Annotated in this window: 62 protein-coding genes and 1 pseudogene (1 of these 63 running past the window's edge); 35 read left to right on the top strand and 28 right to left on the bottom strand. The window is 57.4% G+C overall.

Going from position 1 to position 55499, the window contains the following annotated elements:
- Together CU102_RS24125 and CU102_RS29960 are read left to right on the top strand one after the other, a co-directional pair.
- Positions 1–166 carry the 3' portion of a hypothetical protein gene (locus CU102_RS24125; protein ID WP_106713623.1) on the top strand. 161 nt of this gene lie to the left of the window's left edge, so the window shows 166 of its 327 coding nt (coding positions 162–327); its start codon lies beyond the left edge, outside the window; the stop codon is at positions 164–166.
- Between the two features lie 100 nt (positions 167–266).
- Positions 267–407 carry a hypothetical protein gene (locus tag CU102_RS29960; RefSeq protein ID WP_166648552.1) on the top strand — a complete coding sequence of 47 codons (141 nt, stop codon included), beginning with the start codon at positions 267–269 and terminating at the stop codon, positions 405–407.
- Positions 408–428: 21 nt separating this feature from the next.
- Here CU102_RS29960 and repC read toward each other — a convergent pair whose 3' ends face one another.
- The 4 genes from repC to CU102_RS24105 form a co-directional block, all read right to left on the bottom strand.
- Positions 429–1646: a plasmid replication protein RepC gene (gene repC, locus CU102_RS24120; RefSeq protein WP_106713650.1), complete on the bottom strand. Its 1218-nt coding sequence runs from the start codon at positions 1644–1646 to the stop codon at positions 429–431.
- Positions 1647–1803: 157 nt separating this feature from the next.
- Positions 1804–2802 (bottom strand): plasmid partitioning protein RepB, encoded by a 999-nt coding sequence (repB, locus tag CU102_RS24115; RefSeq protein WP_106713622.1) that lies wholly within the window; start codon positions 2800–2802, stop codon positions 1804–1806.
- Positions 2803–2880: 78 nt separating this feature from the next.
- Positions 2881–4086, bottom strand: a complete 1206-nt coding sequence (gene repA / locus CU102_RS24110; protein ID WP_106713621.1) for a plasmid partitioning protein RepA — start codon at positions 4084–4086, stop codon at positions 2881–2883.
- 301 nt (positions 4087–4387) lie between these two features.
- Entirely contained in the window at positions 4388–5110 is a 723-nt protein-coding gene (locus tag CU102_RS24105; protein ID WP_106713620.1) for a haloacid dehalogenase type II, read from the bottom strand.
- A gap of 303 nt (positions 5111–5413) precedes the next feature.
- Between CU102_RS24105 and CU102_RS29955 the strand changes: the two genes are divergently transcribed.
- Positions 5414–5563, top strand: coding sequence for a hypothetical protein (locus tag CU102_RS29955; protein WP_166648551.1), 150 nt, complete (start codon positions 5414–5416; stop codon positions 5561–5563).
- A 76-nt stretch (positions 5564–5639) separates the two neighbouring features.
- On the opposite strand, the gene CU102_RS24100 is transcribed toward CU102_RS29955, so the two are convergent.
- The 5 genes from CU102_RS24100 to CU102_RS24080 all read right to left on the bottom strand — a co-directional run bounded on the left by CU102_RS24100 (position 5640) and on the right by CU102_RS24080 (position 9884).
- On the bottom strand, positions 5640–6251 hold the full coding sequence (locus CU102_RS24100) for a class I SAM-dependent methyltransferase (RefSeq protein ID WP_106713619.1): 612 nt from the start codon (positions 6249–6251) through the stop codon (positions 5640–5642).
- A gap of 371 nt (positions 6252–6622) precedes the next feature.
- Positions 6623–7249 carry a Urease operon accessory protein gene (locus tag CU102_RS24090; protein ID WP_106713618.1) on the bottom strand — a complete coding sequence of 209 codons (627 nt, stop codon included), beginning with the start codon at positions 7247–7249 and terminating at the stop codon, positions 6623–6625.
- Positions 7250–7401: 152 nt separating this feature from the next.
- Entirely contained in the window at positions 7402–8811 is a 1410-nt protein-coding gene (locus CU102_RS24085) for an ATP-binding protein (protein ID WP_166648550.1), read from the bottom strand.
- The gene (locus CU102_RS29505; protein ID WP_133624672.1) at positions 8786–9331 is read right to left on the bottom strand and encodes a putative pterin-binding protein; all 546 of its coding nucleotides are present in this window, start codon (positions 9329–9331) and stop codon (positions 8786–8788) included. The genes CU102_RS24085 and CU102_RS29505 overlap by 26 nt, the downstream gene beginning before the upstream one ends.
- Before the next feature lie 16 nt (positions 9332–9347).
- On the bottom strand, positions 9348–9884 hold the full coding sequence (locus CU102_RS24080; protein ID WP_166648549.1) for a hypothetical protein: 537 nt from the start codon (positions 9882–9884) through the stop codon (positions 9348–9350).
- A gap of 259 nt (positions 9885–10143) precedes the next feature.
- Here CU102_RS24080 and CU102_RS24075 point away from each other — a divergent pair, with 259 nt between their 5' ends.
- On the top strand, positions 10144–10443 hold the full coding sequence (locus CU102_RS24075) for a hypothetical protein (RefSeq protein WP_106713615.1): 300 nt from the start codon (positions 10144–10146) through the stop codon (positions 10441–10443).
- A gap of 323 nt (positions 10444–10766) precedes the next feature.
- On the opposite strand, the gene CU102_RS29500 is transcribed toward CU102_RS24075, so the two are convergent.
- Positions 10767–11486 (bottom strand): hypothetical protein, encoded by a 720-nt coding sequence (locus CU102_RS29500; protein ID WP_133624670.1) that lies wholly within the window; start codon positions 11484–11486, stop codon positions 10767–10769.
- Positions 11487–11859: 373 nt separating this feature from the next.
- Positions 11860–12225, bottom strand: a complete 366-nt coding sequence (locus CU102_RS24065) for a MarR family transcriptional regulator (protein WP_106713613.1) — start codon at positions 12223–12225, stop codon at positions 11860–11862.
- A 261-nt stretch (positions 12226–12486) separates the two neighbouring features.
- On the opposite strand from CU102_RS24065, the gene CU102_RS24060 reads away from it, so the two are divergent.
- The gene (locus CU102_RS24060) at positions 12487–12774 is read left to right on the top strand and encodes a hypothetical protein (RefSeq protein ID WP_133624668.1); all 288 of its coding nucleotides are present in this window, start codon (positions 12487–12489) and stop codon (positions 12772–12774) included.
- Positions 12775–13127: 353 nt separating this feature from the next.
- Here the strand turns inward: CU102_RS24060 and CU102_RS24055 are convergent, their stop codons facing one another.
- The 6 genes from CU102_RS24055 to CU102_RS24030 form a co-directional block, all read right to left on the bottom strand.
- Positions 13128–13757 carry a hypothetical protein gene (locus CU102_RS24055; RefSeq protein WP_106713611.1) on the bottom strand — a complete coding sequence of 210 codons (630 nt, stop codon included), beginning with the start codon at positions 13755–13757 and terminating at the stop codon, positions 13128–13130.
- On the bottom strand, positions 13754–14347 hold the full coding sequence (locus CU102_RS24050) for a thermonuclease family protein (RefSeq protein ID WP_245425512.1): 594 nt from the start codon (positions 14345–14347) through the stop codon (positions 13754–13756). The genes CU102_RS24055 and CU102_RS24050 overlap by 4 nt, the downstream gene beginning before the upstream one ends.
- A gap of 62 nt (positions 14348–14409) precedes the next feature.
- Entirely contained in the window at positions 14410–15048 is a 639-nt protein-coding gene (locus CU102_RS24045) for an acyltransferase (RefSeq protein WP_106713610.1), read from the bottom strand.
- Positions 15045–15497 (bottom strand): hypothetical protein, encoded by a 453-nt coding sequence (locus tag CU102_RS24040; RefSeq protein WP_106713609.1) that lies wholly within the window; start codon positions 15495–15497, stop codon positions 15045–15047. The genes CU102_RS24045 and CU102_RS24040 overlap by 4 nt, the downstream gene beginning before the upstream one ends.
- Positions 15497–15823, bottom strand: coding sequence for a hypothetical protein (locus CU102_RS24035; RefSeq protein WP_106713608.1), 327 nt, complete (start codon positions 15821–15823; stop codon positions 15497–15499). Before CU102_RS24035 ends, CU102_RS24040 begins: the two co-directional genes overlap by 1 nt.
- Before the next feature lie 116 nt (positions 15824–15939).
- Positions 15940–16461, bottom strand: a complete 522-nt coding sequence (locus CU102_RS24030; RefSeq protein WP_106713647.1) for a hypothetical protein — start codon at positions 16459–16461, stop codon at positions 15940–15942.
- 236 nt (positions 16462–16697) lie between these two features.
- Here CU102_RS24030 and CU102_RS24025 point away from each other — a divergent pair, with 236 nt between their 5' ends.
- Genes CU102_RS24025 through CU102_RS23955 form a run of 15 tightly spaced genes read left to right on the top strand, consistent with a single transcriptional unit; the run spans position 16698 to position 30635 of the window.
- The gene (locus CU102_RS24025; RefSeq protein WP_245425510.1) at positions 16698–17573 is read left to right on the top strand and encodes a lytic transglycosylase domain-containing protein; all 876 of its coding nucleotides are present in this window, start codon (positions 16698–16700) and stop codon (positions 17571–17573) included.
- Between the two features lie 10 nt (positions 17574–17583).
- On the top strand, positions 17584–17913 hold the full coding sequence (locus CU102_RS24020) for a TrbC/VirB2 family protein (protein WP_106713606.1): 330 nt from the start codon (positions 17584–17586) through the stop codon (positions 17911–17913).
- Between the two features lie 3 nt (positions 17914–17916).
- Entirely contained in the window at positions 17917–18222 is a 306-nt protein-coding gene (locus CU102_RS24015) for a VirB3 family type IV secretion system protein (RefSeq protein WP_245425509.1), read from the top strand.
- Between the two features lie 7 nt (positions 18223–18229).
- Complete coding sequence (locus CU102_RS24010; protein ID WP_106713605.1) at positions 18230–20647, top strand: VirB4 family type IV secretion/conjugal transfer ATPase; 2418 nt, start codon at positions 18230–18232, stop codon at positions 20645–20647.
- Positions 20644–21402: a hypothetical protein gene (locus tag CU102_RS24005; RefSeq protein WP_133624666.1), complete on the top strand. Its 759-nt coding sequence runs from the start codon at positions 20644–20646 to the stop codon at positions 21400–21402. The genes CU102_RS24010 and CU102_RS24005 overlap by 4 nt, the downstream gene beginning before the upstream one ends.
- Positions 21403–21404: 2 nt before the next feature.
- On the top strand, positions 21405–22145 hold the full coding sequence (locus tag CU102_RS24000) for a type IV secretion system protein (RefSeq protein ID WP_106713603.1): 741 nt from the start codon (positions 21405–21407) through the stop codon (positions 22143–22145).
- On the top strand, positions 22142–22372 hold the full coding sequence (locus CU102_RS23995) for a hypothetical protein (protein ID WP_106713602.1): 231 nt from the start codon (positions 22142–22144) through the stop codon (positions 22370–22372). Before CU102_RS24000 ends, CU102_RS23995 begins: the two co-directional genes overlap by 4 nt.
- Positions 22369–22605, top strand: a complete 237-nt coding sequence (locus CU102_RS23990) for a hypothetical protein (RefSeq protein WP_106713601.1) — start codon at positions 22369–22371, stop codon at positions 22603–22605. Before CU102_RS23995 ends, CU102_RS23990 begins: the two co-directional genes overlap by 4 nt.
- Positions 22606–22608: 3 nt before the next feature.
- Entirely contained in the window at positions 22609–23622 is a 1014-nt protein-coding gene (locus tag CU102_RS23985; protein ID WP_166648548.1) for a TrbL/VirB6 family protein, read from the top strand.
- A complete protein-coding gene (locus tag CU102_RS23980) occupies positions 23619–24368 on the top strand; it encodes a VirB8 family type IV secretion system protein (RefSeq protein WP_425351596.1) in 750 nt (249 codons plus the stop codon). The genes CU102_RS23985 and CU102_RS23980 overlap by 4 nt, the downstream gene beginning before the upstream one ends.
- Complete coding sequence (virB9, locus tag CU102_RS23975) at positions 24365–25165, top strand: P-type conjugative transfer protein VirB9 (protein ID WP_106713600.1); 801 nt, start codon at positions 24365–24367, stop codon at positions 25163–25165. The genes CU102_RS23980 and virB9 overlap by 4 nt, the downstream gene beginning before the upstream one ends.
- The gene (gene virB10, locus CU102_RS23970; RefSeq protein ID WP_106713599.1) at positions 25155–26381 is read left to right on the top strand and encodes a type IV secretion system protein VirB10; all 1227 of its coding nucleotides are present in this window, start codon (positions 25155–25157) and stop codon (positions 26379–26381) included. Before virB9 ends, virB10 begins: the two co-directional genes overlap by 11 nt.
- The gene (gene virB11 / locus CU102_RS23965; RefSeq protein ID WP_245425508.1) at positions 26378–27460 is read left to right on the top strand and encodes a P-type DNA transfer ATPase VirB11; all 1083 of its coding nucleotides are present in this window, start codon (positions 26378–26380) and stop codon (positions 27458–27460) included. The genes virB10 and virB11 overlap by 4 nt, the downstream gene beginning before the upstream one ends.
- On the top strand, positions 27457–27933 hold the full coding sequence (locus tag CU102_RS29490; RefSeq protein WP_245425507.1) for a thermonuclease family protein: 477 nt from the start codon (positions 27457–27459) through the stop codon (positions 27931–27933). Before virB11 ends, CU102_RS29490 begins: the two co-directional genes overlap by 4 nt.
- On the top strand, positions 27930–30635 hold the full coding sequence (locus tag CU102_RS23955; RefSeq protein WP_245425506.1) for a type IV secretory system conjugative DNA transfer family protein: 2706 nt from the start codon (positions 27930–27932) through the stop codon (positions 30633–30635). The genes CU102_RS29490 and CU102_RS23955 overlap by 4 nt, the downstream gene beginning before the upstream one ends.
- Before the next feature lie 600 nt (positions 30636–31235).
- Here CU102_RS23955 and hutH read toward each other — a convergent pair.
- Positions 31236–32771: a histidine ammonia-lyase gene (gene hutH, locus CU102_RS23950; RefSeq protein WP_106713598.1), complete on the bottom strand. Its 1536-nt coding sequence runs from the start codon at positions 32769–32771 to the stop codon at positions 31236–31238.
- A gap of 230 nt (positions 32772–33001) precedes the next feature.
- Here hutH and CU102_RS23945 point away from each other — a divergent pair, with 230 nt between their 5' ends.
- From CU102_RS23945 to CU102_RS23930, 4 genes are read left to right on the top strand one after another with little or no spacing between them, the layout of a single operon-like run.
- Complete coding sequence (locus CU102_RS23945) at positions 33002–33952, top strand: ABC transporter substrate-binding protein (RefSeq protein WP_166648547.1); 951 nt, start codon at positions 33002–33004, stop codon at positions 33950–33952.
- Between the two features lie 55 nt (positions 33953–34007).
- Positions 34008–35078 (top strand): ABC transporter ATP-binding protein, encoded by a 1071-nt coding sequence (locus CU102_RS23940; RefSeq protein WP_166648546.1) that lies wholly within the window; start codon positions 34008–34010, stop codon positions 35076–35078.
- The gene (locus CU102_RS23935) at positions 35075–35941 is read left to right on the top strand and encodes an ABC transporter permease (RefSeq protein WP_106713595.1); all 867 of its coding nucleotides are present in this window, start codon (positions 35075–35077) and stop codon (positions 35939–35941) included. Before CU102_RS23940 ends, CU102_RS23935 begins: the two co-directional genes overlap by 4 nt.
- Before the next feature lie 18 nt (positions 35942–35959).
- Positions 35960–36757: an ABC transporter permease gene (locus CU102_RS23930; protein WP_106713594.1), complete on the top strand. Its 798-nt coding sequence runs from the start codon at positions 35960–35962 to the stop codon at positions 36755–36757.
- Between the two features lie 5 nt (positions 36758–36762).
- Here the strand turns inward: CU102_RS23930 and CU102_RS23925 are convergent, their stop codons facing one another.
- The 9 genes from CU102_RS23925 to CU102_RS23885 form a co-directional block, all read right to left on the bottom strand.
- Positions 36763–37668, bottom strand: a complete 906-nt coding sequence (locus tag CU102_RS23925; RefSeq protein WP_208113880.1) for a MurR/RpiR family transcriptional regulator — start codon at positions 37666–37668, stop codon at positions 36763–36765.
- Positions 37669–37809: 141 nt separating this feature from the next.
- Entirely contained in the window at positions 37810–38355 is a 546-nt protein-coding gene (locus tag CU102_RS23920; RefSeq protein ID WP_106713593.1) for a cucumopine synthase-related protein, read from the bottom strand.
- Positions 38355–38777, bottom strand: coding sequence for a DUF3830 family protein (locus tag CU102_RS23915; RefSeq protein ID WP_106713592.1), 423 nt, complete (start codon positions 38775–38777; stop codon positions 38355–38357). Before CU102_RS23915 ends, CU102_RS23920 begins: the two co-directional genes overlap by 1 nt.
- Before the next feature lie 377 nt (positions 38778–39154).
- Positions 39155–39847 (bottom strand): amino acid ABC transporter permease, encoded by a 693-nt coding sequence (locus CU102_RS23910; protein WP_106713591.1) that lies wholly within the window; start codon positions 39845–39847, stop codon positions 39155–39157.
- A 19-nt stretch (positions 39848–39866) separates the two neighbouring features.
- A complete protein-coding gene (locus CU102_RS23905; RefSeq protein WP_106713590.1) occupies positions 39867–40574 on the bottom strand; it encodes an amino acid ABC transporter permease in 708 nt (235 codons plus the stop codon).
- A gap of 56 nt (positions 40575–40630) precedes the next feature.
- On the bottom strand, positions 40631–41455 hold the full coding sequence (locus CU102_RS23900) for an amino acid ABC transporter substrate-binding protein (protein ID WP_106713639.1): 825 nt from the start codon (positions 41453–41455) through the stop codon (positions 40631–40633).
- Between the two features lie 16 nt (positions 41456–41471).
- Positions 41472–42212 carry an amino acid ABC transporter ATP-binding protein gene (locus CU102_RS23895; protein WP_106713589.1) on the bottom strand — a complete coding sequence of 247 codons (741 nt, stop codon included), beginning with the start codon at positions 42210–42212 and terminating at the stop codon, positions 41472–41474.
- A 1-nt stretch (position 42213) separates the two neighbouring features.
- The gene (locus CU102_RS23890; protein ID WP_106713588.1) at positions 42214–43695 is read right to left on the bottom strand and encodes an NAD(P)-binding domain-containing protein; all 1482 of its coding nucleotides are present in this window, start codon (positions 43693–43695) and stop codon (positions 42214–42216) included.
- Positions 43692–44690: a LysR family transcriptional regulator gene (locus tag CU102_RS23885; protein WP_106713587.1), complete on the bottom strand. Its 999-nt coding sequence runs from the start codon at positions 44688–44690 to the stop codon at positions 43692–43694. Before CU102_RS23885 ends, CU102_RS23890 begins: the two co-directional genes overlap by 4 nt.
- A gap of 161 nt (positions 44691–44851) precedes the next feature.
- Between CU102_RS23885 and CU102_RS23880 the strand changes: the two genes are divergently transcribed.
- The 3 genes and pseudogenes from CU102_RS23880 to CU102_RS23870 all read left to right on the top strand — a co-directional run bounded on the left by CU102_RS23880 (position 44852) and on the right by CU102_RS23870 (position 47864).
- Complete coding sequence (locus tag CU102_RS23880) at positions 44852–45334, top strand: CMD domain-containing protein (protein ID WP_106713586.1); 483 nt, start codon at positions 44852–44854, stop codon at positions 45332–45334.
- Positions 45331–45906, top strand: coding sequence for a peroxidase-related enzyme (locus tag CU102_RS23875; RefSeq protein WP_106713585.1), 576 nt, complete (start codon positions 45331–45333; stop codon positions 45904–45906). The genes CU102_RS23880 and CU102_RS23875 overlap by 4 nt, the downstream gene beginning before the upstream one ends.
- Positions 45907–46471: 565 nt before the next feature.
- A pseudogene (locus CU102_RS23870) lies at positions 46472–47864 on the top strand (ISNCY family transposase).
- A gap of 393 nt (positions 47865–48257) precedes the next feature.
- On the opposite strand, the gene CU102_RS23865 reads toward CU102_RS23870, so the two are convergent.
- Positions 48258–50447: a heavy metal translocating P-type ATPase gene (locus CU102_RS23865; protein ID WP_106713584.1), complete on the bottom strand. Its 2190-nt coding sequence runs from the start codon at positions 50445–50447 to the stop codon at positions 48258–48260.
- 67 nt (positions 50448–50514) lie between these two features.
- Between CU102_RS23865 and CU102_RS23860 the strand changes: the two genes are divergently transcribed.
- The 8 genes from CU102_RS23860 (at position 50515) to CU102_RS23830 (ending at position 55421) form a co-directional block, all read left to right on the top strand.
- Positions 50515–50916: a MerR family transcriptional regulator gene (locus tag CU102_RS23860; RefSeq protein ID WP_106713583.1), complete on the top strand. Its 402-nt coding sequence runs from the start codon at positions 50515–50517 to the stop codon at positions 50914–50916.
- A 324-nt stretch (positions 50917–51240) separates the two neighbouring features.
- A complete protein-coding gene (locus CU102_RS30570; protein ID WP_245425505.1) occupies positions 51241–51366 on the top strand; it encodes a helix-turn-helix domain-containing protein in 126 nt (41 codons plus the stop codon).
- A 115-nt stretch (positions 51367–51481) separates the two neighbouring features.
- The gene (locus CU102_RS23850) at positions 51482–51820 is read left to right on the top strand and encodes a hypothetical protein (protein WP_106713582.1); all 339 of its coding nucleotides are present in this window, start codon (positions 51482–51484) and stop codon (positions 51818–51820) included.
- Between the two features lie 139 nt (positions 51821–51959).
- Positions 51960–53444 (top strand): multicopper oxidase family protein, encoded by a 1485-nt coding sequence (locus CU102_RS23845; RefSeq protein ID WP_106713581.1) that lies wholly within the window; start codon positions 51960–51962, stop codon positions 53442–53444.
- 28 nt (positions 53445–53472) lie between these two features.
- Entirely contained in the window at positions 53473–53913 is a 441-nt protein-coding gene (locus CU102_RS23840; RefSeq protein WP_106713580.1) for a DUF411 domain-containing protein, read from the top strand.
- A 10-nt stretch (positions 53914–53923) separates the two neighbouring features.
- On the top strand, positions 53924–54049 hold the full coding sequence (locus CU102_RS30910; RefSeq protein WP_280951923.1) for a hypothetical protein: 126 nt from the start codon (positions 53924–53926) through the stop codon (positions 54047–54049).
- On the top strand, positions 54046–54519 hold the full coding sequence (locus tag CU102_RS23835) for a c-type cytochrome (protein WP_106713332.1): 474 nt from the start codon (positions 54046–54048) through the stop codon (positions 54517–54519). Before CU102_RS30910 ends, CU102_RS23835 begins: the two co-directional genes overlap by 4 nt.
- On the top strand, positions 54519–55421 hold the full coding sequence (locus tag CU102_RS23830) for an SCO family protein (protein WP_245425514.1): 903 nt from the start codon (positions 54519–54521) through the stop codon (positions 55419–55421). The genes CU102_RS23835 and CU102_RS23830 overlap by 1 nt, the downstream gene beginning before the upstream one ends.
- The last annotated feature ends 78 nt before the right edge of the window (positions 55422–55499 follow it).

The raw sequence follows: 55499 nt of genomic DNA, 5'->3' as shown, positions 1-55499 counted from the left end.
GCAGTTCCGCCAAGGCATAATGAGCGGTCACCAGGCGTCGAAGCAAAGGGCCGCAGACCAGGTGCGCAAAACGTACGAAGGCTATCTCGAAACACCGGGGAGCGATGGTGGTGGACAAAGCCGGATACCGCTCAAAAAGCACTCAAACCAAAACCAGGCGGTTTGATATATAATACGCTCTCCGATTCATTTTCAGCCGATGCTCCGTAGCCAAGCAAAGGCGGAACGATGCGCATCGAACTGTTTTCAAAATGCGGAGGTGTTCGATGAGACAACAACACCTCGTCGTCCTCGCGCTCATCATGTGTTTTGCGCTGTTGGCGGCACTCGCTTTTTGTTCGACCGAAGACCCGCCACCCAGCCTGGCTCCCTCCGCTCCGCTGCAACAGCAAGGGACTGGCGGATGACAGCCCCCACTGGAACCACCATCATGTCGCGGTCACCAGCTGCGGCTGCACGCCATTTGCCTTTAGAGCCGCCATTAGCATTGGCCCGACGGAAAACTCCCCTGCCCTCGTCTTTTCCGTCAAAGCTCGCAAATAACCGCCGGCGGAATTGATGTTTTGCGCCCGCTGCAGGATGCAGGCAATGACGATTGCGGTGTTCTCCTGGCCGAAGACATCAAGCGCATCCTCATAGGCCGAGGGTGAAATGCCGAGATATCCCCTCACCTGTGCTGCCGTAGCCATCAGATCCCGCCAGTTGTTGATCCCGCTGGCGGCATAGTCCGCAATTTCCGGACAGGCCTTCATCACTAATCCAAGGGGATAGGCTTTTGTCGCATCTTCCGCTTTGGCTTTTACCAGCTCGGGTTTTGGTCCTTGGCTGCTTCTTAAGCCAGGTTCAAGATCAGATGTAGAGTCGGTGTTTGAATTCTGTTGCTGCGGTTCATTCTGAGACTCATTGACGCTCGGATTCTCAGCATTTACATGGTTTTCCAACAGGATAGCCACTTCGTCATGCAACGCCGCCAAATCGCTCAGGATTGGCTCCAGGGCGGCAAGTACCGCCTGGCGCGGGATTGCCTCGACGATTGCCCGAAACCGCTTCCAGATCGTCCCCCAGTCGCCGGGAACATCCTCCGCGACAGCGACCTCGATGAGTTTGGCAATATCGCGCCGGTGCAGCGTGATACGCTCGCGGACGAGCTTGAGTGCCCTCGAGGCAGCACGCACGCTCTCAGCGGCCTGCTGCAGCTCTTCTGCACGTGCCAGCAACGGCGCCAGGGAGAAGCCGAACGCGTCGGTGATCTCCCCTCCCCTGCCCTTGCGCGAATACCGCTTGCCGTTCGGACTGTCCTTGCGGGTAATCAGACCGCATTCCAACAGTACTGCCAAATGCCGGCGCAAGGTGGCATTGGCCATGCCGTGAGCACGCATCGAGAGCTGGACATTGGAGGGAAACACCACCAGCCCGTTTTCCACCGACAGCTCATTCTCGGGTAGAAATGACAGCAAGGCGTTGAGCACGGCTAGGGATCGGTCGCCCACACCAATGATTTCCTTGCCCTCGCATAGCCAGCGATAGACCTGCCACTTGTCAGCCGCCTTGCCTTCTTCGATTTCCTGCGCTTGTGCCTGTGTTTTCAGCTGGCCAAGCGACATCGCTCGCCGCCCAAAAGGCGTCGTTATCAGATTTCCAAGCATCTCCATTCACCTCTTCAAAAAGGCAAAAGAAATCCAATCACCCGTAACGGTGCCAAAGACTCTTGACTGTGATTCGTGGAAATGCGATTCTCAGATTGCTTAGATATGAGGAAGGCTTCCACGACGGCAACGTTTGGGGGCCTTTTTCTTTTGCGGTCTAATCTCCTGTTTGTTCATTTTCCCTTTGTCGGAACTCACGGTAAAGCCGCTCCAGCTGTTCGGATACATAGGTTCCGAAGCGCGATGCGTCCTTGGATTTCAGCGCCATTGTGAATGCCTTACCCGAACCCTTCGTAGACACGCTCACAGTGTTATCAGCTAGCGCCCATGCTCTCTCGGCAACTTTGCCAGCCTGCTGTTTCGGCTTCTTTCCCTTCTTCAGGTGACTCAGCAGCACGTCAAATCGATTCTCAGGGGTGGAATTCCTAAACTCTTCACTACTGACAAACTCAATAGCCGCCTCCGCTTTTAGGGGAATGACTACCAGCTTTTTGAGCTCTTCCCATCGATCCCGGCCGACACCCTTCGCAGAGCCCACGGCCTCCAACACTGTATCAGGAACATTTTCGACGACAGCCAGCATTCGTGACAGCAAGGTGTCATCCACGGTGAGGGCCGCCTTGATCGTGTCCTTCGTCATTCCGCTATTCGAGAGCTTCTTGGCGAATAGGGACTTCTCAATGAAGGTCAAGTTCGCCCTGGCAGTGTTCTCCTGGCCTTGCGCGATGATGTGGGCAATGTCCTCCAATGGCTTGATGATTGCGCGGACTTTGATACCGAGTTCCCTGGCGACCCTAGCCCGTCGATGGCCATAGACAATCATATAACGCCCCGCATCGTCCGGATGAGGTCGAACCAGGATGGGCGAAGACTGGCCTGCCTGCCTAATCGCTTCGAGCAACAAGCGGTAGTCATCGTCATCATCACCTACTCGGTCAGCGACAAATGAACCTTCGAGCAAGGTAGGATCAAGCGAAACAACCGTCTCACCTTCCAAAATGCGCATCGAGTTTTCCGCCATCTCGTCCAGAGATAGCATCATCGAACGCGACGCTCCCCGTTTGGCATACTCGGACCGGGCTGCGGATGGAGACGGTGCCGCATCGCTTGCGGAGAGAGACGCTGTGACGCTGTCCAACAGGTGCTTTCTAGCCATACAAGCCTCCTGACACTAACCACAGGGTCCTGTTTTTACTCGCCAATCTTCCAATCTGCACGGCTGTCAAAAACAACATCATTTGCGCCCCCAAGCTTTGTGAACGAGAGATACGATCTCACCGTTAACAGCATTCAGACTTTCCATGGCGCGGTCATAAGTTGAGCGTATGAACTGGTTCCTCTCAACCTCATAAAGCGTCTGCTTCGTGATGCCCGCATCCGAAATCGCTGTTGATTTTACCATCTGGTGCTGGAGCATGCGCTTGTTGAACAAGGCCTGCATAAAGCCAACCATTTGTGCCTGAGGACCATCCGTCGGCTCATAGCGCGTCACGAGATAGCGAAACCATTTCAACTTCACAATGGCTCCAGCGCCCTTGATCGATTTCAGAATGCTGCCGAGCATGAGAAGGAATTGGCTCATCGACATGATGTCGAGCATTTGGGGGTGAACGGTTATCAGAACAGACGTCGACGCTGTGAGAGCAGTAAGTGTCAGGTATCCGAGCTGTGGTGGACAGTCGATCACGACCACGTCGTACCGATCATCAACTTCTCTCAAAGCGGTAGAGATCCGCGTGAAGAACATTCGACCTTCGGGCGAGCTTTTGTTAGAGGCAGCGAGGGGCGTTTCGTACTCATATTCCTGGAGCTCTAGGTTCGCTGGCACGATGTCCAGGCCAGGAAAGTTTGTGCGCCGGATCACTTCCTTGATTGATTTTCGGTCACCGTCATAACGGAGGGCTTCGAAGAGTGAAGGGTTCTTATCAAGCTCGGGTTGGATGCCATGGAGTGCGCTTAGGGATGCTTGAGGGTCGAGGTCTATGGCCAATACGCGATGACCCGTCAGGGCAAGGTACTGGGCAAGGTGGGCGGTCGTTGTCGTCTTGCCACTGCCGCCCTTGAAATTCACAACCGAGATCACCTGCAGACTTTCTCCTTGGCGACGGTGCGGCACATAACGCTTAAAGTCCGAACGACCGTGCTTGTCGAGGAAGTGTCGGAGTTCGAGCATTTGAGCGGCGGTGTACGTTCGGCGGCCTGATGGAGTGGTCGATGGAGTCGGGCCCTTGCCTTCAAGGTGAAGTTTTTTAATGTGGTTCTGTGTTACACTCAGAAATTCGGCCACTTCGGCAGATGCAAATTGGCGAAGGCCTTTTTCAGCGTTCGGCGGAAACTGCTCAATACGGAGCATGTTCAGCTTGTCCGAGATGAGCTCCCCCTGCTCGAGGATCTCTTCGTCGAAGTCTACTTCGAAACTAATTTCCGGCGCCACATTCATTTGCTTCTTTCTCGGGAATAACGCTTTTCTCAATCCATATGCTCTTTAAGCGTGATTAATATGCCCGATTCTCTCGCAGCGACAAGAAATTTTTAATTAACAAAAGGTTAACGGTGGAAAACGTCATGGTCGGTAAGTTTGCATCTCGGTCTCAACCGACCAGACTTCCTTATTGGGTGGTATTCTGCCCTCCGTCTCGCCGAGCAGGAAGCGCCAATTCGCGACCTTTAGGCCGCGGAGGCAGCGTCTGCAATGCGATCCGGCTCGGGTCCTTCGCTGGCTGGCGCGCCTTGATTTTGGGCTAGTCGCTCAATTCTTCCTGATGCGCCTTGGCCAAGTCGGCCATGGTATTGAAGCGAAAGTCACATTGCGGCATCTGGCCCGGGTCCATGGTTGCCCCGAATCCCTCCTGACCATGGCGGCGGTATATCCAGCAGGAGGCAAGCCCGTGCTGGTTCGCCGGGCCATGATCATGGAACATGCTTTCCGCCGTGTGCAAGATCTCATGCTTCTGGATGCCAAGCGTCCCCAGCTTTGCGAGCATGTAATCGAAATTACGGTCAGACGGCTTGTAGGAGCCTATGTCCTCGGCCGTGTAGACCGCGTCGAAATCGACTCCCAGCTTTTTGCTGCTCGCGTCAAAGCTCTCGTTGTCCACGTTCGAAAGGATCACAAGCTTGTAGTGCCGCTTCAAATACTGAAGTGCGCCGGCGGAATCAGAGAAAGCTGGCCAATCCCTGACCGAGCGGCCGTAGGCGACACATTCGCTCCAGTCGACGGCAACGCCCCATCCCTCGGCGAGGCGGCGGTACACAACCGGCAACAAATTTCGATAGAGTTTCGACGGTGTTTGAACCTGCTGCGAGGATTCATGGCGGGCGTGGGCCGTGAGAATTTCGTTGCGCGAGAGCGACCGTCCGACCTTGCTCGTCAGCGGCTTCAGCGCCTCGATCATACCCGTTTCCCAGTCAATGAGCGTGCCGTAGCAGTCGAAGGTCAGGGCATTGAAATCGCTAAGCTTCATCGACGCAACTCCGTGATGTTGAAGAAGTCCTGGATCAACTGCGCCGTGGCAGACGAGGCTGGACACGTTCTGGGCGACAATACCTCATTTTCGCGAATACGACGACCGGAATTCGGATTGACGCAAGGTCGGTCGCCACCCCGAAAGCAGCCGTTTTGTCGTCTCAACTGGAACGTCGCAGAAGAGTCAGGTCTTCCCGTACGACGCCTTCGATTGAAGGTCCGCAAGGGGTCGAAACCGGTAATTCGGGTACCAAGCATCAGATTTTCGCCACTAAGTCATGTGGGACGGACTATGCCAATCATGGCAACCAATCTGTTTTTTGTTCTGCGCCAAATCCTCGATTATCTCCTTGATAAGGCAAGAACAAATCGCCACCTGCACGGCTGTCAATATCAGGAAGAGTTTTGCTCTAAAGCGCCCGCTGGCAAGGACAAAGTGCAAGGCCGCTAGGCAGCCTCACGCTCTTTTGCGCAGCGTTATCCCGGCCCCCTCCAGCGGGTATCGGCATTTCGACAACAGCCAGATATCACACTGGCTTTCGGGCGGTGATCGCCACCCAAGGGCCGTGCTTGCCTTCATAACCGCCACCGATGTATTCGATGATTGACTCTATTTCCCAGGGGGCTGAGCGATGGTAGATGGCGATGAGCTCTTCCCGCGACAGAAAGTTGAAATAGCGGCCAAGATTGTCGCGTCCCTCAATGTCGCCGCCCTTGTAACTGGCAAAGTGCAGTCCGCCCGGCTTTAGTGCTCTGGAAACGCGCGTCAACACTTGCGGCAAGGAGCGTCTCGGAACGTGGAGCAGACTCGCGTTGGCCCATACGGCATCGTAGGTTTCGACAGCATCAAGTTCATCAAAACGCATGACACGCACGGGTTGTCTGAGACGCTCTTCTGCCTTGCGGGCGATTTCCGGTGTGCCATCCGTCGGGTCGACCTTGAATCCCGCTGCGATCATGGCTTCGGCATCCCGCCCGCCACCGCAGCCCAGTTCAAGAATGCAGGCACCGGGCTTGAGCATCTGCAGAAAGGAATGGAGGTTGCGGCTGACGCCGCCAGGACCGCTGGCGCAATAAACCTGGGCAGACTGTGCGTAGAAGCGCAGGGTTGGCAGATCGAGTGAGACCGGTGCTTTCATTTGAACCCCATACGTACGGCGTGCCTGCGCCGATAGGCTGTTGGAATTCCCGCCTTGGCATGCGCTACTGCCAATGACTCGAGCCAGGCGGCAAGTTGCGGCGGAACGGGTTCTCGCCCTTCGGCCCACTCCTTCACCAATACCGGGTCACACTCGAGAATATCAACGAGCGTTTCCCTCGACCAAAATAGATAAGCAAGGCATTCCATGAAGCGTGACGGGGTCATCATAGTTCCTGTCGCAAGGATTTGATCAGACGCATCAAACTTAATCTGGACGATATGTCGAACGCCAGCTTACGCATGCGTTCATGCAGGATACCGAATGCAAAGTTTTGCAACGACTGATTGGACACAACGCGGACGGCACAGCTATGTTGCATGTGATGCCACACGGCCAAGCCTCCTTACTCGTCCGGTCGCACAGTAGGAATCGACGAGCTTCCTTTCGGCCGCGAAGGGATGCCATTCCCAACCTTCATGCCCGAACCCTGCCAGTGTCACATCGGCCTCGGGGAATCTGTCGAGCACGTTGCCAATAACAATCATGCCGCTACTTGGTACCACATATGGCGCTGGCTGATAATCAGCGAGCGTTTTGTCGACAGCTTCGTGTATGGTTTTGTCGATGACGGTATGTCGCTTTCCCGTTTCCGTGCAGAAGGCAGTAAACTGATCGGTATAATCATCGCAGAGGTCATCGAGCTCGGGGTGCGAGAGAGCAAGGGCCGGCCGCAATTGTGCGAATTTTTCAGGATCGCGTACACTCCAGATTTCTGATGCATCGACAATTCCGGCATGACTGCGCCATTCCTGGGATGCAAGCATCTTCTTCGCCGGCCGCCCGGTATTGCAGACGGCGACCACATCCGTGCGGGTCGCGCCAGAGCCGAAAGACCGACAATCGTTGAAGCGAATGATGAAGTCATGCGAGTCTATGATCGGCGCAGTTTCATTAGCGACCGGTCCATTACCGACGATTGCTATCCGTTTTCTCATGGATGTTTTCTCCTTTCTGGTACCGTTGCTAAGCTGGATCACGATCAGGCGTATTCAGTGATGTTCGCGGAGAGTTGGTGACGCCAGATCCATTCAAAAAACTCATACTGAGACCATGAATCTCTGCTGATGGATGATCGAACCCCGATCAGTTATCGAATGAAATTCTTCAGACTTCTGATCGGAAAGGAGATTGTTACAGTGGTCCCCTTATCCAATTTGGACTCGATGAAAAGTCTGCCATGCATGGTCTCCACGAGCCGAGCGCAGCCGGTGAGGCCGAGGCCACTGTTGCGTCGGGATTCGCCTTTGGATGAGAAAAAGGGCGTCGTCGCCTTCTTGAGGTGATCTGGTGACATGCCGACGCCATTGTCTTCTACCGACACGACAAGATACTTGTCGAAAAACAGCCCAGTTTTGACATTGGCGCGAACACAGATTTCCGGCAAATCTCTATCGGCCACTGCGTCTTTCGCGTTGCGAACGAGCTCTTGGAGCATGAGAAAAAACTGAGCTTGCGGAACGAGTGATTGACGCGCCACACCACCTGAAATCACAGTTGGCGAGATTATGCTGCCGTCCGGTTTGCACACATCCATGAGGACGGTATCCAGGGAGACGATTGGTGTTCCGTCCGGGTCGTATTTCGGGTAGGCAATTCGCGCTAGCCAATCATTGACGATGGAAAGGTCTGTCGTCCTCTGCCGCGCCTTGTTCAACCGCGTGAAATCCGGAACGGATGTATGGTTCAACGTATCGTGGACGTATGCGTGCAGGGAATTGATGCGTGTGTAGGTCATGTGCGAGAAGAGAAGCGCGAAATGGCGCACATGACTGTCGAAACGTGCTTGGCTGCGGTTGCGCAGAATCAAGAAGATCATGATGGCAATTGCCATTGCCGAGGCAGATGCCAGCAGGAAACTATTGCGAAATGCTTGCTGGTCGAGGTCGGCCGTACGTTTGAAAGTCCGACCAAGACTGGCCGCCGAACTGGTGATCGGTACAACGTAGGTCCAGATTGTATCGAATTCAGAAAGAATTTTGCCGTAGTCGGCGCCTTCGGATAATTGCGGCTTGATCGTGTAATTCACGAGGGCCAGCATCCTGTTGAGATGATCAATATCGTCTTGGGGTAGGATGTGCGCGGCATAATCTTGCGAAACGAGGGCTTGGATGTTCGCTGCCAGGAAAATCGTATCTCGCTTGAGGGGCTGCAGATAGTCGCTCTTGCCTGTTTCCTGTGCCAGTCGCGTCCATCCCATGGCCGAGACAGTTTTTTCGCGAATTTGGGCAGCTCTCCATTGCACTTCATTGACTTCGGAGATGATGCGATAGGCTTCGCGTCTGTACACATCCGTTTTCAGGAAAGACCAGCAGGCGACCGCAATAAGAACCGGGAAAGCCAAATATAGGAGATAGAGGCCGTAAGCCCGAACATGTTTCGACAAAATCGACACCATAGTCTTCGCAGTTGGCAGCACCAGGAACGCTCCGGAGCTGTGATTCGGGGCGATCAGATCTGACGGGCTGAGAACGTCAGGATGCTGGTCGTAGGGCGACAAGGAACCAAATCCAACGGGAGTTATCGCCGGGATCCGAGGCTTTTGGTAATTGATCAAACGGCCATACGATATAATAGGGCCCGCGATCAGCATCCATCAGTGGCCTGAATTCCTGCCCAGTTGCACAAACCGCAGATGATCGATCAGCATCCGAGCAACCGATTTCGGTTGCTATGATCGGATCATAAACATCGATCTCCTTCATCTCTAACTTGGCCTGGTAATCGTCGAGTGCGATACCCTCGATGATTTTGGCTTCGGACAAGCCATATTTGGCAAGAACTTCCTTGAGCGATGCACCTCGATAGCGGAGCTTTGCTCCGTTGGTCCAAGGAGTTTTTGTCTCAATGATTTTAGCGGGGAATGCCTTACGCAGCTCTTGAGCTGTATAGCTGGCAACGGGCTTGCCTGCTTTGCTCTCCACGGAAAGGACGTTCGGATCATCATAGGCTGCATTGGCGAGGGAGACGCCCATTGCCAGAAGGAGAGTGGCAACAAGAGGGATTCTGCTTTGACGCATGCAATATTCCTTTTGATCAGGTGTCTGCGCTGTTAGGGGAGGTGGTGTTGGGGTAGGTGAGGATCTTGCTCCGGGCCCGCTTGTATTTCTTTTCGGCAGAGTCAGCGTTTTTCATATTGAAGTGCTTCGCCATCTGGTCGAAAAGCTCACTTCTCTTCATTCCGGGCGGTCGTGACGCAACCCATTTGAGGCATAGTTCCTCAACAGCGCTGAGTTCGGGATAATGAACCTCCGGCATGGTTTTGTCCGATGTTATCGTTCCGCGATGGAGCAAGAAATCCGTGCGGGACAATTCCTCCAGAATATTCGCAAGGGCAGGGGCGTTGAGTCCAAATTTTCCGAGGTAGGCTTTGGCTCCTAGCCGGCGACAGGCTTCCGCCTCTTCACTGGAAAAGCGCCCGGTTATGATCACATGAATACCGGTCGGGCTGGTGTTGATTATTTCTTCAATGTTGGACAGTCGAACGTCCGCTTTTTCGGAATCCGCGCCGAAGTCTGGCAAGCCCGGGTCGATAAGGATCATCGCAAATGTATTGCCGTTCAACGCCTCCATTGCCGCCTCAAAAGTCGGGGCGGTCAACACCAGATAGTCCGGATTGGCCGTCTTGAAATGCCGAACGAGCGAATCCAGGGTGAGATCATCATCTTCGATGATCAGAATTTTGTTTTGAGCGTGTGTCCCATCGTGCATGGGACGGTAGTAGCACATGGGAAAATATGAAGCACGGGGTCAGGGTGACCCCTAGGAACGACACTAGATCCGTGCTGTGACTTCGGCGGTGGAGGGCCGAAGGAAGTCTATCGGAGTGAACATGGTTGTTAATGAAAAGATGAATGTTCAAGATAGTCTGTTGGCTCGCGCGGAATTGTATGAACGCATTTGGAATTACTGTATTGATGAAATTGGCCTAAGATCCGCGCCACTCCCGCGCGATGTATCGTCAATCGAACTCTTAGGTGTGCTGCTCGTTATCGCGACGGAGGCGGGGGAGTCTACAGTCGTCGACCGCGATACATTTTGGGCTGATATTTGTGCTAAACACGGAATCAAAACATGCGACTACCAGGCTAGCTTTAAAAAGTTCGCATCGCTTGTTCAGCCGGCTCATTAAATTCAAAACTCATTGACTTCAAATGGACCCGTATCCACGCTGCATCAGCGATGAGCCCGATGAACCGGCGCCGGCTTTCCGACTGGTAGACCCACCGTCAAGTCGACGACTTGACGGATCGAACATACTAAGCGCATCGCCAAAGGTCATCTCAGCAATTCGGCGCGTTCACCTTCACTGCATAACCGCGATTTACCCGGTACTGGCACATGCGGATTCGGCAGGCTTTTGTTCAAAGCCATTTTGGTTCGACTGGGCGCAATAATTTCCCCGTGAGGCGCTAGCAGCCGACAACCGGCAGATGGTTTGCATCGAGCAAACGGCTATAAGCCGCGTAGAAGGCCGTCTGATCGGTTGTAAGAAGGCTGTCCGTCTAGTTTTTTATGACCAACGGTTCCTGAGGGTTTCGGTTTTTTGCACCCTGTCGGATAGAACTTAAGACCGAGATTGGGCCGAAATTTTTGCAGCCAGGATAGCCAACGCGGGCATGCAATTGAAATCACATTGGTCAGATGCTTTGCGCGCCATTGCGGTCGCGCCGCAACGTCCACCAGTTGCAAAATGCGAGCCCGGCGCAATGCATTGCGCACCGTGGTAATGCCGACGCCGGCCCGATCGCCGATTTCCTTGATACTACACCTGCAACTGCCGTGCTGCCGGCAGTCTGCCGCCACAATGTACAAGACCGCTCGTTCGCCCTCGGTGAATTTGTGGCGGACATGCGGTGGCAAAGCGGCCATGTCCCCGAGCCGCCGTTTGCGCGCCCATCTGGATGAACATCTCGACCCCGTCGCTGCCTGCGATCGAGAGTGACCGGACAAAGGTCGTTTCGGAAAGTACGAACGGGGAGGGGGCAGCCGGCGCTCCCACGCCTCGAGCAGAATGGTTCGTTTCGTGTTGGCCGCCTCGGCAAGTTCGGTCGCGCAAGCGTCGTCGAGCTTGCCTTCTGCAACACCCTGCCATAACAACGTTTGATAATGCTCGATTTGTCTCACCGTCGTGATGTCGGCAAGCAGGTAGCTCATTTGGCTGTGAAAGATCACCACGTTTTCCTTTGTTTGGAACAACAAAATCCGTGGCGCGAAAGCGCATTTTCGTCTTGCTATGTCGGGATGAAAAAGCTAATTCTGCCTCAGGTTCCTAGGCACATGCGGAATTGGCGTTCCGTTAGCTAGTAGGGTTGAAAACCCTATCCCTCTCGAAAAATCCGGCCCTCGCGCCGGTTTTTTTGTTTTCTGGCTTCAATCTCCGCAGTTGTCTCGAATGCATAAACTCGATTTGCTCCAGGCAAATCGAATCACTCCCAAATAGCCTCGGACATTCGAGAACTACGTGGACAATGATTCGATTAGCAAGAAGTTGGTTTATACCGCAATAACAATCGGCATTTAATTTTGCTTTTTAGCGGTATTAAAGTCAGCTGTCGGATGGTTTTAACGTGATAAACGGCCGCGTTCCGAGGATATCATCAGGGATAACAAACCGGAAAGCTCTGCCTCGCCCTGCAGAGTTCAGAATTTGCTCTTCTCGCAGCAAATTGCGCGCAACAAGCGGCGTTGTGCTCTCGACAACGGCGTCACGGCTTAGCCGCGATATATTCATGATATTATTGATTGTTGTCTCAATGTTGGTCATTTGCATCTGGTAGATGACGTTGATCATACCAATCTGCTTCATTCGAGACGTAGCGGTCTCGCCTGCCAGGGGATTTTCTAAAATCTGTTTCATTGTAAAGGCCGTGAAGGCCAGCGAAACATGCGGAGAATTGCCAGAGCTTGTCATGCAGTTAATTTTGATTTATAGCGTTTTTAACGGAAAAACGTTCGGTTGATCTTTCACGTTTTACGTATTCGCGAATGCGTAGGATCATGATTTTTGCTCGGCATTATTAGTGATGAGTCGTGTGCGTAGCACCCGAATATACACCATAAGTTCACTCCGCGGGACTGATGGATCACTCTAAACCGGTTGGAAAAACATCGGCAAAATTCCTGTGCTTGGACTCAAAATCGCAGCCACTTTATGCTGCAAGTGAGGGGCGTGATGAAAAGCAATCAGCCGTTCGATATCATCGATGATATTGCAAGCCCCGGGCACAATAAGCGCGTGTGGCTGGCAGCTATGGCGCTCTCGATGGGTTCTGAAGAGGCGACGATCGCATTTTCCAATGTTATGTTTTCGTTAGGCGAAATGAATGAACGCCACCGGCACGCGCTTTTAGAGCGGCATCGGCTTTGGGAACAACTTGTCGATGACGGCGCTACAGAGACCAAACGACTGTTTCGTGAAATGGTGGACGAGAAACTGAGGGCCTGGGCTTCCAATCGATGAAGGTCATGACTCGATCCTCGGCGCTGACTCTAAGATCGTTGCCAGCATTGGCTATACCCAAGCATCACTCATCAAGAAGATGGAGGCCGAAGGCATCGGCCGGCCTGCGACGATCATGAGCACGATCATGATCCGGGAGTAGCGGGGGGGAACCCGGAGAGGGGAGGGCAGGCCAGGCTGGCAACCGAGAAGCAGATAACGCTGATCACAAGATTCGTCGAAGAGGGCAAGATTACCGCGCCGGTTGGCTATCCGAATAGTATGAAATCGCGTGCGGCATCGACAGCAATCGAAGCAGGGATGAAAAAAGACACGATAGGATTCAAGAACCAATACCATCTGTATCCAAGTTATCAGGAATTGACTGGATCAATCTCAGACGGTTGTACCTCAAGAGGCAAAAGCGCGTAGCCGACCTGATCAATGTGTGCCTGATTAAGGGCCTCTATCGCGTCGTCACGTATATAGAGCACTTTTCCAGCTCTTTTTTCAGTCAAACCCGGAACGTGTACCCTGGTGACCACACCGCGGTTCTCCATAACCTTTGAGAGGAGTTCCAGCTGCGAGTAGTGTGAGTCCACACTTTTTGCCAATCCCTGGATGGTGGGCCTGCGACCATTGTAAATCTCGGCCGCCAGTCGATTGATGAACGCGATCTGACGATAACGGGTCGATCCCGTGTCATTGGCGAAGCGGGATTTGTCGATCATTTCGCATAATATGAGCAGATCATTCGGCTGAGGCGGGATTGGTGCAGGTATCGGTTCCATGGTTTTGGGGGGACGCCCCGCCATAGCAGCCAACCCCGAAACAACGAGCTGTCCAAGGACTACAGGTATCCGAGCACCCAACATCTGCGCCATAGCCACAACTTTTTCATGCTCCTCCCGTGGCAGAAACAACTTTGTTTCCACATGGCCTGGCTCCAGGGATTCCGCCCGCCATTTTTCACGGTACTCTGTATACTTCGATTTTGACGTCATGGCTTTTGTGTTTGGCTCTGCATTGCTTCGAACAGAACAAGGTTGGGGTGTGGCATGTCCGGATACGCCCATAGCCCCGCCTTGGACTGCTTGGCTGTGGCTTCGGCCACGAGGTAGGGCATGTAGACAGGTTTTGCGTCATTTGAAAAGGCCGCGAATGCAAACCCCTGAGTGATGAGTGCGGTTCCAAGATCAAGCGATTTATCACCAACGTGCGCCGAACAAATGACCAGGATGGTCGCAGACTCCTGCAGTGTCCTGGACGGCAATTGCGCTATTGGTGAACAGGTTGGTTTCGTGTCCCTTATCATCGCTGCGAGCATAGCCAAAGATACGGCCCCGCAATCTTGTTTGAGTCCAGAATTATCAGTGTACAGGGTTCCTCGAATGCATGCCTGTACACCGTAAAGTCGCATTTTTTGACTTCCCTGCTGCCAGGTATCGCCTGTAAGAAACGACAATCCAGTTTGCGGGATTGAAAAAACCTGAGCGGCAGGCTCTGGCCGCGACTGATCGGTCTGTTGAGCAGTCGTTATCGTGGAAGACAGGGCAATGATACCGGCTGATAGGATTGCGATCGAGCGCATCATAATGTTCTCCCAAAGACCAGTGAAGGCAGAAAGCTTGGTGCATCCACCGCGAGGTTGTGGAACTAGGACCTGATGCCGGGAGCAATGCAGTTGGTGCCATCGCTCGAATTGGTGATGCAGCTGACGTCATAGCCTGCGCCGGAGACGAGATATCGGCAGACGCTTGTTCCCGCTCCATCGGCGGTCCCAGGCGCATTGCAATTCATGCCGCTCCTAACGAGGTTATCGAGTTTGCCGCCCTTACCACATCCGAATTGGCATGCTTTCAAAACAGAGGATTGTGTGATTGTGGCGCACGTTCCGTTGTAGCAGACTTCCTTGCCCAAGGCGGACGTCATACCGTTCTGTTGGGCCGCGCTCCATTCATTTCGCTGATATGATAACCAGGCATTGATCTGGGCAGATGGATCATCGAGGAATTGCTGTGGAGTGCCCTTGTAATACCGGCCGAATGTTCCTCCGTCCGTCCGCCCTTTCGCGCTGCAGAACTGAAATGCGCCGTAACACGTAACGCCGTTTACCACGGGAGAGACGCTGGAGAAGTTTCCCTCGCTTTTGGAGACGTTCTGAGCGTACTCAGCGCATGTACTCGCCATGCCGGCATTCATGAGACTGACGGCGCTTTCGCCTGCGAATGCAAAGGAACTGGTAAGGGTGAGAAAGAAGCCAAAGTTGGCGAAAAAGGAGCTGGCTGTTCTCATTTTACCGGTTCCACATTGTAGGAACCGGTAAAAGGTTTGGCTGCGTCATCGACCTCTTCGGTCGTGATCTTCTTGTAATTCAGGGAGAGGGTGGCCTTGCCCCCCATAATTACGCTGCCACTTGCGAGCTTTTGAAGCTTACCGTCCTTCTTCTTCAACGCGAGAATGAATGCACAATCACTTTGCATTGTGCATTGAGTATCAAGCTGACTGAGGATCCATTCGCCTGCTGGCGTGGTGAGACGGGCAGTGTAGATGTTGGGCAATTCCGGCGGTTCGCCCGAAGGCGTAAAGTTGCTGTCATCCCATAAGCCGTCGGGATCATGACTGACGTTCTTATGTGTCAGCGTAAGGTTGAAATCATAACCGTCCTGGGCACGTGATGGTTGGTTAAATACGACCAGCCCCACACTCGTGGCCGCTAGCGCAATAGTTTTCAGAAACGTCATTACGGGTTCCTTCTTGGATCAAAATAGTTGAAGATTTTTCGGGCGCTGTCATAGGTGAGAAAACACAGCGCGCAGGTCATGAGATAAGCCATACGAACAGTGCGCCAGGCATAATAGGCGGCGATCCAACCCATCACAGCGACGACGACAGCTTCGTAGGGCCGAGAGACTGGATCAGCAGCCACTGCCAGGATCCACTTGAAAAGTTCGTTGACCCAGAGGCCAGCCGTGGCTAGTGCGCCGACTATTAATATGGCGGGACCGATTGGACCCGCCTCTGGTTGCTTCTCTGCACCGTAGACATAGAGATTTTGATCATCATTCATGGTGATAGCTCCTTTTTCGCAGTCGCAGGATATCAATTGATGTACCTGAATGGAATCCACCATGTTCGTTATGTGATTGTTTTTCCTGTTGTTTTTAGCGCTTGTTGACCTACGCTCTATTTGTTCAGGTCAAACCAGAAGCGCTGCTTCACACCCTTGCTGTTCGGAATGTCAAAGTAATACGGCTTGTCGCGAAGCTTGCGCGGTTGGGTCTGTTCGACAGAACAGGAGCCGAGACCGTTGCCGCTGTAGACCCGTCTGGTTTCAACGCCGGCCGGAGTTTGCCTTAGAGGATCTCTCGTCGCCTTGCTGTTGCAGTTTCCGAGATTGCGTTTGCAGATGTTCGCATCTCCACGACTGGCCACGCTGCTATTTCCAGAACCTGAGTCGCCACTGGTCGCAGACCAGCCTGCAGGGCAGGGCTCGTAACGTTCGAACCCGGGTTTACCGGCGTTGCCTCCTTTGCATATCGGCCAGGAAAAGCCCGGAAGAGACATGGCAGCAATGAGTTTTTGCATGGGCGGAATGCAGTACGGGACACCGTGCCATGAGGGCTTCTCCGAAGCCGCGCAGAGCAACACTTGACAGCCCCACGATGCATCGGCTGCGCGCGATGCGGTGCCCGTCATCAAAAGCATGCCGACAGCGCCAGCCGATGCCAAAAGGCCACTCCAAACTATTTTCATCTGATCCCTCAATGGTTGCCAAAAATAATTCTTGCTAGGGTAATATTTATCTATATAGATGCTATGTAGCGCCGTCAATGATATCGCCGCTGTCTTGCAGGGGGGTGGACCCCGCACTCACGCGAGTCTGAGTGCCCATCAATGGGTAGATATTTACTTTTATAGGTGAGATGAAAAGAGAGGGCAACATGAAGGGGCTGGTCTTCGTTTCAAGCGCTACAGTGATTTGGCTGTGCAGCGCAGCGTTGGCAGAGCCGAAGCCTGGCTTTGCAGATAGCGGTCCGGTTGAGGTGACCGCTGTAGAAAAGCAGCCAGATGACCGCATCACTCAAAGAGTAATCGAGGCATCGACGCTCGAAGCTTCGACGGCGCCACGACGGCGAACGGACGGGTTTAAGCCTGCGTCACTCATGGGGATACAATCGGACAACATCCCCAGTCAGCCGTCAAAGTCCGCTTCTCAACATTGCATCGACAATGAGTTCAACATCCGTGCCGTAAAGGGCATGATCGAAGCTGAAGCCGCGCGTCAAGGAGCGGATGCCAAGCTGGCGCTTGCGATCGCAGATCAGGAATCCGGATTCGGTGCCAGCGTGAATTCCAATGCTGGCGCTCGCGGCATCATGCAATTGATGCCGGCAACGGCCGCGCAGTATGGCGTGACGGATATTTGTGACGCTGCCCAGAACATTCGGGGCGGAATCGCTTTCCTGAAGGATCTCGACGTGACCTTTGGCGGCAACATCATGTTGATGGTCGCCGCTTATAATTCCGGCGAGGACCGCGTTTTAAAATCGGGCGGCATCCCCTCGATCTCCGAAACTGTCAACTACACGGCACGAGTCACCAATGCCTATTATGGCTTCAACAATACGTTAAAGGGCGGCAAGCGCACCAAATCCAATGCGGTTGCCGGCAACACGGAACAGCAGTCGTCTGGCGTGAACGAACTTCCCGTTCAAACGGTCGGCGACGGATCTCCGATCCCCATCAATCAACCGGAATCCAGAACCGAAGGGGGCCGCCAGCAATGGATCGGCGGTTCGGTTCTCTATGTTCAATAGGAGACAGAGCATGAAGACTGCAAACAAGACCCGGCTTTTGAACACAACCTGTGCCGCTCTGATGATCGCCCTCGCGATTGCCGGCAAACCCGAGATATCTGCCGCTGCTGGCGGCGGCGATGTGTTCCAACCGATCAACAATGTGTTTGAGCAGGTCCTGACGTTCATGACCGGCACGTTTGCTACAACGGCGGCGACGATCGCGGTTGGGGCCGTTGGTTATCTCGCCTTGACCAGCCGCGTTCCGTGGTCGTGGCTGTTTTCGATCGTTGTCGGTGTGGCGTTCATCTTCGGTGGCGCTCAGCTCGTCTCTTCTATTTCCGGCGGGATCGGAAACTAGCCGATGAGCATGGAGCAACCCGATCCAGACAAGCCGCAAGCGGTGCCGCTCGTGCTCGGTTTGACCCGGCCGCGCATGTTGTGGGGCATACCATGGGGCTTGTTCGTGGCTGAGATCGTTCTGGTGTTGATGATCTTCCTCAACACCAGGAACCTTCTGATGTTTCTGCTGATCCTGCCCATGCATGCGGCTTCGTATGTACTGACGATCAAGGATGTCCGGCTCGCCGATATCATCCGGGTTCGGCTGTTGAAATGCGCCGGAACCCGGAACGCCAGGTTTTGGGGCGGCAACTCCTACACGCACTGAGGAAAAAATGGCCTTACAGCGGGCGGTACGCAGTTCAATGAAGTTCGGGACCGTTGCGGTACGTGAGAAGAAGATTTCTTCGCACGTCCCATATGTGCGGCATGTCGATGAGACCACGCTGCGCACCAAGGAGGGCATGATCCTGTCAATCCTGAAGATTGACGGGTTCTGCCACCAGACGGCGGACCAGTCGGAAATCGACATGAAGGCGAATGTGCGCAATACGCTGATGCGTTCGTTGGGCGACAGCCGTTACGCCGTTTACAGTCACATCATTCGCCGCCGGATCACCCCGCAGACGGCGGGATCCTTTTCCAATCCATTCTGCCGCGATCTCAATGACCGGTACATGCAAGGTCTGGCCGAGAAGCGCATGTACGCCAACGATCTGTATCTGACCGTCATTCGTCGCGGGTTCCAGGGCAAGGTCGGGTTGGCGGATGCTTTTGTTTCGCGCTTTCGCAACGCCGCCGGTGTCTCCGCCGAAGTGCTTGATCGGGAAGCGCGTCTGGAACTTAAAGAACAGGTTGCCAATATCCAGAAGGATATGGCGGAATATGGCGCGCGCATTCTGACCGCGACGGTGCGCAATGGCAGCGTTTATTCCGAACCGCTGGAATTTCTCGCGCAGCTCCTCAATGGCGCGCAGCAAATACCAATGCTGCTGCCACGCATGGGGCTGGACGAATATCTGCCGACACGGCGCATCACCTTCGGCAAGAAGCAATTCGAGTTGCGCGGCGGCGTGGATAGCGAAACACGTTTCGGATCCATGGTTTCGTCACGCGAATATCCGTCGTGGACAGTATCGGGTGTTCTCGACGGGCTTTTGAAAATACCGGGTGAATTTATCGCAACGCAGTCGTTTGCCTTGCAGGATCGCGCCCCGGTGATGGAAGAGATTGCCAAGGTTGAACGGCAGATTGCCGCGTCCGATGAGGCGGGCACATCGCTTGAGGAGGCGATCAATATTGCTCGTGATGAGATTGTAAATGGCCGTGCTGTCATGGGGCACCATCACCTGACAGTCATGGCGATCGGTGACAGCCTGAGAGAGCTGGAAGCCTGCGTCCAGGCTGTAACTAAGGAAATCCAGAATACCGGCATGGTCACGGTGCGCGAGGACCTGAACGCTGAACCGGCATTCTGGGCGCAACTGCCCGGAAACTTCGCCTATATCGCCAGACGCGCCATGATTTCATCGCGCAATTTCTGCGGACTGGCGTCGTTTCACAATTTCGCTGTTGGCAAGCCTTCGGGCAACCACTGGGGTCCAGCAATCTCGCTGCTGCAGACGACGTCGATGACGCCATACTATTTCAACTTCCATCGCCTGAAGGTCGGCAATTTCACCGTCGTCGGCCCGACGAATTCAGGCAAGACCACTGGACTGGCCTTTCTGATGGCGCAGGCGATGCGCGTCACACCGCAACCCCGCTGCGTATTCTTCGACACGCTCCGCGGTGCAGACATCTTTATTCGGGCGCTTGGCGGCCAGTACGAGGTCCTGGAACCGGGTGTGGCGACAGGCTTTAATCCACTGCAGCTGGAGGGCTCAGCCAGCGACAGAGCCTTTGTGCTCGATCTTCTGCGCTTTTTGGTACGGCCGCGCGACGGCCGGCAGGATCTGTCACCAGAACAGGAGAATATCCTCGAAGCGGCAGTGCAGCGGATCTTCGCCATACCGGTAAGCGAGCGAAATTTCGCGGAAGTTTCGCATCTCTTGCGTGGCGGCGAAAAGGCAGGGCATGACGACCTGGCCTCGCGTTTCAACAATTGGTGCGATGCGCGCGGCTGGCTGTTCAACAATCCTGCCGATCAGTGGGACGCAGAAAAGGGCATCGTCGGTTTCGACCTGACGAAGGTGCTCGACGATCCGGACATTCGCACCGCTGCCCTCGGCTATATTTTCCACCGCATCGAAGGCATGCTCGACGGCAAGACACCGATGATGTTGTTCATCGATGAAGGCTGGAAAGTCCTCAGCGATGATAAATTCTCGAAATTCCTCAATGAGAAACTGAAGACCATCCGAAGACTGCATGGCATCGTCGGCTTCGGTACGCAATCGGCGAAAGACATCGTGTCCTCAAAAATGGGGCACACCATTCTGGAACAGACGACGACCAACCTGTTTTTCCCCAATGCCAAGGCGGACCGGGAAAGTTACATCGACGGATTCAAGCTTTCGGAAGTCGAATTCAACTGGGTGCTGACGACGCCGCCCGAAACGCGCCAATTCCTGATCAAACATGCAAATGACAGCGTGATCGCGACGCTCGATCTGAGCCACATGCTCGATTTTGTAAAGGTCATTTCGGGCAACGAAGCCACCGTGGCCGAGTGTGAGGATCTGCGCCAGCGCTATGGCGATCACGCTGAAAAATGGCTCCCTTACTTTTGCGGATGGAGGACGGAAGCATGAGCATGATTTTGCTTATGACGACAGCCTGTCTCGTCACCGGGTTGTGCTTTCCTGTGCTGGCGCAGGTTCCGACCAATGATGCGGAAAGGACCGGCAACGAGACCAGCACCCGCGTCTGTATGGAGCGGGCGCGCACCTACAAGCAGCGGTCAGAAGCCCCGACCAATGGTGTTCGCGGCAGTTTTGCGGACCAGGGCGGCGGCGGATCTCTGTCCCAGTCGGGTGGCGGTAATGTCATGGGCGGCGCGCTCAGTGGAACGACTGTAGGCGGCGTGGATCTCGCCGGCATCATGGCCGGTGTCGCAGCGCTGAAGTCCAACAATGCGGGGCAGGTGACGGGCGCCCTGAGCGCAGTCAGTGCGGCGATCGAACAAACCAGGCAGGGGCTGGTGAGCCAGGGCCAGGCTATCGGTTCGGTCAATTCAATCCAGGGGGCCTTTGACCAGAACTCTTCCGGACGCCTGTCTGAGGCAAGCCTCTGGGGGCAGACCGTTCAAAGCGGAACGACCAGGGTGCAGCTGCAGAACCAGCAGCTGCTGGATCAGGCCGCCGCGGCGAGTGCTGCCGCCAATATCATGGATTACGACAAGTCGAAGGTGCGCCTTGTCGATGACGGCGAAGTCAAGTCCGACAATGCCGAAAATGTTCCAGCCGATACGACCAGCCTCGAACCGATTCAAAAGGAATTGGAACGCCGGCAGGCAGAAGCGCAGAAAAACGCGCTGAATACCCCAACGACAAGCGAAGGAGACTGATCATGACCAGCATGAAGAGATTGTGTTGCGCGGGTGCCGGCATCGTTGTCGGGGTTCTGGCATTTGGCGTCAGCGCCAACGCCCAGGTGCCGGTGATCGATGAGGCAACCCTCGAACAGGCGACACAGACGGCATCGCACACGTCGGAGATCATGAAGTCGAACAGCAATATTCTGGGCACCGTCAACAAGACGCTGGAGGCGGTGACGGGCAACCGGTCAACGTCGAATATTGCCAGCGCGGCGCTTGGGACCGGCTTTTCAATGGCTGGCGCTCCGGACTTCGGCTCGCTGGTGGGCGGGCAGATGTCGTGGGGCAATCTTGGCGAATTTGGCAAAAAGGCAGCAACCATCCTCAATGCCTTGAACCTGGTCAAGTCGCTTTCTGGCAAGTTGGACGCCGGCAGCCTGTCCGGATCCGACAAGGCATATCAAAGTGCGGTCAACACCGCATCGGCGCTGACCGGCATGATCTCGGGAACGCAGTCGAGCGCAGAGCAGCGTAGCCAGGCGTTCAGCCAAGCCGGCAGCCTGATCGGGACAGCCCCCGATATCAAAGGATCGATCGACCAGAACTCGCAGTTGCAGACGCAGACGGCGCAGACGGTCAACGAACTCATTGGCGTGATGAACGCCGGCAATGCGGCCCTCAATGCTCAGCAGATGCAGGAGCTCGCAGCGCAGGCGCAAGCCGCCAAGGTCATGAGTTACGATCCCTCCAAGGCAAGGTTTGTCGTGCCATGATCCGGTATCTCATCTCGCTAGGAGGTTTGAAGGCCTCGCTGCTGATCGCCTTGGCACTCGCAACTGTGATCGGCTCGCTGATCTTTGCTGCCAATTATCTGACCGATTCCATTGATGCCGACATAGCCGCACGACGCGCTCAGCAAGAAGAAGAAAAAGCCGCCGCCGAAAAGGTCAAGAAGATCATGGACTATGATCCGTCAAAGGCCCGGTTGGTGGCGCCATGAGGCGAGTTCGTCCCCTGAAAAATCTCGTCGCTGTCAGTGTGGCGGGGGCAGCTCTGCTGGTCCTGCCGGCATGCGCCGGTCACAAAGAGCTGAAAGCGCCATGTTCCGCATCACTCGCGCCATCCGCCTATTGGTCGGGTTCGGCCTTCGCCTCAGTGGGCTGCGGGCCAATGCTTAAGGTCAACCTGCTGAATGGACCGGGTCCAGATGTGTCGACCATTCAGGAGATGTAAGCCATGGCCGGATCCTCAAATGACATCTTCGCGGCCCTGTTCGGCAAGGTCGATAGCATGGGCACGACGATGGTGCAGACGCTCTATAATAGCCTTGCCACGGCCCTGCAGCCTGTCTTTCTGGCCGGCATGACCTGCTTTGTCGTCTGGTGGGGCTATGAAATGCTGTTCGGCCGGGCACAGATGACGGCAGGTGCGTTCGTCTGGCGGTTCGGCAAACTGATCCTCATTTACGCGTTCATCTTCTCGTGGGGGACCTATCAGCCATTGGTGGTCAAGCCGCTGGTCGAAGCGCCGAATGCTGTTGCCGCACTGGTCTGTCAGGCCGCTGGCGGCACGACCTGCGGCTCCAGTGCGTCGTCCATGAGCCAGGGCCTGACCGATATCTGGACGGCCGGTCTTGAGGCGTCAAAGACCATCTCGTCAGCGGGTGGCTGGACAGGTGTCGGCCTGATGATCCTCGCGATCTTCGTCATGGCGATTGTCGGGGCGCTGATTGCCGTCGCAGTCGTGCTTCTGATGATTGGCAAGATGACGATGTTCCTGCTGCTGGCGATCGGCCCAATCATCCTTTGCTTCGCGATGTTCAATTTTACCTCACACATCACCGACGGATGGATGCGCTCGCTCGGGCAATATGCACTGCTCCCGGTCATCGTTTACGGGCAGCTCGGCGTCATGCTCTTGCTGTTGCAGGCTACGCTCAATGATGTTCAGGGCATGACCGCCGATACGGCGATGACGGTTATCGCGCCGTTCCTGCTGATGTGCGTCGTCACGCTCCTGGTGCTCAAGCAATCGCTGCACCTGGCACACGGCATTGCCGGAGGGGCACGGCTCGAGCGTGGCAATACCGGACTTCGCGATACGGCCAGACGTCTTGGCCGGTTTGGCAGCAACCGCGTTGCGGCCTTGCAGGGGCGCTTGTCCGGGGGCGGAGGATCATCCGCCAGCATTCACGGGGCGAATGCATCGCGTGCCCAGGTTGAAGCCGCAGCAAGGAATGCCCGCCGATGACAGGCATTGAGGAAACCAGGATGGAGGGCGGGGACATAATGACCGCAGATGAACCAGCCGTGATCGACCCAAGTTATTATTCCGAAGGGGAGAGGTGGGAAAAATCTGTCTATCGCTCGGTCGCCATCTCCCGCGGTGTCTGGCGCACGGTGGCAATTTGCATGGGAGCGACATCAGTCGCTGCTATCGGCCTGCTTTGGCTGATGTTGCCGCTGAAACAGTTCGACGTGGTCGTGCTGGAGGTCGACAAGACAACCGGCTTTGTCGAGGCCAGCCAGCCGCTTCGGGCTCGCGGTGACCTGACACAGAATGAAGCGGTGACACGCGCCAATATCGTGCGCTTCATCCGGGCGCGTGAGACCTATGATCCGAAGGGCTTGCGCGACAATTTCGATCTGTCTTCGCTTTATTCCACCGGCAAAGCGGCAGAGGATCTCGCCGGTCTTTATGCCGGATCCAACCCGAACAATCCGATGAAGACCTATGGGCCGAACACGATCGTCTCGGTGCAGATCAAGAGCATCATCTTTCTCAATGACAAGACTGCGGCCGCACGGTTTTCGACGACCCGCACGAGCGCGCAAGGGACGGTGATCGAACACTGGGTTGCCAATGTCCGGTTCCGTTACACCTCCGAACCGATGCGCAATGACTGGCGCTTCGACAATCCGCTCGGCTTTCAGGTGACCGAATACCGCCGTGATCAGGAAACGATCACGCCGGAAGTGCGAGAGGTGAAGCCATGAGATTGCGGGCAAACCTCATACTTGGTTCGGCGCTGATTGCCCTCGTCCAGGGGAATGTTGCGGCGTTGGCGGAAAGCACGCCCAGATCGGTCAAGGCGGATGAGCGCATCCGCACCGTGACCTATCAGAAAGACAACATCGTTTTCCTATCGGGCATGATGGGCGTTTCTACCATGGTCGTCTTCAACGACGACGAGCAGATTGCCACGGTTGCGATGGGTGACAGCCAGAGCTGGCAGGCGGTTCCGGATCAATCAAAAAAGTTCCTGTTCATCAAGCCGCTGGAGCCGAATGCGGTGACCAACATGAATGTTGTCACGTCGAGGCGCGTCTACAACTTCATGATGAGGGGTGCGCCGGTCGGCAATTCCAGGAACGCCGTCATCAAGCTGCGGTTTTCCTATCCGGACGACGAGGCAGATGCACGGCTGCTGGCTGCGGCCAAACTGAACGCCTCGATGCCGAACGTGCGGGCGGCTCTCTCCGACCCTGCCAAAGTCAATTACGACTACGGATACAAGGGTGCCCCGGAGAACAAGCCGGTGTCCGTCGCCGATGACGGCACCAAGACTTTCTTCGAGTTCACCGGCGAAGTGCCCGGCATTTTTGCCGTGAAATCGGATGGCAGTGAAACCCTCGTCAATTATCGCCGCGAAGGCAATTACATCGTCGTCGACAATGTGAACCGGCAATGGACCCTGCGTAGCGGCAAAGTCAGCACCTGCGTCTTCAATATGAAGCTGACGGGAAAGAGAACCATTTGGACAAGTTTCGGGGGACGCCAAAATGACCATTGATTTCGAACGGGAAGCAAGCATTGGCGAGACGGTTGCCGCCACGCGGACAGGGCGCTCCAATCCGCTTGTAGCCTGTCTGTTGCTAACGGTCGCCATCGGGGCGCTCGGCTATGCCGGTTATGTTTCGTATCTCAAGCCTGCGGCACAAACAGATCTGACCTCCGACGAGGAGTTCCGCACGGCAAGCTCAGCGCCAAACCTGTCTTTCAGTGTGCCGGCAGAGCCGACTGACAACAGGCTTGTTATCGAGCCCCCGCCACCAGTTCCCGAACCCGCCGTTGTTCCTGTGGTGGCGCCGACCGTGGTGCCGGTCGATGGTGCTGCGCGCCGGGCTCAAGAAGAGGCTGAACGTTTGCGACGCGAAGAAGAAGCGCGCCGGCTCGAACGCCTGCGGTCAAACATGATCGTTGTCGATGGGCCAGCCGGTCCGACAGGCGCTTCACTTGGCGGAGACGATGCTGGCGGGATCGCCGCCGGGATGGAGCCGAACGAGGATGCAAACCGCCGCTTTCTCGGCCGAACGGCTGCACAGGATGTGGAGCTCGTAAAGGCGACACAAAATCATCGGATAGACGCTCTGATCCCGCAGGGGACAATGATCCGCGGCATTCTCGAAACGGCGATCCAGTCTGACTTGCCCGGCATGGTTCGCGCTGTGATCTCTTCGGATATCTATTCGTTCGATGGCCGCCGGGTGCTCTTACCGAAAGGAACCATGCTGACCGGAGAATACCGCAGCGGCCTGTCGCGCGGTCAGACACGGATCCTGATCGTGTGGACGCGGGCGCTGCGCGCTGACGGCACATCCGTGTCGCTCGGCTCCTATGGCACCGATGACCTTGGCCGCTCCGGTGTCGGTGGCATTGTCGACAAACATTACCTCGAGCGCTTCGGCGCTTCCGCCGTGCTGTCGCTTGTCGGCGGTGTATCGTCGTTCATTGCCGGGCTCAACTCCAATGGTTCCTCCGATGCTGGATCGGGATCGAACAATGGTCAAACGCAGGCACAGCAGACGATCTCGCAAACGATGTCCGACATGGCCAACCAGGCACTGAAGGATTCGATCAGCATTCCGCCAACCATTCACGTCGATCAGGGCACCCAGATCATCGTGTTTGTCCGGCGTGATCTTGATTTCTCGTCCCTTTACCCGGATCCGGTGAAGGAAGCCCTTTACGAGCTGCGTCATCGCAAGGTGAAGGGAATCATCAAGTGAACGTCGCGGCAAGAAACCCATCCGAGCCCGACGCCCACAGCGAGGCGATGTGGGCAGGCATGTCCACCTATATGAGGCAAGCAGCCGCGCCGATCCGGCAGTGGCTGCAAAGTCCAGACGTGATCGAAATCATGTGCAACCGGCCCGGCGAAATCTGGATCGAGGAGCGTGGTGTAGCGCAGATGCAGCGTCATGACGTACCCGGTCTCGATGCCAAGGCCATCGTGCATCTCGCCCGGATGATTGCCGGCAATACCAGTCAGAACGTCAATGAGGAAACGCCGCTATTGTCGGCAGCAATGCCGAATGGCGAACGCTTCCAGGCCGTGCTTTCGCCCGTTGCTTCCATGGGTGGCGCGTTCTCGATCCGCAAGCAGGTCATTACCGATATAAGCATGGATCAGTATATGGCCATGGGCGGACTTGATCGAGTCAAGGTCATCGGGCCTCGCCACGTTGAACCGAACACGTTGTCGGAACTGGATCTTGAGTTGATCGAGCGGTTGCGCGATCCAACCCCGCAAGCCCGCCGCGACTGGCTGCGGTATGCCGTCGAGAACCATATTACCATGCTGATATCGGGCGGCACGTCCTCGGGCAAGACGACGTTTTTCAATGGCATGCTGAAGGATGTTCCGGCTTGGGAACGGCTCGTGTCGATCGAAGATACACGCGAGCTGAAGCCGCCGCAGCCGAACCATCTCGCGCTCGTGACATCCAGGGGTGGGCAGGGGAGGGCGAGGTCTACTATCCAGGACTGTCTCGAGGCGGCGTTGCGCTTGCGGCCGGATCGCATTTTTATGGGCGAGGTGCGCGGCGCCGAAGCCTTTTCGTTTCTGCAGGCAATCAATACCGGGCACCCTGGCTCCATGTCCACACTGCACGCCGATAATCCCGTTGGTGCATATGAGCGCCTGGCCATGGCAACGATGCAAGGCGGATTGGGCCTGACCAAGGCAGAGCTGCTTGAGTTCGTACGCTTTGTGGTCCCGGTCATCATTCAGATCGCCCGCGATCCCAAGACAGGGCGGCGCGGTGTCACAGAGATCTACTTCAACAAGTGGAAGGCCGCTCAATGAAGATCGCTGGAATGATCGCGCTGCTTGCAGCTGCATTGCTGACCGGTGCCGCTTCAGCGGGTGGTCATGCGCCGCTGACTGAAAAGATTGGCGGCGATCGGATCATCGTGATTGATGGCGATACCGTGGCTTTACCGTGCAAGGCAGAGACTGGTTTTAAGCGCGGCTGTGCGGTGAAGGTCCGGCTGAAGGACATCGACACGCCGGAGACATATCACCCGACGTGCGAACACGAGCTGGTCAAGGGTCTTGAAGCCAAGGCGCGACTGCGCGAGCTGATCTCCGGCGAAACTGTCACTGTCAGACATTCCGGAGAGACGGATCGCTACGGGCGATCTCTGGGCTGGCTCACCCTGCAGGATGGCTCGGACATTGGATCAATCCTTGTCCAGGAAGGCGTCGCACTCGTCTGGAAACCCGGTTCCGAGGCAAAGTCCGGCCGGATCGCGCACTGGTGTGGAGCAACGCAATGACGCTGACGAAGTACGAAAAGATCGCACTTCTCACTGCTGGTCCTGTCGTTGCGGCAGCGGGCCTCGGTTTGGGCTGGTCGGCCAATTATGCGGCTGCGAGCTTCTTCGTGCTCAAATCCACAGCTATGTGGAAGGCTTTCTTTGGCGGCGATCTGCTGATGCCGGCAAAGCAGCTTGCCGCCTATGCCGCGGATGCGCGTATCAGCCGCATCGCCACGATCGCTGCCGGTGCGACTGCAGTTGAGGCTTTTGCCCTCGGCGCGGCGGGCATTCTGCTTGTAAAGCAGCCCTGGGCAGTCAAACCGCCTGCTGACGGATCGCGGTTGGCTGAGCTGCGCGATCTGAAGAAAGCCGGGCTGCTCGACGGCAAACCCGGCAATTCGATCCTGCTCGGCACCTTTGGCAAGGGCAACAGCGCTCCGGAAGTCCGTTATAGCGGTGACAGCCACTTCTTCGTCAATGGTCCGTCGCGATCCGGCAAGGGCCGCGGTTTCGTCATGACCAATCTGCTCGAATACCAGGGCAGTGCGATCGTCCTCGATGTAAAGCTGGAGAATTGGGAAAAGACGGGACCGGCACGTCTGGCCATGGGGCAGAGATGCTTTGTCTTCGCTCCGGGGTCAAAGTTTACGCATCGCTGGAACCCGCTCGACTTCGTGCGCGACTGGCCGGAGCGATCGACGGACCTGCTCAATCTCTCCGCCAGCCTGATTCCGCTCGATGAGAAAGAAACGTCGATATGGAAACAAACGGCGCGCAGCCTTTTTGCCGGTGTTCTCGGCTATGTGCTGGAATCGAAATCCATGGAAGGCCGCCGCACCCTGCGTTCAGTGCTGCGCATGTTTTCCTCAGGCGGATCCTTCTCGGCGCTTATATTCAATATCTTGCAGAACGAGCCAGAATTGAACGGCTTTATCCAGGATACATTCAGGCAGCATCTCGGTCGCGACGAGGAACAGCGGCCGTCGTTCGAGGGAAACATCACAACAGCACTTGCGCCTTTCAACAACTTGCTGATGGCCGAAGCAACGAGTTCCAGCGATTTCGACATTCGCGAACTGCGCCGCAATCCCTTCTCCCTGTTCATCGCAAGCCCGGTTTCCGATTTCGGTACGGTCGAGCCCATCATTCGCCTTCTGATCCAACAGATCCATGACGTGATGCTGCGGACACTTCCAGGAGAGGATGAACCGCACAGGATTCTGATGATGCTCGACGAGTTCTATCAGTTCGAGCGGCTTCCGGAGATCATCAAGCGTGCGCCGCTTGTTGCCGGCTATGGCATGACGATTGCCCTGATTGCCCAGAATATTCCGCAGATCGACGAACGGTATGGCGTGAAGACCCGCGACGCCCTGCTCGGCAACATGGATATCAAGCTCAATATCGCCGTTGGTGACGATACCACCGCCAAGATCGTATCGCTCAATCTCGGCCGCCAGTATGTCGAACGGGAAGGGTGGGGCAAGGGAGGCGGTTTGCTGATGAGCAAACAGGCTTCGCAAGGACGGTTTGAGCTTATACCGCTCATGGATCCGGACGCGGTCCTGCGCCTCGATGACCATTCGACCATCCTGCAGATCCGCGGGACCTACGGCGCCATCCTCAACAAGCTCAATTTCTACACGGATCAAAAGTTTGTCGACCGGCGCAAACAGGTCGCTGCCAATACGGCCCGCATGCTAAAGCCTGAACTCGTGCTGACACCCGAGTGGCCGCTGTTCCAGGAGCGCCCGGCACCGCCGGACAATCCGGACACGCCTCAACCCGTTTCGCCGCAGCCGTTGCCGCTTCCTGGCAATACCGGTGCTGCAGCGCCCGTCCTGGACCGGCCGACGATGGATGATGAAGCGGCCGATATCATCGATCTTGCGCGCTCGGTTTACCGCAATGCCGATCGGTTTGCCCAGGTGTTTCGGGATGCGGTCGCAGCGCTCGACAATGGTGCAACGGCGCACCTTTTGTACAATTTGCGTGTGCAACCTGGCTTGTATGGCCCGCTTCTTGGAGAGGACAAGACGTTCAAGGTCAGGAGCAAGCGCGCACGCAAACGGGCCATGGCGTCCATCGCGCCGCTGCGGACGGCTATCATTCAGGCACGGCGCGGGGTGATCGAAGAGCGGGCTCGGCTCTATGCCGCGGCAGAGCAGCCGCCGCATGCAGGTCGGCCCATGGCATCGCAAGGCACGGCGATTGCAGTCGGCGCAGCGGTCGACGGAATCGAGCCCGCGATGACGTCATCCGCTCCGGATGGCGTTTCCGGCTTCACGGCAGCTGAAGCGCCTGACAGCCATGAGGCTGGTTCAGGAAGCGCGATTGACCCTGACGATCCCTTTGCCGAACGCCCGTTGATCGATGAGCAGGATGACTATCCTGTGCTCTCGATTGCAGCCTCAGCACCTGCGTCCGATGACAGCGACGATGAGGGCGACACCAGGATTGATTTCGGGTTTGCGGATGCAACGGCGCATGTGGCGGCGGTCACATCGATTGCGCAAGAAGCGATTGGAGTTGGCAGCGTTTCGGACGTTAAGAAACTGACCGATGCCCTGTCGCGCATGAGCGCAAGTCTCGCCGCGGTCACCTCGGACGAGCCGTGGACCATAGCGTCCATGCGCTCGAGCAAAGCTGAGGGAACCAATGCTGCGTTACACCGCAAAGGGAGCGAGGGGCCGGAGCAATTGGCTGGACATGAAGTGTAAATTCCGGAACAGAAAGGGTGAGGTCGAACCATGACCAGGATTGCGACGAAGCAGAAATTGATGGTTTTGCGGCGGATTCCTTCGCACAATGAAGGGACCGGAATATCCATAGCGGATCTCGGCGTAGTCTTGCGGGCTTCAGAGAGTGCGACACGCCATGTACTCACGTGCCTGTGTGACAAGGGGCTCGTTCGTACCGATACAGAGGAACTGAGCGATAAGTCACGCGTGTGTTTTCGGACCGGCGCCGGCGATCATATATTGATGAAACAGTCTTCAACATCCATGCGTTTCTGTCATGGCCTGGCGGCTTGAGTGGCTTGGCAAGCCTGCCGTTTGCCTGCCTCGTGTTTGCGAGCTTGCAAACCTTCGATGATTTAATGTTAAGGGGCAACCATTGGCGCTTGCCGTTGGTCTGTTCGCCTCGCGGCCCGGACAACGCGATCGGTGTCGTAGCCATCGTCGTTCGAGGTGAACGCGATAGGGTCACGAGATCTCCTCCAAGTTTTTGATCTGTGCGGCCCAAAAAAGCCATTGCGAGCGTCGGCACAGCTGGCGGATCCGTACGGTTTTGTCTGCGCTTGCCCACGTTCTGTCCCGTCAGACTAGTGTATCGGGAAGAATGCCATCTGAGATCGGGGCGACGAGACCACCGCTCCGGACACAGTCTGCTGCAACTTCGAGGTCAAGCGCCATGAAGCGATCTTCCTGAAGGGGACCGACCCTCTCACGAATTGCCGAAATCACCTTCTCAAGCTCTGAGCTCGTTGTTAAAGGCGACCTGAACTCGATGCCTTGTGTCGCGCAGAGAGCCTCGATTCCAATTATGGAGAAGAGGTTTTCAGTCATCACTAACAGCCTGCGTGCGCCGTGGCATGCCATGGAGACATGGTCCTCCTGATTGGCAGAGGTTGGCGTGGAGTCTACCGAAGCAGGATGAGCCATTTGTTTGTTTTCAGACATAAGCGCCGCCGATGTGACTTCGGCAATCATAAAGCCAGAGTTCAATCCTGGATGAGCCGCGAGGAAAGCTGGTAAGCCGAACGACAAGGCTGGATCAACGAGAAGGGCGATGCGCCGCTGCGCGATAGCACCGATCTCGCACACTGCGAGCGCAATTTGATCCGCGGCGAATGCAACCGGTTCTGCGTGAAAGTTTCCACCGGACACGACCGTATCGTCGTTAAGCACCAGAGGGTTGTCGGTAACCGCATTCGCTTCGGTTTCAAGCGTTTTGGCGACTTGACGCAAGAGGTCGAGGCATGCACCGACGACCTGAGGCTGGCAGCGAAGGCAATAGGGATCCTGCACACGCTCATCACCTTCGAGGTGACTGTTTCGAATTTCCGATCTTTCAAGCAACAACCTCAAGGCAGCGCCGACATCGATCTGTCCTTTGTGACCGCGAAGGGTGTGAATATCAGGATGAAATGGGGCCGAAGAGCCCATTGCAGCATCCACAGACATGGCACCAGTGACAAGCGATGCTTTCAAGGCGCGATGCGACCGGAAAAGTCCTGCCAAAGCCAATGCAGTTGACGCTTGCGTTCCGTTAATGAGGGCGAGCCCTTCCTTTGCCGACAGTACCACAGGCGAAAGTCCGGCTCGATGCAGGGCTACACGGCCAGTCACTCGATCGCCCTTATAGATCGCTTGCCCTTCACCCATCATAACGGCAGCCATGTGTGCCAGTGGTGCCAGATCCCCTGATGCGCCAACCGAACCTTTCTCCGGGATTACTGGTATGACACCGTTCTCGAGCATTGCCTCGATCAGTTTAACAAGCTCCAGGCGAACACCTGAAGCTCCGCGACCGAGCGAAATAAGCTTCAAGGTCATGATCAGGCGAACGATTGCCTCAGGAAGTGGTGCCCCAACGCCACAGCAGTGTGAAAGAATGAGATTTCGTTGCAACGTGGATGTATCGGCCGCATCGATCCGCACGGACGCCAGTTTTCCGAAGCCGGTATTCACTCCGTAGACTGGCGTTGTTCCTGCTGCGATCTCACCGATCAGTCTGGCTGACTTCTGAATCGCAGCATGAAAATCCGCAGAGACTACCGCTGGCATTTCGTTCCAATATACCTTTTCAAGGTCTGCCAGTGGTACTTTTCCTGGGCTCAAAGTCAGGGCCATTCGAAATCTCCGTTCGATTTAGTGCTGACTGTCTCTGGCCCTTCAAACATATGGCCATTGACACAGCGATCACTTACATGGAGAATGAATGAAAGATTTCATCTTGAATAGCAACAAATATTTTCATACATTAACACTGCCACATGGCAAACCAGCCCCGCTGGGCTACGAAAAAGGGGAATGAAATGAGGACTATTTTGACAGCCATCGCGTTGTCGCTCGCCACGACCATGGCGGCGCAAGCCGCGCCAAGAGAACTTGTGGTAGCCGCATTTGGCGGTGCCTACACCGATGCATTGAAGAAGAACATCTCCACGTTTGAGAAGGAAAACGACGCTACCGTGACATTCGTGCCGGCATCAGGTGCCGACGGCCTGGCGAAGGCCATGGCTAAGGAAGTGGATGTGATTCACGCCGATATGGCTTGGGCCTTTCGCGGCGAGGCGCAAAACGCCTTCGAACAGCTCGATCCCGCAATAGTCACCAATCTCTCGACGCTCTACCCCAGGGCCAAATTCTCTGAATACGGCGTTGTGACGAACTTCGGGCAGTATGGGATTGCCTACAATCCGACCCAGGTCAATCCTGCGCCCACTTCATGGCTGGATCTCTGGAAGCCCGAATATGAAGGAGCGGTCACCACCGCTGGCTTCGATGCCGCGAACGTCGAGTTGTTAGTCCTTATGGCGAAGCTTAATGGCGGTAGTGAAGACAAAATCGATGCGGGCTTCGCCAAGATGAAGGAGCTTAGCAAGCACATTACTGTTTTTTACAACCAACATGCGCAATTACTAGACCTGTTCCGTAATGAAGAGGTCGTGATGGCGCGTTGGCTGCGTGGCCGCGTCGATTGGGCCAACAAGCAGGGAGTTGCGCTTAAGTTCGCTGTTCCGAGTGAAGGCGCGATTGGCCTTGTTTCGACCGTTCACGTGGTCAAGGATCGTCCGAACAAGGACTTGGCGATGAAGTTCGTCAATTATGTGTTGAGCGAAACCAGCCAGAAAACCTATGCGACCGATCTCGGATATACGCCAGCGCGCGCGGGTCTCGACCTGACCGGCGTTGATGTTCCCTACGGTGAAGATGTCGTCAATTCCCTGCTGATTTCCGACTGGAAGAAAATCGTGCCTCAAATGGATGCGTGGAAGGAGCGCTGGGAAAAGGAAATCGTCGCGCGTTGAAAATAACATGCTCGGCCAGCGATGGCCGAGCCCTTTGTTCTCAGGTAGGAGTGCGATGATGCATCATATTGGCGTCCGCAACATCATAAAAAACTGGGGCGCTTTCAGCGCCCTCAAAGACGTCAACCTGGATGTGCGAGAGGGCGAGTTCCTGTCGATTCTCGGACCGAGTGGCTGCGGAAAGAGCACGTTGCTTCGGATCATCGCAGGCCTCGAGGAGCCGAGCGGCGGAGAGATTTTCATCGCAGGCCAGAACGTGACTCTCGATCCGGTCTGGAAACGCAAGATCGGCTTCGTCTTCCAGAACTTTGCCTTGTGGCCACATCTCACCGTGTTCCGCAATGTCTCAATGGGGCTGGAATTGCGAAAGACCGAGAAAGCCGAACTCTACAATCGCGTGATGGAAGCCCTTCGAATGGTGCAACTTGAGGCGCTGGCCGATCGGTTGCCGGCACAACTTTCTGGAGGTCAGCAACAGCGCGTTGCGCTTGCGCGCGCGATCGTCCTGAAACCCGCAGTGCTGCTGCTGGATGAGCCCCTAAGCGCGCTCGACAAGAACCTGCGCCAAGACATGCAGGTCGAGTTGAAGGCCCTGCAGCAGACGCTGGGCCTCACGACCATATTCGTCACCCACGATCAGGAAGAGGCGCTTTCCCTTTCGGATCGGGTTGTCGTCATGAATAAAGGCGTGATCGAACAACTCGGCACACCTGACGCGATCTACAATCAACCGGTATCTGAATATGTCGCCGGCTTTGTAGGGGAGGCCTGTTTCTTTGAAGGGCGCATCGAAGGTAATGGTCAAGCCAAGACCTTGCGGCTGTCTGACGGGACGGCAGTCCCTATCAGGGGCAACGGCATCCAAGTTGGGCAGTCTGCGGTGGCCTTCGTCCGCCCGGAATGGATCGATCTCAACAAGCTCGACATTTCGCTATCGCCTGGCTCTCCGCAAGGTACGATCGAACGTCTGATGTTCTTCGGTCAATCGAGCGATTACCTCGTGCGACTAGGCGACCGTCAACTGAGGGTTAAATATAAGTCGGATGGTCCTAGACTCGCCCCTGGCGATACTGTGGCATTGTGCTGCGTGGCAAGGGTACTCCCGGGAAATGGAGCCGCCTCATGAAGAAGCCTGCAAACACGATCCTGATGCTGCCGGCCATCACCATTCTAGGCGCTTTCTTCGTCGTTCCGCTGATTTGGGTGGTGATATTGAGCTTCCTGACGTCAGGGCCGACGGGTGAGGTGCAAAATCAGCTGACCGTTTCCAACTATGCCCGCTTCCTGACCGACAGCTACTACCTGCAGGATCTACTTCTCAGAACCATACGGTTGGCGGCGATCGCAACAGTGTTTTCCGTCGCCATCGGCTATCTCGGCGCATTTGTCATCGCGCGGGCCGAGGCGGCGGCGCAGACGTGGCTGGTAATGCTGGTCATGCTGCCACTTTGGGTCAATCTCGTTGTGCGCACGCTCAGCCTTATGGTCGTACTCGGACGTAACGGACCAGTCAATCAGCTGCTCGTTGGCCTCGGATTTGCTGATCGACCGCTTCAACTGCTTTACAATGAAACAGCCGTCATCATCGGCATGGTGCAGGTGGCCGTACCGTTTGTCGTCATGTCGATCTTTGGTGTTTTGCAGTCCATCCCCCGGCAGCTCGAGCATGCCGCAATGACAGTCGGCGCCACACCGCTTTCGGCCTTTCGGCGCGTAACGTTTCCGTTGAGTTTGCCAGGCGTGCTTGCCGGCAGCGTGCTCGCGTTCGGCATCAACGTCGAATCCTTCGTGGTTCCGATATTGCTGGGTGGCGGTCGGGTGCGCTTCATGAGCGTCGCAGCTTATGAGACCGCAACGATCTCAAACAACCTGCCGTTTGCGGCAACAATCGGCGTCATCCTGCTGATTGTCACCATGGGTATGCTCGGCATCTATCAATGGGCCGTTCGCTCAGCGGGTCGCTCGACCGCGGTATTACAGGCAAGTTGAGGGCAAGGAGGCCATTCAATGCAAAAAACACTTCTTGGCACCACGCTTTGGTATGTGGGCACAGTGCTTTTCTACGCCTTTCTGTTGGCGCCCCTCGCAATCCTGATCGCAGTTTCGTTTAATCCGACCGCCATGGTTTTCCCGCCGCAGGGCTTCACCTTGAAATGGTACGCCACAATACTTGAAAAACCAGACTTTCTTCATGCCGCCTGGGCGAGCACCCTGCTTGGGATCATGACGGCCGCAATCAGCACCGGCTTTGGCGTCCTGGCGGCAATCGGATGGCAACGCTACTCGGGGTTACTTAAGGCCCCGATCTCGTCACTTTTGATGTCGCCGCTGTTCATACCAGCCGTGATCGTTGCCCTTGCACTGTTCCAGATTCTGTTCATGCTCGGCATCGTCAACAATATCTGGACCCTGGTTGCGGCGCATGTCGTGGTGACCATCCCTTACCCCATCCGCAATGTCATGGCTCAAATGGAGGGTTTCGACGTTCGTCTCGAAGAAGCAGCGCTCAGCGTGGGCGCAACACCCCGTCAAGCGTTGTGGCGTGTCACGCTGCCTCTGCTGAAGGCCAGCATCATACCCTCGCTGATCATCACTTTCGTGCTGTCGTGGAACAATTACACGGTCTCCGTTTTCCTCGCCAACAAGGACTGGACGACGTTACCGCTGCAACTGCGTGCGTACCTCCAATATGAATACGAGCCCTTCGTAGCGGCGATGTCGACGATTCTGATCGTCGCCTCCGTCATTCTACTCGTTGTCGTCGATCGGACCGTTGGATTAGGTGGTGTGAAGAAAAACAACTAAAGACGCTAGCTGACGAACACCTTCCTTCTCTTGGAGGATCGGTCGATCTGGTCGAGGCGCTTACGCGCCTCGCCATTCATGTTGTTGCACATGGCATCCAGCAGCACGGAAACCAGCATGGCGGAAGCGGAATAGGAATCGAACACAAGTCGGGAGCTGACCCGAGCCTTCAGAAATATATTGGCGAGAGCGTCGTGGTTGGCGTAGCTCGCGTCGGACACCAGCGCCACGCTCATTCCAATATGGCGTGCGAACTCAAGCGCCTTCACTGTCTCCCGCGGATAAAGCGGCATCATGAATGCGAGGAGCGTCCGGCCCCCGGCGGCTTGGCACTGCTCCAGTTGATCTTCGATCAAAGAGCCGCCGCCCGCAATCTGGCGGACGTCCGGATGAACCTTCGATGCAAAATAGCAAAACTGGGCAGCAAGCCCGGAAGATGCTCGCAGGCCCAATACCGCCAGCGGCCGCGACGTTGCAAGCGCCTTGCCGAACTGATCGACCAGAGCCTCGTCAGCAAGCGACTGAGCAAGCTCCGTGAGGTTGGTCGCCTCAGCTAGCGCCGCCGCCTGATAGCGGTTTGTTTCGGTCTCCGGGACAGTCTCGTCGCCGGCGACACCTGAGCGCAAAAACCGACGCATCTCGAGGTAGCCATCGAATCCGAGCGCCATCGCGAAACGTGTGACCGAAGGCTGGCTGACATTGGCGAGTTCGGCGAGCTCCATGCTCGACAGAAATCCGATCTCGGCGCTGTGCTCTATCATACATTGGGCGATTCGCCGTTGTGCCGGCGTCAGTCGTTGTCCGACGGCGCGGCGATCGAGCTCCGCCTGGATCGCCTGCCGGTCACTTGGTTGCCCATTCCCTGAGGGTTGGGAAGCCTCTGCCATGCTGATCTCTGCTTTTTCATCCATCGAAACCGCTCCGCGAACCAAAGGTCTGTATCAATATTTTCAGTGCACCCGATTAATGTATATTTGAACCGGCCGGAAAACCAAAGCCCCGACTTGTGGCCGGGGCTTTGGTTTGCATCATATTAGGAGGAGATGCGCTGTCTAAGTGTTCGCAGCGATTTTCGCGATTGACAGCACTTCCGCCGGCTTGCGATGCGGGAACGCAACGCCAAGATTCCACGGAAAGATGAAGTGGATCCATCGGTGCATGCGGATGACATAGGTCATCATTGCCCCGGTCAATTGCACATACTCTTCTTTGGTCGACACCGTATCGAGTGCATCCGAGTACATCTGACCGATCTGATGCATGTTGGTGATACCGAGGTCCGTCATGAACTCAAACACGTTGAAGGTGCCTGTCAGAAACTCGCGTGTCATGCGGTTGAGCGTCTTAAGCTCCATGTCCTCGTATTGTGAGATTTTCAGGAACCGATACATAACATCAGCACCAACCAGCATCAGATAAGCTTCAAGATGCACGAGAACTGAAAACGACTGCTCGCCACTGCCGGCGCCGCTGTCGATTACGCCCCAGCGGATCTTCTGGATTTCTTCCGGCTCGTTGAACCAGACACGGTCGATCTCCTTTTCGATGATAGCCTTCGCTTCGCGCCAGTCGCCTTCGAATTTTTTGATCACGGACATTAGGCTGCCCTCCGGACATTAATTTCGATGATCGAGCGGCGTGGCTGAGCAATCGTCTGCTCATAAACCAACTCACCGAGTTGCCTCAGGATTGGCAGGTCTTCCTCGAAGACTTCGGCAAACTTGTTAACGGTGGCACTTTCAGTGATACGACCATAGGTCAGGCAGATCGTCTGACCGGGCGCATAGAGATAGACAGCGCCGGGGTGCCGTTGGACCATGTTGTTTCGGCCAATGTGGACGATGCGGGTTGGCATCCAAATGGCCTCTCCGGATACGACTACATGGCCAAGAACGCTCTGAAGTGGAAGTTGTGCGAGCACCTGCTCGATGACGTCCGGGTTCTCATTCACAAGCAGTTTTGCACGGAAAGAAAGGCCGACGCCTGGAGCATGGAACTCGAGTGTCTCTGATGGTGACATTGGGACTCCTCGGTGGTTTGAATGAAAATTTCCCGGGTGCCTCTTTATGTATAATTTCATTCAACATGTCAATGAATGAAATTGTTCAGTTGCCATTGCGGGCGAAATACAGGAGAGTCTTTCGTCAAGAACGGGTGGAAGTTCGAAGTCGTCGATCTTGACGCCGGCGTGTCGACAAGATTCTCGTCAGCGCGGCCACGGACCCGGAGTGAAGCTCGTCGAAGGCGGTATCGTAGCGCGACGCCTGAAGCGTCTCTCCTAGCTTATTTCAGTGCGCTCCGCTGGGGGGCGCGACCTCGCCGTCTCCCACCGACATCTTCAGAGGCTCCTCAACGAAGTCCGCCATCGTCGAGGGTTCTCTTTATAGCGACTCTCCCCTAGGTCCGCGCCCTAAGGGCCGCTTCCACCCGGTCGGCGCCATGTGTGACGATATAGGCGATCACCATGTAGATGACGACCGCGATCAAGAAGGCTTCGAGGTAGTAGAAATTCAGCGCGGCGGTCAGTTGCGACTGCGCAAAGATATCGACAACCTCGATGGCAAACCCAAGAGAGAGCGCCTTCATGATCACCATGAACGAGTTGGCGAGGTCCGGGATTGCCGCGACGATCACCTGGGGAAGCATGACCCGTCGGAACAATTGGCTGCGTTTGTAGCCCAACGAGTAGGCCGCGTCCGCCTGACCGGTGTCAAAGGAGTTCAGGGCGCCTTTCACGACCTCCGCCTGGAACGCGGAAACACAGGCGGTCAACGCGACGATGAGCGTGACCCAGTTCGGCGTCGCGTGACCGTTGAACTCGATCCCGATCAACGAGGCCAGGAACTGGAGGGCCGGTGGAAGGCCGTAGTAGGCGAGGAAGATCACGATCACCATCGGGACGCCCTTGAAGGCGACCTTGTACGCAACGACGAGCTCCCGCAGCACTGGTACCCGCCGATATTCGACCATCGCAAACAGGCTGCCTACGATCGTGGAGAGGACGAAGATCGCAAGCGCCATGGTGAGCGTCACGGGAACCGCGCCAAGGATGTCCCAGAGATCGGGAAGAAGAACTTCGGAATCGAACATGTGATGACCTCCTCTTCGATCAGACGCTTGCCATCATGGTAACCTTGGCCGGCGTGGCCGTTAGCGCGAACTTCGAGTTCCGCATTTCGAAGAAGCGGACGACGAGCCATGCCACGAGGCACAGCAGCGAATAGATCGCCGCCAGCACGAGATAGGTCTCAAACTGGTACTGATTGTAGTCCCGCTCCATGACGAGATGGGCGGTCGCCATCACGTCCGCGGCCCCGATGTACATGACGAGCGCGACGTTGTGGATCAGGTAGATGATCGCGTTGCCGTAGCCGGGCAGGGCGATGTGCACGGCCTGCGGCCCGACGACGCGAAGGATCTTTTGACGGAACGTGTATCCGAGACTGTCCGCGGCGTCGTGCTGACCTCGTTCTACGGCGAGATAGGCTGGCCGTAGAACCTCGGAGAGATATCCTCCATGGTAGAGGCTGAGGCCGACCATCGCCGCCACGTTAGGGGACACGAAGTCCTCGACATCGAACAGGTCAACCACCAACGGAAGCCCGTAAAAGGCGACGAACAACTGGAGCACGACGGGGACGCTGCGGGCATAGGACACGTAAAGGTCGGCAAATTGGCTGACCACGGGCGTCCTGCGCACCCGGAACGTCGTCGTAATCAAGGCCAGCACGAAGCCGGCGATCATGGCCGTGAACGTGATCGCAAGCGTCAGCGGCAGCGCCAATAGCAGCTCTGGGATCATTATGGATAAGTCCACTTCGGAACACTCCTTCTTTCAGTCTTGAGCCTGATCGCCGGTGTCTCAACCGGACCTTACTTCATGTACGTGGTGATGTCCTCGCCGAACCATTTCTGCGAGAGCTTGGCGAGCGTGCCGTCGGCCTTGAGTTCCTTCAGCGCCTTGTCGATGTCTTCGGAGAGGGCCTTGTTCTCCTCGGAGCGGTGGATCAGGACGAAGGTGTTGTTGATAGCGACGGGCTCGCTCGCCTTGATGTCGAGCTTCTGCTGGTCGATGACCGTCTGCTCGCCAAGGTTGGACGGCAGAACCAGCGCGTCGTACTTGCCGTTCTGGACCTCCTTCAGGCGATCCGGATATGGAATGCCGGCGCTGGAAGCGGTGATCTCGATCTTATAGTCGGGGTTCTGTTCCTGCCACGCCGTGGCGAACTTGTAGATGCCGCCGCCGGCAGTGACGGGCACGATTTTCTTGCCGACGAGATCCTTCATCTCGTTGATGCCGCTGTCTTTGCGGCTATAGATTTTGATCAGGCTGGCGCCAATAGGGCTCTCCGGAATGAGAAACTGCTTTTCGCGAGCGGGCGCACGGTAGTAGCCGCCGGTCGCGATGTCGTACTTGCCAGTGACGAGGCCCGTCTCCTGAGCGATGTCGGCGGCGCCTTCCATCTCGAACTTGTACTGGGGCAGCTTCGCGTTGATGGCTTTCAGGACGTCGGGCTCGTAGCCCTGCGGCTCGACGCCGATCGCACCCCAGGACAGCGGCTTGGATTCGGCCGCCGTCGCGATCTTGATGGCGCGCACGTCCTGGGCATGGGATACGCCAGCCGTTGCGAGAACAAATGCGACGCCGGCTACGGCGAGGCCGAAAGTGCGGCGGGAAGTTGACTTAATAGAAGGCATGTCAGGCATCCTTTCTCTACTGGATTGCAAGCTCGGAATTGAGGAATTGGGCAAGGCGTGGATTCGACGGCGCGTCGAAGATCTCGGTTGGGCTGCCGTCGGCGGCGACGACGCCCCGATCCATGAAGACGATGCGGTTCGAGATGTTCTTTGCGAACTGCATCTCGTGGGTGACGAGCAGCGAGGTGATCCCCGACGACGTGACGTCCTTGATCACCCTAAGAACTTCGCCGACGAGTTCGGGATCGAGCGACGACGTGGGTTCGTCGAAGAGCATCACGTCCGGTTTGACCGCGAGCGCCCGCGCGATGCCGGTCCGCTGGAGCTGGCCACCGGAGAGCTGGGACGGGTAGCTGTCCAGCTTGTCGGAGAGGCCTACCCGATCGAGCTCCTGCAGGGCGATCGCCCGCGCCTCGTCCTTTGACTTGCGCTGCACGACCACGAGCGGATCCATCACGTTCTGAATGACCGTCATGTTCTTGAAGACGTTGAACTGCTGGAAGACCATGGCCGTCCGGAGCCGGATCGCCTGTATCGCGGTGTTGTCCGGGCGCTGGTAGTCCATCTTGAGCTTATCGAACCCGATGGTGCCGGACGCCGGCTTTACCAGGTAGTTGATACACTTCAGCAGCGTCGTCTTGCCGGTACCGCTGGGGCCGATGATCGACACCACGTCTCCGCGCTTCACGGAGAGATCGACGCCGTTCAGAATCTGCGTGCTTCCGTAGGACAGCTTTAGGTTTTTGAGTTCAAGCATTTCAGGTCGACGTCCTTTCGGAGGAAAGTTCGGGAAGCGATTCGGTCTCGTCGTCCGCCCATTCGTCTCCGAGGAGTTCGGGCGTGTCGAAGGCTTGCAGATCGGCGAAATGGCGCTCGCGGTCGGCGACGAAGAGCGCCCTGACGATGCCACGCGCTAGCCGGTCGGCACCTTCGCTGATGGCAGGAATGTCACCCGTGAGCTTGCCGTGGCTCAGCGTAGCTGGAAAGTTGAAGCAGTGTATCCGGGAGAGCGCCGGGCAGGCACCCGGCTCTGTTTCGAGGAATTCGAACGCGTTTCCAAGATCGGGCGAGGCTTCGAGTTCGCCGTTCGGCATGTCAGCCGGTGCGGGGAAGCGGTCACGCCACAGGCGGATGTAGGGTGCGACGGCGGCGAGCTCCGGCCGGTTCGTCAGCTCGATCTTGAAGCCGGTGCCGAAGATCAGGAAGTCGACGGGATAGCGGCCCTTCGGCGTCGTCACCACGACGTGATCGCCGTGCTGCTCCAGCCCGGTGATTGGGCTTTTCAGATGGAGATGGGCCTGCGGAAAGGCGCTGACGCGCAGAACGCTGGGGCGGGGTGGCGGCGTCTGCGCCCGCATGGCGTAGTCGAGAAAACGCCACTTCCAGTCGTCGGGCAGGCCGGCGAAGCCGTGCACCACGCCGTGGCTGCCGATGCCGGTGAACTTGTTGATCCGTGGCAGATCCGTCCTGCGCACGAATAGGTCGAGCCGTGCCGCCGCGGCCTCGAGCGCGGTGGCGGCGTTGTCCATCGCAGAAGCGCCGGCTCCTACCACGCCGACGCGCTTGCCGCGGAGTGCGGCGAAATCGATAGCGTCAGCGGTATGGGCCCAGAACTTGCGCTCGATGTCGTCGGCGATGGGAGGAACGAAGGGGCCGCCGAGACCGTCGCGGCCTGTCGCGAGCACCACGTGGCGGGCGATCATCGTTTTGGTGTGGCCGTCCTGACGGCATACGATGTCGAGCATGTCGTCCGGACGCGGGAGGATAGCGTCGACGGTGACCCCGTTGCGCACCGGCAGGTCGAGCACGCGGCGGTACCAGACCAGGTAGTCCATCCACGTCTCGCGCGGTGCCCTGTCGAGCGCGACCCAGGCTTCGCGGCCATGCAGCGCCTCGTAGTAGGCGCGGAACGTGAGCGCCGGCAGCCCCATCGCCGGTCCGGTCAACTGCTTGGGGGAGCGGAGTGTTCGCATCCGCGCGAAGGTGACCCACGGACCTTCCCGACCGGCGGGCGCCATGTCGAGGACAACGTGGTTGGCGACGCCGAGCCGCTTCAGCATGCCCGAAGCGACGAGCCCGGCCATGCCCCCGCCGATGATCACGACGTCGACGACGCGTTGGCCATCGACGTCGCGGGGAGGGACCCAGGACTTACCCGGCAGTTCCAGCCAGGCAAGATCCTGCCGCAGGCGCGCCTCGAGGGCGTCGAGTCCGTTCGGAAAGGAGGACAGGGCGCTCATGACGGCATTCCTTCGGGCAGCGGGGTTTGTCCGTAGACGGTGTCGGCCAAGGCCTCGAGGCCGCCCGAGTCATGCAGTCGGCAACCGGGCATCGCCAGGGCCACCGCGCGCGCCGCTTCGATCACGGCGGAGACGGTCGGAGTAAGCGGCATCGTGGCAGGTGAAATCGCGCCGAACACAAAAGGGATGGTGTGGTCGAGCACACGCATCGCGATGCCCTCGAGCGGAACGCCGACGACGGTCGCCGGCTCGACGATGGCGGCTCCCAGCCCCGCTCGGACCATTGTGAGAGCCGTCATCGAGGCATTGACATCGATCATCCGTTGCGGCGTGACGCCCGCCCTTTCCAGAGCCTCGTCGATGCGGTGCCGCAGGCGATATGGGTTCGCAAGGGTGATGATGCGGCGGTCGGCAAGATCGGCGAGGCGCACGACGTCGCTCTCGGCGAGCGGATCGTTAGCGGCGAGGGCGACGACACACGGCACATCGGCGACCCAGTGTACCTCGAGGCCGGGATGTTCCAGCGGAAGGCTTGCGATCCCGAAATCCGCCGAACGGGCGAGCACGGCCTGCACGACGTTCTCGGCGGCCAGCGCCTGCACATGAAGATGACGCGGAAGCAGGCTGGGTGCGACGGCCGCGATCGCCTGCGGCAGGACGCCGGCCGCTAGCGACGGCGTGGCAGCGATCGTCAGCGACGCCGGCTCGTCGAGACCAATGGCGTTCGCCCGTTCGCGGATGTGGGCAAGGCTTGCGAGATGGCGCTCCACCTCGGCGTGAAACAGTAGGCCTCGCGCTGTCGGGGTGATGCGAGGTCCGCTCCGATACAGGAGCGCGTAGCCGATATCGGCTTCCAGATCCTGAATAAGCCGGGTGACCGCCGGCTGCGACCGGCCAAGCACCCGTGCCGCTCCGGTCACGCTACCGGCGGACATGACCGCTGCGAAGGCTTCAAGTTGTCGGATATCGAAAGAGTTAGAATGCATATTAGACATCAAACACCATCCTTCATGTCAGTAAAGCATGACATTTCTCAATTGGCGATCACTAATAGATGAAAGTTGCGCATAAAAAGTAGATCTTCATTGCTATTTGACATAATGGCGCGTCGCGCCTACCTAGAGCACATGTTCCGTGACGTACTGAGGAGCTTGTTTTGACACTCATCGAAACCCTTGCCTCCGCGAGACCGGGCTCCGCGCTCGCGCAAGCCATGGAGAAGCGCGCAGAGATCCTGCGCCTGAGCGAGGCCGCACACGACGCCGTACTTCTGCCACGCGATCCCGGCGGGCTGTCGCACGGCATCAGGGCCGCGCTCGCCGCCCGCATGGCCCGCCACAACCGCAGCCCGGCATTAGCAAGCCATTACGACACCTTGGTCGCCCGCGCCGACGAACCGGCGACGGCCCCGCTCGCCGACCCCGACGCGAACGTGCCGGACCCGCGTGTCGCGGAGATCGTCCGTCATGCCGACCGACTGACGGTCGCACCACGCGATGCGACGCGTGCCCATGTGGACGCGTTGCGCGATGTCGGCGTAACCGACGCCGACATCGTACGACTCGCGGAGCTTGCGGCCTTCGTCAATTACCAGGTTCGCGTTCTCGCCGGCCTGAAGCTGCTTGGAGAAATGCGATGAGCGAGGTCGTCCACACATTCACCACCACGGTGCCGCGCTGGCAGCCCTATGTCGTTCCTGTCGACTTCGCGACCGCCACCGACGAGCAGCACGCGGCGATGCAGACGACGCCGTCCAACAAGGGCATCTCGCCCTATGTGCTCACCCTGGCGCACGACCCCGAGACGCTCACGGTCCGCTCGCCCCTATTCAACCTGATCATGTACGGCAAGGACGGGCTGGCATCGAGCGAGCGCGAGCTGGGCGCAGTCGCGGCGTCGGTCGTCAACCGCTGCGTCTATTGCGCAGCCGTGCACGCCTCGCGGTTCAACAACCTGACAAAACGCACGGACGTCATCGACGCCGTGTTCGCCGACGGTCTCGAGACGACGCTCGACGAGCATCTCCAGGCGATCTTCGACTTCTCGGCGCGGCTGTCGACTACGCCGCCCGAGGCTACCGCGGACGACGCGCAGGCGCTGGCTGACGTCGGGCTCGACGAACTGGAGTCTCTCGATCTCGTCCTGTCCGCCGCCATCTTCGGTTGGGCGAACCGCCTCATGCATACGCTAGGTGAGCCGATGAAAGATTAAGATGGTTGCGGTGTGGGTTGGTGGCTGGTGGAGGCCGAGGGGCAGAAGTTCGGCAACCTGATCGAGTCTACATGTAACGCCGTGCCATGAAGTGCTGGTTCGACGACACGCCCGCGCCGTATCAACGCCTTCGCCGTGCCCGGCACGACCTCGCTTCGCCTCGACAGCAGCGCTCCCAGTGCATTTGATGAAGGTCTTCATAGAAGAGATCCTGCCGCTGCTCCCCGATAAGCGTGAGAGGAACGAGCCCCCATGTGAAGAGGCGGAAGGCGACGTAGACGCATGGCGCCGCCAGCAGATGGATTGAAACTATTCCCAACGTCACCACGAGATACCACCTGGCCTCGGACTATTCGGAAGAAAACAAACACACGAGGATTCCACAGTTTCGTAAAAAGCGGTTTGAGCTAAAAAGCAACCCCAACGAAACCGCCTGTGAGTTCCATAATAGAACTTATGCCACAAATCGCGTGTAGCCGCAAAGTTAAAGTGTCCTGTTTCTGCAAAGTAGAAATGTCTAGGTGTCACCTTCTCGTTCATCGCAACGAGATATGGGATTCAGATTTTGGGATGGATTTTAATGAGCGAACGCGAACTGCATCGCATCGAGGTTTTATCGGAGGTTGTTGAAGGTCGCCGCACGCTGGCGTCGGCGGCAATTGTGCTGTCGCTGAGTGTTCGCCAGGTGCAAAGGATCGTGCGGACATTCTGTCTCGAAGGCGCGCCGGCGCTGCGTCATCAGAGCCGTGGCCGCCGGTCGAACAACCGCATCAAGGATGGCGTGCGTGACTTGGCGCTGCAACTGGTGCGCGAACGCTACGCGGACTTTGGGCCGACACTGGCGGCCGAGAAGCTGGCCGAGCACGGGTTTTCGGTTTCGCGCGAGACGTTGCGTAAGTGGATGGCGGATGCCGGCATCTGGCTGTCGCGCCAACAGCGCCGGACGTTTCGTCAGCCGCGGTTGCGGCGTGAGTGTTATGGCGAGCTGATCCAGATCGACGGCAGCGATCATCGCTGGTTTGAAGATCGAGGCGATCGGTGCACGCTGCTGGTGTTCATCGATGATGCGACTGGCAGGCTGATGCAGCTTTTGTTTGTGCGCTCGGAAAGCGCCTTCACCTATTTCGAGGCTTTGGAGCTCTACCTTAAGGTCCATGGCCGTCCAGTTGCGTTCTACTCCGACAAGCATTCGGTGTTCGCAGTTCGGCCGGGCGCTGTGCGAGTTAAACATCGAGATTCTTTGTGCAAATTCCAGTCAGGCCAAGGGTCGTGTCGAGCGGGTCAACCGCACCTTGCAGGACCGTCTGGTCAAGGAACTGCGGCTGGCGGGCATCAGCGATATGGCAGAAGGCAACGCCTTCCTGCCCAGCTTCATGGAGCGGTTCAACGCACAATTTGCTGTTGCTGCGATCCGCCCGGAGAATCTGCATCGGCCGCTCAATATTGTCCCGGATCGGATGCGCGACATCCTGTGCAAGCGGGAACAGCGCTATGTCGGGGAGCAGTTGGCATTCTCCTATGAGCGCAAGCGCATCATGCTGGAGGAGAATGAGATTACCCGCGGTCTGGTCGGCAAATATATCGACACCTACGCCTTTGCCGACGGCCGCCTGGAGATGCGCTGGAAAGGCGTTACCCTGCCCTACAAAATGTTCGACAAGGATCAACGGATCACCCATGCAGCCGTGACCGAGAACAAAAGACTGGGCGATGTGCTGTCGGTGATCAAGGCGCAGCAGGATCCGTCGCCGCCGCCGAGAGTAAAGACCAACAGCGAGGTTATCGCCTATCAAAAACGCGATCGCAAACCATCTCGGAAGAACGACTGGGTCGAGCAACGAAGGGAGCGCAGAATGCGGGAACAGGCCGCTACTGCCCAGTCGAATGTCGCCGGTCCGGGCTGCGAGATTGAGGTCTCCGCCCTACCCGGCGACGAGCCTCAGCGGCTGTCAGGATGACATTTCTACTTTGCGAGAGATGCGACAATTCAACCTTGCTGCCACAATCGCGCACCTTGCGTGCCCTGTGGCTTTCAGCGGTAAATAGTGCGAAATCATCAGCGCTATATGACGCCGACGCATGCACCCTGGGGCACCCTGACTTTGATTGTCATCTGACTATCGCTCCAGTTCGTCGATCGCCCCTTTTAAAGTTGGCAACAAGCTTTCCAACATGGCGAGCAGCCAAGCCAAACGGTGTGACTTTCATCGATAAATGGCGCGGAATCCTCAGCACTATGTGACGCGCCTTACCTTAGGGCTGCTTTGGGCACAGCAGCGGTCATTGGCCAGCACGTGGAAATCGTTTGTCGGGATTGGTTTTTCGCGGTCAAATGAACAGTCGATCCGAGGCTAATCGGACCGACCCTTCCATGCCAGCAGCCGCATCGCGTTCGCCGTCACCAACACCGTCGCTCCGGTGTCGGCCAGGATTGCTGGCCACAAGCCTGTGATGCCGATGACAGTTGTCACCAGGAAGACAGCCTTCAGGCCCAGAGCGACGGTTATGTTCTGGCGGATGTTGCCCATCACCCGCTTTGACAGGTCGATCATATTGGCGACGTCGATCACCCGCCCGTGCAGGATCGCGGCATCGGCGGTTTCGAGCGCCACGTCGGTACCGCCACCCATGGCAATGCCGACATCGGCGGCTGCCAGAGCGGGGGCGTCGTTGATGCCGTCACCGACCTTGGCGACGACAAGGCCCGCGCGCTGCAGGTCGCCGACGATGCGCTGCTTGTCCTCAGGCATCAGTTCCGCCCTGGGTTCGATTCCGAGCTTGCTGGCTATGGCTTCTGCGGTCCTGCGGTTGTCTCCGGTCAGCATGACTGACTTCACGCCGGATTCCCTCAACATGGCCAATCCGCGGGCTGCATCTACACGCGGTTCATCACGCATAGCCAGAAGGCCAGCAAGTTCGTTGTCGGTGACCAACACCGAGACCGTTTTACCCTGGTCGTTCAGTGCGGCAATCGCCGATACTTGCTCTGGGTTTAGCGCAGCCCTCTCTCCCGCCGCTTGGGGCGAACCAAGGAACACTGCCTTGCCGCCGACATTGCCTTCGACCCCCTTGCCGGACACCGCTTTCGCGGTTGTGGCCGGAGGTACGGCTGCCTTGTCGGCCTTGGCCCTGTCGAGGATGGCAGTCGCAAGCGGATGGCTCGAACCTGTTTCCAGAGCCGCTGCGAGCGAGAGAACCTGCTTTTCCGGTGTTCCGAAAGAGACGATGTCGGTGACGACGGGCTTGCCCTCGGTTAGCGTTCCGGTCTTGTCGAAGGCGACCGCTGTGATTTTGCCAAAGGTTTCGAGCACCACCCCGCCTTTCATCAGGAGGCCGCGCCTTGCGCCTGCGGAAAGCCCTGCGGCAATGGCGGCGGGCGTCGAGATGACGAGCGCGCAAGGGCAGCCGATCAACAGGATGGCGAGGCCTTTGTAAACCCATTCACCCCATGATCCGCCCAAGAGCAGCGGCGGCACCACGGCGACGAGGGCCGCAGCGACCATGACGCCCGGCGTGTAATAACGCGAAAAACGGTCGATGAAGCGTTCGGTCGGTGCCTTGCTTTCCTGTGCTTCCGCGACCAGCCTTATGACACGGGCAATCGTGTTGTCTTCGGAAGTAGCCGTCACGCGAATGCGCAGAACACCATCGGTGTTGATGGTTCCGGCGAACACAGTGTCGCCGACGTTTTTGCGCTTGGGCGTGCTTTCACCCGTCACCGGAGATTCATCGATTTCACTCGAACCTTCGGTGACCTCACCGTCGGCGGAGATGCGGTCGCCCGGACGGACAAGAACGACATCTCCGACCGCCAGTCTGTCGGCCGCGATCGAGACCGTCTCCCTATTGCGTTCGACGAGCGCGATCTTCGGCACGAGGTCGGCCAGCCCCTGGATGCTTGCCCTTGCCCTGCCTGCAGCCACGCCTTCGAGCAACTCGCCGATCAGGAACAGGAAGACAACGGCGGCCGCTTCCTCACCCGCTCCAATAATCACCGCGCCGACGGCAGCGACTGTCATGAGCATTTCGATAGAGAGCGGTGTTCCCGCAAGCGCCGCCATGATCGCCCGCTGTGCGATCGGGACAAGGCCGACCAGCATGGCGACGATGAAAGCCCATTGGGCTGTGTCCGGAAACAGCTTTCCGATACCGTATGCGGCGGCGAGAGCGATTCCGCTGGCAATCGTCAGCAAACCCTTGCGGCTTTTCCACCATGCTGCCGATGGCCGATGATCGTCGTCGCTGCGCATTGCCGTAGTCCGCTCGGCATGACCTTCATGATGATCACCTGCATCGGCTCGATCGGTATCATCCTTCATGGCAATCGGCGCAACCCGGTAGCCGAGACCGCCGATCTTCTTCTGGAGGGCACGCAAGTCGGCGTTGCCGTCATGCTGAACGGTCAAAACCTGTGCGGTGATTGAGGTCGACACCTCGACGATCCCGGGCATCCGCCTGATGGCGTTGTCGATTTTTGTCGCACAGCTGGCGCATTCCATCCCTTCGACGCGGAATCGTGCCTGGTTCGGCGTTGCCGTCATGATGCAATCTCCGTTGACTTTCCTTCCGCCGACTCTACATCCTCTAGTGACTAGAGGAGCAAGCAGAATGTCGAACGAAGTTTCGATCGGAGCGGCCGCACAACGCAGCGGCGTGAAGGTTCCGACCATAAGGTATTACGAGCAAATCGGGTTGCTGCCGGCTCCGCCGCGCACGGTTGGCAATCGACGATCCTACCGGGAGGATGACATCAGGCGGCTGGCTTTCATACGCCATTCGCGGGAACTCGGATTCGAACTCGATGCAATCCGCACATTGTTGGCATTGCAGGATGACCCATCCCAGCCGTGCGGAACTGCTGACCGGATCGCAAGAACCCGGCTCATTGAGGTCGATCAGCGCATCCGCAGCCTCAACGCCTTAAAGGCGGAGTTGGAGGCAATGGTCGAGGGATGCAAGCAAGGCAGCGTCTGCGAGTGCCGGGTCATTGAGGCACTTTCGGACCATTAAGAGTGCGCGCACTCGTTCTCACTGGGACACTGCCGACAAACGCCAAGCACCGTGCGTCATAGAGTCCGCTTTGCGCCGAGGAATCGACCACCGCTGACGGGGTCTCCTACCGCCCATCCGACACGAGCCTCTTTGACACGTTTCCCGTCGTTCGGGTTCGAGCGTCTATGATCCGACCGAGCCGATGGGAAAGATGTTCTTCAACGTCCTCGCCACTTTCGCGGATGCGGACACGTGAAGGAATGGCGATCGCGCGCGCCAAGGGGAAGTTGCGCGGAAAAACAGCCAAAGCTGTCTGACGAACAACAAAGGGAACTGCGCCGGATGCACGATAGCGGAGAGAATTCCATCAGCGACCTGGCGGAGGTCTTTTCAGTCTCCAGACCAACAGTCTATCGCACGATTGGACGCGTGCAGGCTTCCCTTTCAAAGGGATCGGATCCCATTTGAGCATTCCAATTGGCGCTTCCGTCCCCCAATAGCTTTCAAGGTCACACTTTTCAACGACGATCTGTAGCAACAGCTTGTGTCTGGACATGACGCAGAAACGGGATAGCATGAGCTCATGGACAGACTGGCACGCATTTTCGCGATTGTCCTGCTTGCGGTATTTGCCGCGGGCACTGTTGCGCATGCGGCGAATGTGACGAGCATGTCCCTTGCCATGTCCCCAGCCGCGATGGCCGACGGAGACATGGGCGACTGCGATGGCTGTCCGCCTGGCGACGACGGCAAAGCCTCCCTCTGCGGTCAGATCTGTCTTGCACCTTTCGCCGCAATTCCGGCAGCCGCAGGATTTGAGCTTGCCGTTATGGCGGCCGATGTTGCAGCTTCACCGGCAGAAGAAATGGCCGGCCGCAGCGGTCTGCCCGATCCGCCTCCACCTCGAACCATCGTCCTTTAGCCGACGTCGGCCGGGATGCCCGATTGCCGGCGCCAACGATCATGCGCGGCGGGTTCTTCTGCCGCTTGTGATCGCGGATCGCATGAGATGCCTTCCGGCGCCCTGCGCAACACCATTGGCTTTTCAGGATGGTTGAACCATGTCCAGATACTCTGCTCCGATGCTGACGCGTCGAGGCTTTCTCGCATCGGCGGCTGCAAGCGCGACCGGCGCGATGTTTCCGATATCGCCGGCTTTACCGGGCACTGCCGCCACGCGCGAGATCTCGTTGCGTGCCGCCCCTGGGCGCGTCCGTCTCGTGCCGCTCGCTGAGACGGCCGCCTGGTTATACAACGGCACCGTTCCGGGCCAGGAGATCCGCCTCCGCCAAGGCGAGCGGCTGCGCGTCGCGGTCGACAACGCCCTTGCCGAAGAAACCACCATCCACTGGCATGGGGTGCGTGTTCCAAACGCGATGGACGGCGTGCCGCACCTCACCCAGAAGCCGATCGGGGCAGGCGAACGCTTCCTCTACGAATTCGACGCGGTCGACGCCGGCACCTTCTGGTATCACCCGCACCAAAGGAGTTTCGAGCAGGTCGGCCGCGGGCTTTATGGCCCGCTGATCGTCGAGGAGCCGGAACCGATCCGAGTCGACCGTGACTTTACCTGGGTGCTCGGCGATTGGCGGCTGACCAAATCGGGTGCAATTAGCGAGGATTTCGGCAACCGGCACGACATCCACCATAGTGGGCGCGTCGGCAATACAGTGACCATCAACGGCCGCGTGCCGGACGGTTTTACTGTCAGGAAGGGCGAACGCATCCGCCTGCGGCTGATCAATGCCGCCAACGCCCGCATCTTCAGCCTCGACTTCGCGGGGCACGAGCCGATCGTGATCGCGCTCGACGGCCAGCCGGTCACGCCGCATGCGCCAGACAAAGGGCTAGTGGTGCTTGGGCCAGCGATGCGTGTCGACCTGATCATCGACATGACCGGCAATCCCGGCAGCCGAGCTTCGGTTACCGATCGGTTCTATAAAGGGCTGGAATACCAACTCATAGATCTTGTCTACGACGGCACTCCACTGAGGGAGCGAGCGCCCGACTGGCCGCTCGCCCTGCCTGCAAATCCGTTGCCGGAACCCGACGTCGGCGCCGCGTCCAGAAACGAGGTGGTCTTCAACGGCGGCATGATGGGCGAAATGGTGGCGCAGGACATGGGTAAAAGCATGGGCCTGGGCACACCGGGCAGCATGATGGACAACACAAACTCGATGATGGGAGGAATGATGCGGATGATGAACTCCAGTACCGCCTGGTTCATCAACGGTGTCGCCGCCGACGAGGCCAGCCACGACATGAAGCCGATGCTGACGTTCGAAAAAGACAAGAGCCACATCATCGCCATGACCAACGCGACTGCGTGGCATCATCCCATCCATCTGCATGGTCATTCGTTCCGGGTGATTTCCCGTAACGGCAAACCCACCCATCATCGCGAATGGCAGGACACGGTGCTGATTTCGCCGCGCGAGAAGGTCGAGATCGCCTTCGTCGCCGACAATCCCGGCAACTGGATGTTCCACTGCCACATTCTCGAACACCAGGCCAGCGGCATGATGGCTGTCTTCCGCGTCGCCTGACCGCCCAACAATCCGAAAGGAGAAGCAAATGTCCAATATTCTGAAAGCTCTTGTCTTGGCCTCGATCCTGTTGAGCGCCGCTCCGGCGCTCGCCGGCGAAAAGGACGTCACGCTCTACAAAAGCCCGGAATGCGGCTGCTGCGAGGGCCATGCCGACTATCTGCGCGAAAACGGGTTTAACGTGACCGTCAAGCCGACGCATGACCTCACAGCGATGAGCCGCGCGGCCGGTATTCCGGACGACGTCCAGGGCTGCCACCTCTCCATGATCGACGGCTATGTGGTGAGCGGCCACGTGCCGATCGGCACGGTCAACAAGCTCTTGACGGAGCGGCCCGACATCAAAGGCGTGACACTGCCCGGTATGCCCATGGGTTCGCCCGGCATGAGCGGCACGAAGGAAGGCCCGTTCGAGATGCTGGAAATCCGGAAATCCGGCGGGGTCGGTGGCGTCTACGCCAAGGAATAGGAGTGGCGCGATGATGGAAGGCATGAGCGGCATGATGATGTTCGGCATGGGTCTGGCGTGGCTGCTTGCCGTCGTCGGGCTCGCCCTTGGGGCGGCGGCGCTCGTCAAGTACCTGTTCTTCGGCGGCGGCAAATGAGAAGAACGTCTGTCCGCTTCTCGATGCTCGGGATTGCCGCGGCGGGTTTGGGACTGGCATTGGCATGGCCCTGGCTTGCCAGCGAGACGGCGGGTAGCGACGCCTCTGCCGCCACAATCGCACTCGGCAAGACGCATTATGCTAAGCGCTGCGCCTCCTGTCACGGTGCCAGGCTCGAAGGACAGCCCAACTGGAAGAGGCCGTTGCCTTCCGGCCGGATGCCGGCGCCGCCGCACGATGCATCCGGCCACACCTGGCATCATCCGGACAGCGTGCTCTTTCGCATCACCAGAGAAGGACCGGCGGCGGTCGTTGGCGGGGGCTACCAAAGCGATATGCCGGGCTTCGGGAATGTCATGAGCGACGACGATATCCGGGCCGTGCTCTCCTTCATCAAAAGCACTTGGCCGGAGCGAGAGCGGCAGTATCAGGTGGAAATGAGCCGCCGGGAGCGGGAGAAGACGCAGTGATGGCGATCGTGCGCCTCTCAGCCCCTTCAGTCAGAAAGGTTCGTCCTATGAAAGCCAACCCATTTTTTCTCACGCTTTTCCTGTTGCTGCTCCTCGTCTCGCCCGCCTTGGCTCACCATCCGGGCGCTGATCTCGACGAGCTCATGGGCAGCGAGGAGAAGTTCTTCCAGGTGATCGACGAGCCGGCCGCGCCGCCCTTCGAGCTGGCTGACGCATATGGGAAGGTGGTTCGCCTTTCCGACTTTTCCGACAAGATCGTAGTGCTCTATTTCATCTTCGCGAGTTGCACCGATGTATGCCCGATCCATTCCGAGGTGATCGCCGACATTCAGAAGAAGATCAACGCCACGCCGATGAACGACCGAGTGCAGTTCCTAGCGATCACCACGGATCCTGCCAAAGATACGCCGGATGTGCTGAAGGCCTATGGTCCGGCGCATGGACTGAATACGCACAACTGGATGTTCCTGACCACACGCCCCGGCGAGCCGGAGGACACGACGCGCAAGCTGGCGGAAAACTACAGGCTCCGTTTTGAACCGCTCGAGGACGGGCAGCAGATGCACGGCATCGTCACCCACGTCATCGATCGCGGTGGACGCTTCGCCGCCAAGTTTCATGGCCTGCGGTTCGATCCGCTCAACATGGTTCTCTACATCAACGGCCTCACCGACCCCTCAGAACCGCCGGATCAATCGGCGTGCTCGCGTTGTAGTCGAGATAGATCGATGTCATGGGCTTTCCTTTGGTTAACGACTAGGGTGCTCCACGCTGAGCTTCTTGCCCGTCACCCCCTCATTAAGGTCCTCCTTGTCGGTCAGGGCTTCTCGATAAACGTCCGTTCTGTCTGGAAAACTCCCAGGCGCTCTGAAAGGCCCGTAGTTACCGCCCGCATCAGATGAGGTGTGTCTCGATCGAGACCATAGACGAAACCCGGAAAATCCAACGGTTTCTGTAAAGCCCATATCGCATCGTGTTGA

This window comes from Phyllobacterium brassicacearum (assembly GCF_003010955.1).
GTDB lineage: Bacteria > Pseudomonadota > Alphaproteobacteria > Rhizobiales > Rhizobiaceae > Phyllobacterium > Phyllobacterium brassicacearum.
Note: the sequence above shows the minus strand (reverse complement) of the source record. Positions and strands in the feature narration are given on the sequence as shown.

Bases quoted from the DNA above. Each gene is read 5' to 3' on its own strand.
- CU102_RS23980 (WP_425351596.1), top strand. From the start codon at position 23,619: ATGACAGGCATTGAGGAAACCAGGATGGAGGGCGGGGACATAATGACC.
- CU102_RS30570 (WP_245425505.1), top strand. From the start codon at position 51,241: ATGCACGATAGCGGAGAGAATTCCATCAGCGACCTGGCGGAGGTCTTT.
- CU102_RS29960 (WP_166648552.1), top strand. From the start codon at position 267: ATGAGACAACAACACCTCGTCGTCCTCGCGCTCATCATGTGTTTTGCG.
- CU102_RS24035 (WP_106713608.1), bottom strand. From the start codon at position 15,823: ATGAATGATGATCAAAATCTCTATGTCTACGGTGCAGAGAAGCAACCA.
- CU102_RS24025 (WP_245425510.1), top strand. From the start codon at position 16,698: ATGAAGGGGCTGGTCTTCGTTTCAAGCGCTACAGTGATTTGGCTGTGC.
- CU102_RS24040 (WP_106713609.1), bottom strand. From the start codon at position 15,497: ATGACGTTTCTGAAAACTATTGCGCTAGCGGCCACGAGTGTGGGGCTG.
- repA (WP_106713621.1), bottom strand. From the start codon at position 4,086: ATGAATGTGGCGCCGGAAATTAGTTTCGAAGTAGACTTCGACGAAGAG.
- CU102_RS23885 (WP_106713587.1), bottom strand. From the start codon at position 44,690: ATGTCTAATATGCATTCTAACTCTTTCGATATCCGACAACTTGAAGCC.
- CU102_RS23930 (WP_106713594.1), top strand. From the start codon at position 35,960: ATGCAAAAAACACTTCTTGGCACCACGCTTTGGTATGTGGGCACAGTG.
- virB10 (WP_106713599.1), top strand. From the start codon at position 25,155: ATGACCATTGATTTCGAACGGGAAGCAAGCATTGGCGAGACGGTTGCC.
- CU102_RS23915 (WP_106713592.1), bottom strand. From the start codon at position 38,777: ATGTCACCATCAGAGACACTCGAGTTCCATGCTCCAGGCGTCGGCCTT.
- CU102_RS24060 (WP_133624668.1), top strand. From the start codon at position 12,487: ATGAAAAGCAATCAGCCGTTCGATATCATCGATGATATTGCAAGCCCC.
- CU102_RS23925 (WP_208113880.1), bottom strand. From the start codon at position 37,668: ATGGATGAAAAAGCAGAGATCAGCATGGCAGAGGCTTCCCAACCCTCA.
- CU102_RS23995 (WP_106713602.1), top strand. From the start codon at position 22,142: ATGATCCGGTATCTCATCTCGCTAGGAGGTTTGAAGGCCTCGCTGCTG.
- CU102_RS24100 (WP_106713619.1), bottom strand. From the start codon at position 6,251: ATGAAAGCACCGGTCTCACTCGATCTGCCAACCCTGCGCTTCTACGCA.
- CU102_RS23895 (WP_106713589.1), bottom strand. From the start codon at position 42,212: ATGCTTGAACTCAAAAACCTAAAGCTGTCCTACGGAAGCACGCAGATT.
- repC (WP_106713650.1), bottom strand. From the start codon at position 1,646: ATGCTTGGAAATCTGATAACGACGCCTTTTGGGCGGCGAGCGATGTCG.
- CU102_RS23935 (WP_106713595.1), top strand. From the start codon at position 35,075: ATGAAGAAGCCTGCAAACACGATCCTGATGCTGCCGGCCATCACCATT.
- CU102_RS23850 (WP_106713582.1), top strand. From the start codon at position 51,482: ATGGACAGACTGGCACGCATTTTCGCGATTGTCCTGCTTGCGGTATTT.
- CU102_RS23845 (WP_106713581.1), top strand. From the start codon at position 51,960: ATGTCCAGATACTCTGCTCCGATGCTGACGCGTCGAGGCTTTCTCGCA.
- CU102_RS23840 (WP_106713580.1), top strand. From the start codon at position 53,473: ATGTCCAATATTCTGAAAGCTCTTGTCTTGGCCTCGATCCTGTTGAGC.
- CU102_RS23835 (WP_106713332.1), top strand. From the start codon at position 54,046: ATGAGAAGAACGTCTGTCCGCTTCTCGATGCTCGGGATTGCCGCGGCG.
- CU102_RS23875 (WP_106713585.1), top strand. From the start codon at position 45,331: ATGAGCGAGGTCGTCCACACATTCACCACCACGGTGCCGCGCTGGCAG.
- CU102_RS24050 (WP_245425512.1), bottom strand. From the start codon at position 14,347: ATGATGCGCTCGATCGCAATCCTATCAGCCGGTATCATTGCCCTGTCT.
- CU102_RS24075 (WP_106713615.1), top strand. From the start codon at position 10,144: ATGGTTGTTAATGAAAAGATGAATGTTCAAGATAGTCTGTTGGCTCGC.
- CU102_RS23900 (WP_106713639.1), bottom strand. From the start codon at position 41,455: ATGCCTTCTATTAAGTCAACTTCCCGCCGCACTTTCGGCCTCGCCGTA.
- CU102_RS24000 (WP_106713603.1), top strand. From the start codon at position 21,405: ATGACCAGCATGAAGAGATTGTGTTGCGCGGGTGCCGGCATCGTTGTC.
- CU102_RS23985 (WP_166648548.1), top strand. From the start codon at position 22,609: ATGGCCGGATCCTCAAATGACATCTTCGCGGCCCTGTTCGGCAAGGTC.
- CU102_RS23940 (WP_166648546.1), top strand. From the start codon at position 34,008: ATGATGCATCATATTGGCGTCCGCAACATCATAAAAAACTGGGGCGCT.
- CU102_RS24055 (WP_106713611.1), bottom strand. From the start codon at position 13,757: ATGACGTCAAAATCGAAGTATACAGAGTACCGTGAAAAATGGCGGGCG.
- CU102_RS29490 (WP_245425507.1), top strand. From the start codon at position 27,457: ATGAAGATCGCTGGAATGATCGCGCTGCTTGCAGCTGCATTGCTGACC.
- CU102_RS29955 (WP_166648551.1), top strand. From the start codon at position 5,414: ATGGCAACCAATCTGTTTTTTGTTCTGCGCCAAATCCTCGATTATCTC.
- CU102_RS24020 (WP_106713606.1), top strand. From the start codon at position 17,584: ATGAAGACTGCAAACAAGACCCGGCTTTTGAACACAACCTGTGCCGCT.
- CU102_RS24030 (WP_106713647.1), bottom strand. From the start codon at position 16,461: ATGCTTTTGATGACGGGCACCGCATCGCGCGCAGCCGATGCATCGTGG.
- CU102_RS29505 (WP_133624672.1), bottom strand. From the start codon at position 9,331: ATGCGTCAAAGCAGAATCCCTCTTGTTGCCACTCTCCTTCTGGCAATG.
- CU102_RS23910 (WP_106713591.1), bottom strand. From the start codon at position 39,847: ATGTTCGATTCCGAAGTTCTTCTTCCCGATCTCTGGGACATCCTTGGC.
- CU102_RS24010 (WP_106713605.1), top strand. From the start codon at position 18,230: ATGGCCTTACAGCGGGCGGTACGCAGTTCAATGAAGTTCGGGACCGTT.
- CU102_RS30910 (WP_280951923.1), top strand. From the start codon at position 53,924: ATGATGGAAGGCATGAGCGGCATGATGATGTTCGGCATGGGTCTGGCG.
- CU102_RS23955 (WP_245425506.1), top strand. From the start codon at position 27,930: ATGACGCTGACGAAGTACGAAAAGATCGCACTTCTCACTGCTGGTCCT.
- hutH (WP_106713598.1), bottom strand. From the start codon at position 32,771: ATGGCCCTGACTTTGAGCCCAGGAAAAGTACCACTGGCAGACCTTGAA.
- CU102_RS23830 (WP_245425514.1), top strand. From the start codon at position 54,519: ATGGCGATCGTGCGCCTCTCAGCCCCTTCAGTCAGAAAGGTTCGTCCT.
- CU102_RS24105 (WP_106713620.1), bottom strand. From the start codon at position 5,110: ATGAAGCTTAGCGATTTCAATGCCCTGACCTTCGACTGCTACGGCACG.
- CU102_RS24065 (WP_106713613.1), bottom strand. From the start codon at position 12,225: ATGACAAGCTCTGGCAATTCTCCGCATGTTTCGCTGGCCTTCACGGCC.
- CU102_RS23920 (WP_106713593.1), bottom strand. From the start codon at position 38,355: ATGTCCGTGATCAAAAAATTCGAAGGCGACTGGCGCGAAGCGAAGGCT.
- CU102_RS23890 (WP_106713588.1), bottom strand. From the start codon at position 43,695: ATGAGCGCCCTGTCCTCCTTTCCGAACGGACTCGACGCCCTCGAGGCG.
- CU102_RS23990 (WP_106713601.1), top strand. From the start codon at position 22,369: ATGAGGCGAGTTCGTCCCCTGAAAAATCTCGTCGCTGTCAGTGTGGCG.
- CU102_RS23860 (WP_106713583.1), top strand. From the start codon at position 50,515: ATGTCGAACGAAGTTTCGATCGGAGCGGCCGCACAACGCAGCGGCGTG.
- CU102_RS24080 (WP_166648549.1), bottom strand. From the start codon at position 9,884: ATGGAGGCGTTGAACGGCAATACATTTGCGATGATCCTTATCGACCCG.
- CU102_RS23945 (WP_166648547.1), top strand. From the start codon at position 33,002: ATGGCGGCGCAAGCCGCGCCAAGAGAACTTGTGGTAGCCGCATTTGGC.
- CU102_RS24090 (WP_106713618.1), bottom strand. From the start codon at position 7,249: ATGAGAAAACGGATAGCAATCGTCGGTAATGGACCGGTCGCTAATGAA.
- virB9 (WP_106713600.1), top strand. From the start codon at position 24,365: ATGAGATTGCGGGCAAACCTCATACTTGGTTCGGCGCTGATTGCCCTC.
- CU102_RS23865 (WP_106713584.1), bottom strand. From the start codon at position 50,447: ATGACGGCAACGCCGAACCAGGCACGATTCCGCGTCGAAGGGATGGAA.
- repB (WP_106713622.1), bottom strand. From the start codon at position 2,802: ATGGCTAGAAAGCACCTGTTGGACAGCGTCACAGCGTCTCTCTCCGCA.
- CU102_RS24015 (WP_245425509.1), top strand. From the start codon at position 17,917: ATGAGCATGGAGCAACCCGATCCAGACAAGCCGCAAGCGGTGCCGCTC.
- CU102_RS24005 (WP_133624666.1), top strand. From the start codon at position 20,644: ATGAGCATGATTTTGCTTATGACGACAGCCTGTCTCGTCACCGGGTTG.
- CU102_RS24045 (WP_106713610.1), bottom strand. From the start codon at position 15,048: ATGAGAACAGCCAGCTCCTTTTTCGCCAACTTTGGCTTCTTTCTCACC.